42 protein-coding genes (2 of these 42 running past the window's edge) are annotated in these 57,671 nt (G+C 59.4%); 24 read left to right on the top strand and 18 right to left on the bottom strand.

Features of this window, described 5'->3' with window-relative positions:
- From ACFOTD_RS07810 to ACFOTD_RS07785, 6 genes are all read left to right on the top strand, one after another.
- A protein-coding gene (locus ACFOTD_RS07810; RefSeq protein WP_378117408.1) for a polysaccharide lyase family 8 super-sandwich domain-containing protein crosses the window boundary here: on the top strand, positions 1-3,341 show its 3' portion. Its footprint begins 865 nt before the window's first position; only the last 3,341 of its 4,206 coding nucleotides appear in the window; its start codon lies off the left edge, out of view; its stop codon occupies positions 3,339-3,341.
- A gap of 97 nt (positions 3,342-3,438) precedes the next feature.
- On the top strand, positions 3,439-5,193 hold the full coding sequence (locus ACFOTD_RS07805; protein WP_378117406.1) for an extracellular solute-binding protein: 1,755 nt from the start codon (positions 3,439-3,441) through the stop codon (positions 5,191-5,193).
- Positions 5,194-5,302: 109 nt separating this feature from the next.
- Entirely contained in the window at positions 5,303-6,232 is a 930-nt protein-coding gene (locus ACFOTD_RS07800; protein ID WP_378117572.1) for an ABC transporter permease, read from the top strand.
- Between the two features lie 12 nt (positions 6,233-6,244).
- A complete protein-coding gene (locus ACFOTD_RS07795) occupies positions 6,245-7,123 on the top strand; it encodes a carbohydrate ABC transporter permease (RefSeq protein WP_378117404.1) in 879 nt (292 codons plus the stop codon).
- 56 nt (positions 7,124-7,179) lie between these two features.
- Complete coding sequence (locus ACFOTD_RS07790) at positions 7,180-8,907, top strand: sensor histidine kinase (protein WP_378117402.1); 1,728 nt, start codon at positions 7,180-7,182, stop codon at positions 8,905-8,907.
- 7 nt (positions 8,908-8,914) lie between these two features.
- Positions 8,915-10,543 (top strand): response regulator, encoded by a 1,629-nt coding sequence (locus tag ACFOTD_RS07785; protein WP_378117400.1) that lies wholly within the window; start codon positions 8,915-8,917, stop codon positions 10,541-10,543.
- Between the two features lie 98 nt (positions 10,544-10,641).
- Here ACFOTD_RS07785 and ACFOTD_RS07780 read toward each other — a convergent pair whose 3' ends face one another.
- On the bottom strand, positions 10,642-11,061 hold the full coding sequence (locus ACFOTD_RS07780; protein ID WP_378117398.1) for an SRPBCC family protein: 420 nt from the start codon (positions 11,059-11,061) through the stop codon (positions 10,642-10,644).
- A gap of 173 nt (positions 11,062-11,234) precedes the next feature.
- Here ACFOTD_RS07780 and ACFOTD_RS07775 point away from each other — a divergent pair, with 173 nt between their 5' ends.
- From ACFOTD_RS07775 to ACFOTD_RS07760, 4 genes are all read left to right on the top strand, one after another.
- Entirely contained in the window at positions 11,235-13,859 is a 2,625-nt protein-coding gene (locus tag ACFOTD_RS07775) for a glycoside hydrolase (RefSeq protein ID WP_378117396.1), read from the top strand.
- A gap of 1,276 nt (positions 13,860-15,135) precedes the next feature.
- Positions 15,136-15,525 carry a hypothetical protein gene (locus ACFOTD_RS07770; RefSeq protein WP_378117394.1) on the top strand — a complete coding sequence of 130 codons (390 nt, stop codon included), beginning with the start codon at positions 15,136-15,138 and terminating at the stop codon, positions 15,523-15,525.
- Between the two features lie 4 nt (positions 15,526-15,529).
- Positions 15,530-17,266, top strand: coding sequence for an ABC transporter ATP-binding protein (locus tag ACFOTD_RS07765; protein ID WP_378117392.1), 1,737 nt, complete (start codon positions 15,530-15,532; stop codon positions 17,264-17,266).
- Positions 17,266-19,131 carry an ABC transporter ATP-binding protein gene (locus tag ACFOTD_RS07760; protein WP_378117390.1) on the top strand — a complete coding sequence of 622 codons (1,866 nt, stop codon included), beginning with the start codon at positions 17,266-17,268 and terminating at the stop codon, positions 19,129-19,131. Before ACFOTD_RS07765 ends, ACFOTD_RS07760 begins: the two co-directional genes overlap by 1 nt.
- Positions 19,132-19,212: 81 nt before the next feature.
- Here ACFOTD_RS07760 and ACFOTD_RS07755 read toward each other — a convergent pair whose 3' ends face one another.
- Complete coding sequence (locus ACFOTD_RS07755) at positions 19,213-20,301, bottom strand: NAD(P)H-dependent flavin oxidoreductase (RefSeq protein WP_378117388.1); 1,089 nt, start codon at positions 20,299-20,301, stop codon at positions 19,213-19,215.
- Positions 20,302-20,554: 253 nt separating this feature from the next.
- Here ACFOTD_RS07755 and helD point away from each other — a divergent pair, with 253 nt between their 5' ends.
- The 6 genes from helD (at position 20,555) to ACFOTD_RS07725 (ending at position 28,398) form a co-directional block, all read left to right on the top strand.
- A complete protein-coding gene (gene helD, locus ACFOTD_RS07750; protein WP_378117387.1) occupies positions 20,555-22,981 on the top strand; it encodes an RNA polymerase recycling motor HelD in 2,427 nt (808 codons plus the stop codon).
- Positions 22,982-23,425: 444 nt separating this feature from the next.
- On the top strand, positions 23,426-25,111 hold the full coding sequence (locus ACFOTD_RS07745) for a methyl-accepting chemotaxis protein (protein ID WP_378117385.1): 1,686 nt from the start codon (positions 23,426-23,428) through the stop codon (positions 25,109-25,111).
- A gap of 172 nt (positions 25,112-25,283) precedes the next feature.
- Complete coding sequence (locus ACFOTD_RS07740; RefSeq protein WP_090116672.1) at positions 25,284-25,781, top strand: RNA polymerase sigma factor; 498 nt, start codon at positions 25,284-25,286, stop codon at positions 25,779-25,781.
- Positions 25,782-25,911: 130 nt separating this feature from the next.
- Positions 25,912-26,631 carry a hypothetical protein gene (locus tag ACFOTD_RS07735; protein ID WP_378117383.1) on the top strand — a complete coding sequence of 240 codons (720 nt, stop codon included), beginning with the start codon at positions 25,912-25,914 and terminating at the stop codon, positions 26,629-26,631.
- Positions 26,632-26,803: 172 nt separating this feature from the next.
- The gene (locus tag ACFOTD_RS07730; RefSeq protein WP_378117381.1) at positions 26,804-27,229 is read left to right on the top strand and encodes a MarR family winged helix-turn-helix transcriptional regulator; all 426 of its coding nucleotides are present in this window, start codon (positions 26,804-26,806) and stop codon (positions 27,227-27,229) included.
- A gap of 77 nt (positions 27,230-27,306) precedes the next feature.
- On the top strand, positions 27,307-28,398 hold the full coding sequence (locus tag ACFOTD_RS07725; protein ID WP_378117379.1) for a YhgE/Pip domain-containing protein: 1,092 nt from the start codon (positions 27,307-27,309) through the stop codon (positions 28,396-28,398).
- Positions 28,399-28,489: 91 nt separating this feature from the next.
- Here the strand turns inward: ACFOTD_RS07725 and ACFOTD_RS07720 are convergent, their stop codons facing one another.
- Complete coding sequence (locus ACFOTD_RS07720) at positions 28,490-28,891, bottom strand: exosporium protein C (protein WP_378117377.1); 402 nt, start codon at positions 28,889-28,891, stop codon at positions 28,490-28,492.
- 145 nt (positions 28,892-29,036) lie between these two features.
- On the opposite strand from ACFOTD_RS07720, the gene ACFOTD_RS07715 reads away from it, so the two are divergent.
- Positions 29,037-29,555, top strand: coding sequence for a GNAT family N-acetyltransferase (locus ACFOTD_RS07715; protein WP_378117375.1), 519 nt, complete (start codon positions 29,037-29,039; stop codon positions 29,553-29,555).
- Positions 29,556-29,997: 442 nt separating this feature from the next.
- On the opposite strand, the gene ACFOTD_RS07710 is transcribed toward ACFOTD_RS07715, so the two are convergent.
- Positions 29,998-30,648 carry a DUF2306 domain-containing protein gene (locus tag ACFOTD_RS07710; RefSeq protein WP_378117373.1) on the bottom strand — a complete coding sequence of 217 codons (651 nt, stop codon included), beginning with the start codon at positions 30,646-30,648 and terminating at the stop codon, positions 29,998-30,000.
- Entirely contained in the window at positions 30,641-30,769 is a 129-nt protein-coding gene (locus ACFOTD_RS07705; RefSeq protein WP_378117371.1) for a hypothetical protein, read from the bottom strand. The genes ACFOTD_RS07710 and ACFOTD_RS07705 overlap by 8 nt, the downstream gene beginning before the upstream one ends.
- Positions 30,770-30,983: 214 nt before the next feature.
- Here ACFOTD_RS07705 and ACFOTD_RS07700 point away from each other — a divergent pair, with 214 nt between their 5' ends.
- The 5 genes from ACFOTD_RS07700 (at position 30,984) to ACFOTD_RS07680 (ending at position 34,810) form a co-directional block, all read left to right on the top strand.
- Positions 30,984-31,676, top strand: coding sequence for a response regulator transcription factor (locus ACFOTD_RS07700; RefSeq protein WP_378117369.1), 693 nt, complete (start codon positions 30,984-30,986; stop codon positions 31,674-31,676).
- Entirely contained in the window at positions 31,673-32,743 is a 1,071-nt protein-coding gene (locus ACFOTD_RS07695; protein ID WP_378117367.1) for a sensor histidine kinase, read from the top strand. The genes ACFOTD_RS07700 and ACFOTD_RS07695 overlap by 4 nt, the downstream gene beginning before the upstream one ends.
- 204 nt (positions 32,744-32,947) lie before the next feature.
- Positions 32,948-33,364, top strand: coding sequence for a hypothetical protein (locus tag ACFOTD_RS07690; RefSeq protein WP_378117365.1), 417 nt, complete (start codon positions 32,948-32,950; stop codon positions 33,362-33,364).
- A gap of 87 nt (positions 33,365-33,451) precedes the next feature.
- Positions 33,452-34,030 (top strand): TetR/AcrR family transcriptional regulator, encoded by a 579-nt coding sequence (locus ACFOTD_RS07685; protein ID WP_378117363.1) that lies wholly within the window; start codon positions 33,452-33,454, stop codon positions 34,028-34,030.
- 63 nt (positions 34,031-34,093) lie between these two features.
- A complete protein-coding gene (locus ACFOTD_RS07680) occupies positions 34,094-34,810 on the top strand; it encodes an SDR family oxidoreductase (RefSeq protein WP_378117362.1) in 717 nt (238 codons plus the stop codon).
- 77 nt (positions 34,811-34,887) lie between these two features.
- On the opposite strand, the gene ACFOTD_RS07675 is transcribed toward ACFOTD_RS07680, so the two are convergent.
- Positions 34,888-35,307, bottom strand: coding sequence for a LysM peptidoglycan-binding domain-containing protein (locus tag ACFOTD_RS07675; RefSeq protein WP_378117360.1), 420 nt, complete (start codon positions 35,305-35,307; stop codon positions 34,888-34,890).
- A gap of 219 nt (positions 35,308-35,526) precedes the next feature.
- Between ACFOTD_RS07675 and ACFOTD_RS07670 the strand changes: the two genes are divergently transcribed.
- The gene (locus ACFOTD_RS07670) at positions 35,527-36,324 is read left to right on the top strand and encodes an endonuclease/exonuclease/phosphatase family protein (RefSeq protein ID WP_378117358.1); all 798 of its coding nucleotides are present in this window, start codon (positions 35,527-35,529) and stop codon (positions 36,322-36,324) included.
- A 508-nt stretch (positions 36,325-36,832) separates the two neighbouring features.
- On the opposite strand, the gene ACFOTD_RS07665 is transcribed toward ACFOTD_RS07670, so the two are convergent.
- From ACFOTD_RS07665 to ACFOTD_RS07635, 7 genes are all read right to left on the bottom strand, one after another.
- Complete coding sequence (locus tag ACFOTD_RS07665; protein WP_378117356.1) at positions 36,833-39,358, bottom strand: PKD domain-containing protein; 2,526 nt, start codon at positions 39,356-39,358, stop codon at positions 36,833-36,835.
- Between the two features lie 204 nt (positions 39,359-39,562).
- A complete protein-coding gene (locus tag ACFOTD_RS07660) occupies positions 39,563-41,395 on the bottom strand; it encodes a cache domain-containing sensor histidine kinase (protein ID WP_378117354.1) in 1,833 nt (610 codons plus the stop codon).
- A complete protein-coding gene (locus ACFOTD_RS07655; RefSeq protein ID WP_378117352.1) occupies positions 41,392-42,972 on the bottom strand; it encodes a response regulator in 1,581 nt (526 codons plus the stop codon). The genes ACFOTD_RS07660 and ACFOTD_RS07655 overlap by 4 nt, the downstream gene beginning before the upstream one ends.
- A 137-nt stretch (positions 42,973-43,109) precedes the next feature.
- Positions 43,110-44,699, bottom strand: a complete 1,590-nt coding sequence (locus ACFOTD_RS07650; RefSeq protein WP_378117350.1) for an ABC transporter substrate-binding protein — start codon at positions 44,697-44,699, stop codon at positions 43,110-43,112.
- A gap of 44 nt (positions 44,700-44,743) precedes the next feature.
- Positions 44,744-45,634, bottom strand: coding sequence for a carbohydrate ABC transporter permease (locus ACFOTD_RS07645; RefSeq protein WP_378117348.1), 891 nt, complete (start codon positions 45,632-45,634; stop codon positions 44,744-44,746).
- Between the two features lie 10 nt (positions 45,635-45,644).
- Positions 45,645-46,571, bottom strand: a complete 927-nt coding sequence (locus ACFOTD_RS07640; protein WP_378117347.1) for an ABC transporter permease — start codon at positions 46,569-46,571, stop codon at positions 45,645-45,647.
- A gap of 156 nt (positions 46,572-46,727) precedes the next feature.
- Positions 46,728-47,999: a carbon-nitrogen hydrolase family protein gene (locus ACFOTD_RS07635; RefSeq protein ID WP_378117345.1), complete on the bottom strand. Its 1,272-nt coding sequence runs from the start codon at positions 47,997-47,999 to the stop codon at positions 46,728-46,730.
- 111 nt (positions 48,000-48,110) lie between these two features.
- On the opposite strand from ACFOTD_RS07635, the gene ACFOTD_RS07630 reads away from it, so the two are divergent.
- Positions 48,111-48,851, top strand: a complete 741-nt coding sequence (locus ACFOTD_RS07630; protein WP_378117343.1) for a CBO0543 family protein — start codon at positions 48,111-48,113, stop codon at positions 48,849-48,851.
- Here ACFOTD_RS07630 and ACFOTD_RS07625 read toward each other — a convergent pair.
- The 5 genes from ACFOTD_RS07625 to ACFOTD_RS07605 all read right to left on the bottom strand — a co-directional run.
- Positions 48,830-49,783 (bottom strand): acetylxylan esterase, encoded by a 954-nt coding sequence (locus ACFOTD_RS07625; protein WP_378117342.1) that lies wholly within the window; start codon positions 49,781-49,783, stop codon positions 48,830-48,832. The two genes, ACFOTD_RS07630 and ACFOTD_RS07625, sit on opposite strands and share 22 nt — an antisense overlap.
- Positions 49,784-50,437: 654 nt before the next feature.
- Positions 50,438-54,220: an S-layer homology domain-containing protein gene (locus tag ACFOTD_RS07620; RefSeq protein ID WP_378117340.1), complete on the bottom strand. Its 3,783-nt coding sequence runs from the start codon at positions 54,218-54,220 to the stop codon at positions 50,438-50,440.
- Positions 54,221-54,227: 7 nt separating this feature from the next.
- On the bottom strand, positions 54,228-54,368 hold the full coding sequence (locus ACFOTD_RS07615; protein ID WP_378117339.1) for a hypothetical protein: 141 nt from the start codon (positions 54,366-54,368) through the stop codon (positions 54,228-54,230).
- A gap of 280 nt (positions 54,369-54,648) precedes the next feature.
- On the bottom strand, positions 54,649-56,355 hold the full coding sequence (locus ACFOTD_RS07610) for a type 2 periplasmic-binding domain-containing protein (RefSeq protein WP_378117337.1): 1,707 nt from the start codon (positions 56,353-56,355) through the stop codon (positions 54,649-54,651).
- A gap of 120 nt (positions 56,356-56,475) precedes the next feature.
- A protein-coding gene (locus ACFOTD_RS07605) for a response regulator (protein WP_378117335.1) crosses the window boundary here: on the bottom strand, positions 56,476-57,671 show its 3' portion. Its footprint extends 412 nt past the window's final position; only the last 1,196 of its 1,608 coding nucleotides appear in the window; the start codon falls outside the window, past its right edge; it ends in the stop codon at positions 56,476-56,478.

The raw sequence follows: 57,671 nt of genomic DNA, 5'->3' as shown, positions 1-57,671 counted from the left end.
CTACGTCGTCGGGCCTCGCTAACGTTTATCAGTGGGTGTACGATTCTTACGAGCCGTTCATTTACAAAGGCGCCATGATGGATATGACCAGAGGCAGGTCGATCTCGCGGAACTACGAGACGGACCATTCGGTCGGGCAAGGCATCATCGCTTCGCTCGTGCGTTTGTCTCAGGCGGCACCGACGGCCGACGCCCAGCGCTTGAAGGCGATGGTCAAGTATTGGATTCAATCCGATACGACGCTCAACTTTTTCCGCTCCGTCGATCTGAGCGTCGCTGTCCAGGCCAAGGCGATCATGGCGGATTCAGGCGTCGTGCCGAGAGGGGAGCTGACCGGCGCCAAAGTGTTCGCGGGCATGGACCAAGCCGTGACGCAGCGTCCGGGGTACGCCTTCGGCGTCAGCATGTCTTCCAGCCGGATCGGCACGTACGAATACACGAACAATGAAAATCTGAAAGGCTGGTACACGGGCGCAGGCATGACGTATTTGTACAACGACGATCTGCAGCAGTATTCGAACTTCTGGCCGACGGTCAACAAGTACCGGCTGCCGGGAACGACGGTCGACACGCGCACGAGAACGGACGGCGAAGGCGGCGGATACCTCAGCTCGAAGGCGTGGGCGGGGGGCTCCGAGCTGCTCGGCCAATACGCCGCCGCCGGCATGGATTACCAAGATTACGGAACTACGCTGACGGCCAAGAAGTCGTGGTTCATGTTCGACGACGAGATCGTCGCGCTTGGCGCCGGCATTAACAGCACCGACGGAAGAACGATCGAGACGACGGTTGAAAACCGGATGCTCAACGTAGCCAGAACGACGCAAGGCACCGATCTGACCGCGCCTGCCGCCGCGCCGGTCGGGAGCGAGCCGCTCCGCCATAAAGTGTATGCGGTTACAGACAGCGGTAACGACGGCAATGTACCCGAGAATACGTTCGACAACAACCTCGGCACCCGATGGTCCGCGTCTGGCGACGGCCAGTGGATTCAATACGACCTGGGCAAGACGCAGCAGATCGGGTATGTCGGGATCAGCTTCTATGTGCAAGCCACGCGGTACACAACCTTCGACATTGCCGTGTCCGCAGACAAGAATGCGTGGACGACCGTTTACTCCGGCAACTCGAGCGTCGTCTCTAACGACGCGATCCAAGTGTTTGACTTCCCCGACGTGTCGGCCAGATACGTGCGCATTGTCGGTCATGGCTACACCAACAACAGCGCGAACGGCGGCAATACGGGACCCTGGAACAGCATTACCGAGGTTCAGATCTACGCGCCGTGCTCGGCGGGCACTCTAATCATCCCCGCAAGCGTGGCCCCGCTTAACGTGGAATCCGCCTCCGACAGCCTGGGCTCCGCCGATCTGACGGCCATCCAGGACGGCAAGATCGGCACTTCCTGGACGGCGAGCGGCGACGGGCAGTGGCTGAAGCTGGATCTGGGCAGCGTAAAACCGGTCGGCTACGCGGGCATCGCCTTTCCGCAGGGAACCGATCGGCGCTATACGTTCGATATCGAAGTGTCCGCAGACAATTCGGTATGGAACGCCGTATATGCCGTCCCTTACCAATCTGCGCCGACGACCGAAGTAACGGCTTATGACTTTCCCGATACGAACGCCAGGTATGTAAAGCTCGTCCTGCACGGCAACGACGTCGACCTTGCCGACGCCGTATCGGAGGTGCAGCTCTATTCGCCGTCCGCGCTCGGCCCGGTGCTGGATCCGCTCCACACGACGCGCAAGGTGAAGAGCGACGAGCAGTTAATCGTGAACGGTACGGCTAAGTCGGCTGCGATTGGCTGGTCCGAGAGCATGAGCGGGGTTTCTTATGCGTACCTCGAGGGCACGGGCGGCTACTACTTCCCGCAACCGAGTAATATCAAGGGCGCGAGAGCGGTATCCGAAGGCAGCTGGAAGCAGCTGAACATAGGAGGGCCCGACACGACGTTGTCCAAAAATTACGTCACGCTGTGGCTCGACCACGGCGCCAATCCGGTGAATGAAAAGTACGCGTATGTCCTGCTGCCGAACAAGACGGCCTCGCAGACCGCGGCGTACAGCGCGAATCCGAATACGGAGATTCTCGTCAACAACCCGAACACCCAGGCGGTCAAGGAGAAGGGGCTCGGTATCATCGGAGCTAACTTCTGGGCGCCCAGCACCTTCAGTTTCCTGACGGCCTCCAATCCTTCTTCGCTCATGCTGAAGGATCAGTCCGGCACGCTCGATGTCGGCGTATCCGATCCGACGCATCTGCAGAACAAGGTAACGTTCGAGATTCATAAGTCGGGTCTGTCCGTCGTGTCGAAGGACGCTTCGGTTACGGTGCTCCAGCTCGCCCCGACGATCAAGTTCGAAGTCGACACAAGCGTCAAAGACGGCGTCACCCATCACGTCAAATTCCAATACAATCCCGCTGTGAACGTGCCGCTGCCGACGCCGACGCCCGACCCGACGGTGACCAGCGCCACCGTCAAGGACGATATGAACGACTATTCGAACATGTACGCGCACAGCCCGAATCTCTTTTTTAACACGTCCAACGCATCTTACTTTGCCGGCGATGCCTCCAGGCTGGCCCGGACGGCCAACTCGAACGAATACGTTGTCTACAAGGCGGCGGCCGGCATGGATCTGAAGCAGTTCACCGCCAAGACCTGGTTCTGGCCGAGCGAGACGATCGACGACTTCCAGTTCTATACGTCGCCGGACAATACGACTTATACGCCCTTTACGCCAGGCAAGACCGCGCCGTCAGGCAACTGGTCCGGGGTGGATTACAGCGGCACGCTCCCTGTAGGCACGCAGTATTTGAAGATCGTGTTTGCCCACAGCACGACGAACGTGTGGAATCCGCAGATCGGCAGCGTCGAGCTGAAGAGCGCGGTCCCTGCCCCTACCGTCGCGAACGTGACCGATACGATGAACGACTTCACCAAGATGTTCGCGCACAGCGCGCAGCTGTCCTTCGATTCGTCGAACGCGGCGACCTTCGGTGGAGATACCTCGCGGCTCCAGCGGAAGACGAACACCAACGAATACGTCGTCTACAAAGCGGCAGCCGGCATGGATCTGAAGCAATTCGCCGCCAAGGCCTGGTTCTGGCCGTACGAGACCGCGGGCGACTTCCAATTTTACGTGTCTGCGGATAACGTGACTTATGCGGCGTTCACCCCCGCTAAAGCAACCGTGACGGGCTCCTGGAACAAGGTGGACTATAGCGGCACGCTCCCGGCGGGCACGCAGTACCTGAAGATCGTCTTTCCGATTACCGCCGCGCAGACCTGGAATCCGCAGATCGGCAGCGTCGAGCTGGAGAGCCGGGCAATCTGATTAAGAGATGTTCATGAACTTGAATACCGATCATTCCTATCCCGCGGCGCGGATGGAATAATGAAGTAGGAAAGAGTCGTAGACGAGGGGGAGCTCCATGAAACGATATTCAAAAGCATGGTCGGCCATGCTGGGCAGCATGCTGGCCGTGAGCGTCATCGCCGGGTGCAGCGGCGGCAACAACGAGCCGTCGGCAGCTTCGGGCGAATCGAGCAAGCAGCCGTCCGCGACGGCAAGCGCGGAAGCCTCGGTCCAGCCAAGCGCGTCGGCGTCCGCATCGGCGCAGGCCGAGCCGCAGCCGAACGACCGCACGAAGTTCGATCCGCCCGTGACGATCACCGGCGCGATCGCGCTGAAGGCGTCGGATAAGCTGCGCAACGGCGACACGCCGGAGAACAACCCGGTCTCCCGCTGGTTCAAGGACAACCTGGGCATCGTCACCAAGTATCAATGGGTCGTGACGGATCAGGCGGATGCGCTTGGCACGAAGGTGCGGCTCGCGATGACGAGCGGCGAGCAGCTGCCGGACGTCCTGTCGGCATCGGGCACGCTGTTCGAGGATCTGGTCGCCTCCGGCAAGATCCAGCCGATCGACGAGGCGTTCGAGAAGTACGCGACGGCCAGAGTCAAAGAGGCATACGCCAAAAACCCGCAGGTCATGGCGACCGTCATGCGCAACGGGAAAATGTACGGCTTGCCCGATCTGTCCAACGGCTTCGTAGGCGACACGGTCATGTGGGTACGGCAGGATTGGCTCGACAAGCTGAGCCTGAAGGCGCCGACCAACGTCGAGGAATACGAAAAAGTGCTGGATGCCTTCACGAACCAGGATCCCGACGGCAACGGCAAGAAGGACACCTACGGCATGGCGCTCGGCGGCAACACCGGGTACCATCATCCGACGGCCAACTACATGGCGGACGCGATGTTCGTGTTCGGCCAGCACCAGCCTTACTTCTGGCTGAAGGGGGATGACGGCCAGCTGCACTATGGCTCCGTCGATCCGGTAGTCAAGGACGGCCTCGTCAAGCTGGGCGATTGGTCCGCCAAAGGCTTCCTGAGCCCGGACTTCGGCACGCAGGACGCCACGAAGGCGATGGCCGACTTCACCTCGGGCAAAGCCGGCATCGTCTTCGCGCCGGGTTGGGCGGGCGGTTGGCCGATCGGCACGGCCATCGCCGACGCCGAGAAGAAAAACGAGAAGCTGTCGATCAAGCCGTACCCGATTCCGTCCGGCGTAGACGGGCAGGTCGGCCGTCAAGCCTCGCCGCCGACCTATACGACTTATGTATTCCGCGCAGGATTCGAGCATATGGATGCCATTTTCAAGTACTGGGATACGCTTTATAGCTGTTCCCTCGAAGACGAAGCGTGCCCGTTCGGCGCCGGCAAGGGCGAGGGCTACGACTACGTCATGAAGGACGGCAAGCCGGACTGGACGGTGCCGGAGGGAACGATCGACCTCGGCCGGTACATGCTGATGTCGCCTGGCACGACGCCGCCCAACGTCATGGACGGACCGAACATCTACCAGCGCGTGGCGGCAGGCTCGCTCAACAATATTTTCGAGCAGAAGCTGGCGGCCAGCAATGGTCCGCTCACGGTAGAGGGATTCGCGACCGCCTTCCAGCAGCAGAGCTCGGACGTGCCAAACGGCTTCCTGGGCGCGAACACGAAGACGATGATCGAGAAGTGGGAGCAGCTGTCGACGCTCGAAGAGCAAGCCTACTTGCAGATCATCTACGGCAAGGCCAAACCGGACTACTTTGATTCCTTCGTCAAGCAATGGAACGATCAGGGAGGCGCGCAGATCACCGCCGAGGTGAACGAGCAGGTCGCCGCCTCCAAGTAAGCGCGTCGGATCATAAGCAAGACAAGCGCGAACGCGGAGCTGCAAGCCGGAATTTTATGCTCCGCGTTCGCTTTCTTTTACAGAAAGGAAAGAGATAGGGGATTGGATGATGAGAACTGAAGCGATTGATTCGAAAAGGCGGAAAGGCGCGTTAAATCTCAGGAAAAACTGGGCGCTGCACTTGTTTCTGCTGCCGTCGGTCGTGCTGCTGTTTATTTTCAATTATATTCCGATGGCCGGACTCGCCATCGGCTTCGAGGATTTCAAGCCTTGGCTGGGAATCTTCCGTTCCCCCTGGGCGGGCTTCAAGCACTTCCATTTCATGTTCAACGACCCCACGGCCATTCAAGTCATTTGGAACACGTTCGTCATTGCGACGCTAAAGATCGCGATCGGCGCGGTTACGCCCTTCGTCTTTGCCCTGCTCCTCAATGGCGTTAAAAATATGCTCTTCAAACGTACGGTTCAGTCGCTCGTCTATCTGCCTCACTTTCTCAATTGGGTCATTCTCGGCGGCATTTTGACGGATCTGCTGTCTACGGACGGACTGATCAATCAGTTCCTGCAGTCGCTCGGCCTTGATCGCGTATTCTTCCTCGGGGACGGTGACTGGTTCCGCGTCACGCTCATTACGAGCGATATCTGGAAGGAGTTCGGCTTCGGCACGATCGTCTATCTGGCGGCGATGGCCGGCATTAATCCGAATTTATACGAGGCCGCGGATATGGACGGCGCGACCGGCTTCCAGAAAACCCGGCACATCACGGTGCCGTCGATCCTTCCGATCGCCGTCGTGATCGTGACCCTGTCCTTGGGCAACGTTTTGAACGCCGGCTTCGATCAGGTGTTCAACATGTACAATCCGCTCGTGTACCAGAAGGGCGATATCATCGATACCTACGTTTATCGCGTCGGGCTGATTCAAGGATCTTACAGCCTCGCGACCGCCGTCGGCTTTTTCAAGTCCGTCATCGGCTTCGTGCTGATCGCCGTCACTTACAAGTTGGCGACGAAGTACGCCAATTACCGAATTTTCTAAGGGGAACCGGCCATGTATAAAATATCGTTATCCTATCGCCTGTTCAATGCGGCGAACGTCGTCTTCCTGGCCGTCACCGCGCTGCTCTGCGTGCTGCCGATGGTTCACGTGCTCGCGGTATCGCTCAGCTCGGATCATGCCACGTCCTCGTACCTGGTCAAGTTCTGGCCGATCGGCTTTAACTTAGCCTCCTACGAGAAGGCGATGAACAGCAACAGCTTCCTGATCGCCTTTCAGATGAGCGTGCTCAGGACGATCGCGGGTACGGCGCTCACGATGTTCCTGACGCTGCTCGCCGCCTACTCGATGTCCAAGGACGACAGCGTCTTTCGGGGCCGATCCGTATACGCCTGGTATTTCGTCATCACGATGCTGTTCCATGGCGGACTGATCCCGACGTACCTGGTCGTCCAGAAGCTGCATTTGACCAATTCCCTGCTGGCGCTGATCCTCCCGGTAGCGGTCAATGTGTTCAATGTCGTGCTGATGATGAATTTCTTGCGCGGCATTCCGAAGGAGCTCGAAGAGGCGGCCATGATCGACGGCGCCGGGCACTTCCGGATTCTATTCGTCCTGTTCCTGCCCATCTCGCTGCCTTCGATCGCCACGCTATCCTTGTTCACGATGGTCTTTCACTGGAACGCCTGGTTCGACGGCATGATCTACATGAATAAAGCGGAGCTGTTCCCGCTGGCCACCTTCCTGCAGGCGCTGGTCGCGAGCTTCGACTATACGAAGATCGGTCTCAATCCCGCCGATCTGGAGAATCTATCCGAACGCTCGCTCAAGTCGGCGCTTATCTTCATCGGCACGGTGCCGATCCTGCTCGTCTATCCGTTTCTCCAACGCTACTTCGTGCAAGGCATGACGCTCGGCTCCGTCAAAGAATAGGCAAAAAATAGTATAATACCGGTAAGTCTATCGAATACGCTCATGGGAGAGACCCGATGAACGTCATCACCAAGGTCATTATGCTGCTGATCGCCATCCTGCTGCCGGTGGTCGGGTTATACGCCTATTCTTACAAGCAGAGCGTGCACGTCATCGAGGAACAGATCAACACGAGGAACGAGGACAAGCTCACCTATTTCCTCAACCAGATCGACAGCCTCATGGATCAGAACATGCTGTTTGCCGCGCTTGCGGCAAAGGATCCGGAGATCCGGAGCGTCGCCTTCGGCGAATTGCCGGCAGACGGCTACGACCGCTACAATACGATCGAGTCGATCGCGGGCAAGCTCAATTTGTTCAGTCTAACGAATCAGGTCATGAACCGGATCACGATTTATTTTCCGAAGCACGATCTATCGCTGTCCACGCAGTCGTCCGAAGCGTTCGACGGGGAGGCGTTCGTTCGATCGTATTCGCCTGCCTGGCAGTTGAACGATATCGACGAAGCGGGGGTCAGCATGACCGCTTTTTCCCGCTATTTCGTCTACCCGATGCTGCATGACCCTGACGAGATTATGAAGTCGGACTTTATTATTCGCGTGGACTTTCCGGTGCAGAACATTACGAACCTGCTGGACGGCTTTAAGCAGGGCGGGGAGAGCGATTTCCTTTTTTACCGGGGACCGGATCAAGCCGTCTACAGCAGCACTGCGAACAAGGAACGGATCGGGCGGCTGCTGGCGTCGTATTCGCCGGACCCCTCCAAGTCGGGCCATTCCTATCACGATATCGCGAAGCTGGATGGCCAGTCCTATCTCATTTACGTGAAGACCTCGCAGAAGCTGGGCTGGAGCCTGATCGACATCGAACCGCTCGACGAGATTTTGCAGCCGGTCGTCCGCAATCGCAATCTGTTCTACGTCATCATGTTCCTGCTCGTGCTGCTCGGGCTGGCCTCCGCGCTGCTGCTGCATTATCACATCCGGGTGCCGATCGCGATCCTGATCCGCAGCGCCGAGCAGATCAAGAACAAGAACTTCGCCTACAGGATCCGCAGCGTGCGGCGCAATGAGTTCCAGCAGCTTTTCGATTCGTTCAACGGCATGGCGACGGAGATCGATCACCTGCTCGGACGGGTGTACGCCGAGGAGATCCGTTCCAGGGAAGCCATGATGAAGCAGCTCCAATCGCAGATCAATCCTCATTTTCTCTACAACTGCCTGGCTTATATCGTGAACATGGCGAAGATGCGTCAGCATGAATCGGTCATCGCGATGGCGCATAATCTGGGCGACTATTACAAATACACGACCCGCAACGAGACGCTGGTCTCCACGCTGCGGTCGGAGATGGAGCTGGCCCGGAGCTACATGGACATTATGAGCTCCCAGCTCGACAAGTTCGTCTATGCAATCGACATTCCGCAGGACATGCTTGCACTGCCGATCCCCAGACTGCTGATCCAGCCGATCATCGAGAACGCCATCGTGCACGGCCTCGAAGAGCGCATGGAAGACGGCCTCATCGTCATTGCGGGCACGGCGGACGAACGGGAGTACCGTCTCGTCGTCGAAGACAACGGGTCGGGATTGTCGCCGGAGGCGCTATCCGAGCTGCGCCGGCGCATCGACTCGGACACCAACGATTCCGGGCACACGGGCTTGTGGAACGTGAATCATCGTTTGCGCTATTTCTTCGGCGGCGGCGCGGGCATGCGGATCGCGCATTCGGCCATGGGCGGTCTCCGGATCGAACTGTACTGGCATTCGGCGGAAAGGGAGTGAAGCGAGCGTGTACACGGTGTTGATCGTCGACGATCACAAGCATCAAGTCGATACGATGGCCGCGACCCTGCCCTGGGACCGTTATGACATCACGACGATTTATCGCGCGTACGGGGGTACAAGCGCAATAGACATTATCGACGCGCATCCCGTCGATATCATGATCACGGACATCCGTATGCCCGGCACCTCGGGCCTCGAGCTGATCCAGTACGCGAACGAGCGCGGCAAAAACGTCGATTGCATCCTGCTGACCGGCTATGCCGAATTCGAATACGCCAAGAAGGCCGTTGAGGTGCACGCCATCGAATACTTCATCAAGCCGGTCCGCGACGAAGTGCTCATGGAGGCGATCGGAAAAATCGTGGCCAAGCGCCGGCACGAGCGTCAGCATCATCAAAATTACGCTTACGCCGCATCGATCGTACATCGGAACCTGCCGCTGCTCCGGGAGAATCTGCTGCTCGAGCTTTTGCAGGAGCCAGAGTCGGCGTCCGGCGGAAAACTGGACGAGAAGCTTGCGATGTACCGAATTCCGTTTGCGCGGGGAGATGCCGTCAAGCTGCTCGCGATCAAGTTCGATCCGGCTTTTTACGAGACGTACAGCCAGGCTGACATGAAGCTATTCAAGTTCGCCGTCATGAATATGGCGGAGGAGCAATTCTCGGAGCGCTTTCTGATCTGGCCGAGCCAAGCCCACCAAGATCACCTTGTCTTGCTGATCAAGCCTGCGGCGGAAGGGGGCGAGACGCAGCAGGGATGGGATGCCGAAAACGACGCATTGCTGGAAGAGCTGGCAGCCAAGTTGTTGGCCAACGCGGAGCGGTATCTTAAACGAAACATCGGGCTGTTTATCTCGGATCCGGTCCTTTTTCCCGCTGCGCTCCACCAGGCTTACGTTTCCGTGAACGCCATGCTGCTCAAGGCGGCGAAGCGGCAGAGCGGCATCCTGTCCAAGCCGACGGCCGGCACGGACCGGGAGTTGAAGCCGTTAACCGCGCTCTACCGGCAGCCGATGCTGATCCAGCTGATGAACGCGGGCAACCGGGACCGGGTGAACGACAAGCTGGACGCCATCTTCCAGGAGCTGGCTTCCGAGCATGCCGATTCCCCCGCGCATACGCGCGAAGCTTATCTGCACCTGCTGAGCGCCTTCACCTACCTGGCTCATAAGAAAGGCAAGCTGTTGGAGGATCTCGTGAGTCCGGCATCCGTCCGCGCGGAGCGCACGGCGATCCATTCGGCCAAGCTCCTGGACGCGTGGAGCCGCGTCATTCTCGACGCGCTGTTCGGGCATGAACCGGCGAAGATCGAAGACAATCATCGCCTGCTCGTGCAGAAAGTGCATGCCTTCGTCGAGCTTAATCTGAACAAGGACGTCACGCTGCAGTCGATCGGAGACTTCGTCTACCTGAACGCGATCTATCTGTCTCAGATCTATAAGGATATTACAGGAGAGAATTTAAGCGATTATATTTTGCGCGCCCGAATGGAAAAGGCGAAGATGCTGCTCGAGGGCACCTCGCTGCGCATTTACGAAATCACGGAGCAGGTCGGCTATCAGAGCCCGCAGCACTTCATCCGGAGGTTCAAGAGCTATTACGGCGTGACGCCGGAGTTCTATCGGAAGAGTTAGCGCAAGGAGGTAAGGGTGTAAGGTAGGGAAACGGATGAGATCGTTTCATTCCCGCCGACCGACGCAGTACGCGCCGGTCGGTTTCGTGTTTGGATCGGTTACCGAACGCTCCCTTTCGCCTCGGCTTCGATCGCTGCCTTCATTACCTGGGACCCGCGGTCGACGCGCGCCTGGATCTCGGCGGCCAGATCGTCCGGCAGAAAGTCCGTCGTCCATACGAGCAGGGCGCCGCCGCCTTCTTGCGGAAACACCTGGAACGAAGCGTGGTGATGCAGCAGCGGGGTCTGGCTCTCGACGACGGCATAAGCCATGCGGCGCGCCTGATCGTCGACGGACACGATATATTCGCGCACGACGTTGCCGCCCAGCATCGTCAGCGTCCGTTCATGACCGTTCATTCGCGTATCCTCCGTATACCTGGGAACAAGGCGGCGATGGACGGCTCCGACGTCGCGGACGGCGTCCCATACCTGTTCTGGCGTAGCATCGATAAGGATCTCCTTGCGAATCGTTGGCAAATGATCACGCTCCTTGCGTCCCATTATATAGAAGACGGGAAACATTTCAACCAAATACGGAAATCGATCATGTCGTCTCACTCTCCCTGCTGTCACACTGGGATCAGCCGACTCCTCCTATTCCGCTGCCGCGACGACCCGTCGGCATTCCACGAATCGAAGGGAGAAGATTGATGAAGTTGACACGCAAGGCCAGAAGCAGGTTGCTCGCCGGTCTCTGTCTGCTCCTCTCGCTCATGCCCTCCGCTTTTGCTTTCCCGCACCCGGCTTCCGCAACCGCCGTACACACCGTCACGATCAACCCGAATACCGTCGTCCAATCCGATTACAAGGGCGTCGGCGTCAACATCATTCCGAGCGCGCTCATGGCGAAGTCCAGGGAGCATGGGTACACGACCGCGCATTGGGAAATGGACAAAGAGCGCATCCTGGCGATGAAGCCGAAGGTGGCCCGCGTCTGGTTTCAGATCGACTGGATGGAGCCGTCCAAAGGGTCTTACTCCTGGGACAATCTGAAGATGCAGGCGTTTTACCAGTACCTCGACGTCCTGAAGAGCGCGGGGACCGAGGTCGAACTGAACTTTGGCTGGAAAAACGGCTCGACCATCCACAGCTGGTTTCCCATCGCCGGCAGTACGACGCCGTACGAGAGCGCGCCGGCGGACCTGGACGCGTTCGCCGCCTCGGCTTCGGCCGCCTTGCAGCAGCTGATCTCGGTCAGAGGCTACACGAACATCAAGTACATGACGTTTTACAATGAGCCCAATGGCTCGTGGGACTTCGAAGCGCCGGGCGACCAGAAGCTTTACTACGCGAATATGGTCAAAAAGGTGCATGACCGGCTCGTCGCCGACGGCCGCCGCAGCCTGGTCAAGCTGTGGGGACCGGAGGAGACGGGGGCGCCGGACTGGACGCAATATATGAAAACGAACATCGACAGCTATCTCGACGGCTACAGCTTCCACGTCTATGGCGAGCCGTATGCGACGCTCAGCACGGCCATCTCGGCCCGCACGTCGGTCGTCGGCTCCAAGCCGGTGTACCTGACCGAATTCGGCTGGGCGGGCGACAACGACAGCGGCTGGGACTCCGGCTATGCCAACACCGTCATCAAGTCGGCCAACGAAGGCGTGAACGGCGCGCTGGTCTGGCAGCTGAACGGCGGCTACTCGACCGATCCCGACGGCAGCACGAACGGCAACTACGACCTTTACGACGCGTTGTACACGGGATTGACGCCCAAAAAAGCATTTTACGCCGCCGGGCTGCTCGCGCGTTACATTCCGGCGCACAGTTCGGTCGTCTCCGTCAGCACCGGCTCCACCGACATTCGGGCTGCCGCCTTCAAGACGAGCGGCGGCGACTACACGATCGTGCTGGAGACGAAGGCCGGCACCGATCGCAGCGTCACGTTCAACTTCAGCGGCGTCAACGTCGGCAAGACATTCCGTAAGCACGTCTACCAGGACACGGTCGCGCTGAACGCCAATGCCACGATCCCGAAGTCCGTCGCGAGCTTCGCCGCGGGCACCTCGTTCACCGATGGCGCGATCGACGCGAACTACAACGTAATCGTCTACACCACGCTGCCGGCGCAGACGCAGGTGGAGGTGTCGCCGGTCAATTCGACCGTGACGGCGGGACAGTCCGCCACGTTGGCCGCCAGCGTCGTCGACAACACCGGCGGCGTGACCTGGAGCGTCGTCGGCAGCGGCAACGGCACGATCACGAGCGGCGGCGTGTATACCGCACCGCGCGTCATAAGCAGCAAGCTGGTCGCCGTGAAAGCGGCCAGTACGGCCGATCCGTCGAGCTACGGCATCGCGCTCGTCCGGGTGAATCCGGACGGCTCCGCGCAGCCCGCCAACGCCGGATTCGAATCGCCCGCCACGACGGGAACCGTCGTCGGTCCGACGACCGCCGGCTGGACGTTCAACTCGCGGGCGGGCATCCAGCGCAACGGCAGCGTCTTCGGCGCGCTGGACTATGCGCCCGAGGGGCTGCAGACCGCCTACCTGAAGACGGACGGCGGCGTGGCGGGCGAGTTCAGCCAGAATCTGACGCTGGCTGCGGGGAGCTACACGCTGAGCTTCAAAGCGGCTCAGCGCGCGAGCTACGGCGGCGCCCAGTCGTTTAACGTCCTGGTCGACGGCGCGGTCGTCGGTTCGTTCACGCCTTCCTCGGGCGCGTTTGCGCCCTATACGACGGGCGCTTTCACCGTGTCCGCAGGGAGCCGCGCGATCAAGTTCGCCGCCACGACGACCGCCGGGGACAATACCGCATTCATCGACGAAGTGATGCTGAACCCGGCTGCCGTAGTTCCGGTCACGGGTGCCGGCTTCGAGACGCCGTCCGTCGCCGCCGCGTCGACCAAGACGGCTTGGGGCCCGGCCACCTACGGCGGCTGGGCGTTCAACAGCCGCGCCGGCATCCAGTACAACGGCAGCGTGCTGGGCCCGTCCGCCGTTGCGCCCGAAGGCGTGCAGACCGCTTATCTGAAAACGGACGGCGGCGTGCCGGGCGAGTTCAGCCAGAGCGTGACGTTCCCGTCGGCCGGCACGTACAAGGTAACCTTCAAGGCGGCGCAGCGCACGAGCTTCGGCGGCGTCCAGTCGTTTAACGTCCTGTACGACGGCACCGTCATCGGCTCCTTTACGACGACCTCGGGCGCGTACGTATCGTTCGCCACCGTCAACTTCGCGGCGACCGCCGGCAGCCACGCGATCAAGTTCCTGGCCACGACGACGACCGGGGACAACACGGCCTTCATCGACGACGTCGCGATTACCGCGGCGTGATGCCGGACTGGGGCCAAGTAGTGATCCAGGTCGACACATCCTGCTCGTCGGTGCCATTCCCCGGCGAAGTGTTGATCTAGGTCAACACATTGGGCTTGATGGCGCCGCGCTCCGACTAAGTGTGGATCTAAGTCGACACATTGGGCTCGTCGCTGCCGTGCCTCGACGAAGTGTGGATCTAAATCAACACATTGTGCTCGTCGGTGCCGTGCCTCGACGAAGTGTGTATCTAAATCAACACATTGTGCTCGTCGGTGCCGCGCCCTCGTCCAACCGTCTCAATCTGCCCCATAAGGCCCTAAACCTTCTTCGTCGAGTTGCGATTGTTCAGCAGCTATTTGAACGGGCGTCCTCAGTGCCATGTTGACCATCCTTTATAGGCATAAGAAAAGCCACCCAAACGGTGGCATGAAATGGTAATATATGGTTTGTTCTGCTCGCCTAGACGGGGTAGTCCGCCTCCAGATCGGAGGTGAGGCTATGACATTTTCTTTTCAGGAAGTAATGCTGCTTGGTATGTTCGTCCTGGCATTGCTTACTTACTTGAATAAAGAAAATAACCCGTCCAGGTTCTCGCCATAGCGCGGGTTATTTCATCGGTCGCTCGACTGGAGGTAACCCCGTCAAAGCAGTTGTGCAGGAAGTCGGTGTTTGGCGCACCGGCTTCTTTTATCATACCCGCTTTAGACGTCAACCATTTTATACCGCGTTAGCTATTGTCCTAGAGCAGCACTTGAAGCCCTGCTGCGCCGCAAACCGCCCAACTACTGCCGTAGAGCAGTACTTAGCTCTATATGGCATCCCAATCCTGCAAAGTACTGCCGTAGAGCAGTACTTGAAGCCCTGCTGCGCCGCAAACCGCCCAAGTACTGCCGTAGAGCAGTACTTGAAGCCCTGCTGCGCCGCAAACTGCCCAACTACTGCCGTAGAGCAGTACTTGAAGCCCTGCTGCGCCGCAAACCGCCCAACTGCTGCCGTAGAGCAGTACTTAGCTCTATATGGCATCCCAATCCTGCAAAGTACTGCCGAAGAGCAGCACATGTGAAGCGCCCCCCGCGCCATGCCCCGGCCAACTACTGCTGTAGAGCAGCACTTGGCGCCTTGTATCCCCCTGCCCCGGCCAACTAATTGACCGACGCTCGTACTTCGCACGCCGCAGAAGCCTCTACCACTAGAGAATCTCCCCAAGGTCATATTCTGACCCCGAGAGTCACTTTCTTTTGACACATATCATTCATGTGTATACAATTGTATACATAAAGGAGCGTGTGTATAGATGCGTGACCATAGAGGAAGAGGCGACAGAGACCGCGAGGGCGGTCATAAGGGGAGGCACCATCACGGCGCGAAGACGTTTCGCCGCGGGCGGGCGCTGGAGTTTTGGCAGATGCTCGACGTTAAGCGCAAGACGCTGAGACAGCAGCTGGAAGCGCCGGAATACCGGGAGATCAAGACGATCCTGCTCGGCGAGCTCAAGGCGATCGAGCAGATTATCGACGAGTACACCAGGCATTTCGAGCTGCATCGGGCCGATGAGGAGGCGGACTCGCACGGGGAATCTCCCGTTGAATCGTCCGGGGACTTACCCGGGGACTTGACCGCGGACCCATCCGCGGACTCTCCGGCGGACCGGGCGGCGCAGGAGACCGAAGAAGGGGGAGCCTGAACCGATGTGGGGCTTAAGGGCGTATTTTAAACCTTACTGGAAATTCCTCATTCTCGGCCCGCTGTTCATGATTTTCGAGGTCTTCTTCGATCTGCTCCAGCCCAGGCTGGCCGCGCACATCGTCAACTTCGGCATCGTGGACCGCGACTTCAGCGTTATTGAACGAACGGGTTTCCTCATGGTCGGGGTGGCGCTGCTATCGCTCATCACCGGCGTCGGATGCAACCTTTTCGCGAGCCGCGCTTCGCAGAACTTCGGCGCCGACGTGCGGGAGGCGCTTTTCACCAAGGTGCAGGCGTTTTCGTTCGACAACATGGATGCGTTCAAGTCTGGAACGCTCATCACGCGCATGACGAGCGACGTCGTGCAGGTGCAGAACCTGCTGCAGATGGCGCTGCAGGGCATGGTCCGGGCGCCGAGCCTGCTCATCGGGAGCGTCGTAATGGCCTTGCTCATGAATCTGCGGCTGGGCCTCATCCTTCTGGGCACGTTGATCGTGCTGGTCGCCGCGCTTGTCGTGCTGATCCGCTTTTCCAATCCGTTGTTTGCTGGCGTTCAAGCCAGGCTGGATGCCGTGAATACGCGCATTCAGGAAAATCTGGCCGGCATTCGCGTCGTCAAAGCTTTCGTCCGAACCGATTACGAGATGAAACGCTTCCGGGAGGTCAACGAGGATTATACGGCGATCTCCATCCGGGCGGCACGCTTCATTGCGCTGAATGCGCCCATCGTAACGCTCATTATGAACGCATGCATGGTCGCAGTGCTGTTGTACGGCGGCGACCTGGTATCGATCGGTTCTGTTCAGGCGGGAGACCTGGTGGCCTTCGTCAACTATGTCGTACAGGTGCTGTCTTCCCTGCTCATGGTGAGCGGGCTGCTGATGAACGTGTCCCAGGCTAACGTGTCCGCGCGGCGCATCGGCGAGGTGCTGACGACACAGCCTCATATTGAAGGCAAGGTACGCGAAGCCGTGGACCCGATCCCGGCCACGCGCGTGGAATTCGCGCAAGTCTCTTTTTCCTACGACGGCTCGAGCGATCCCAAGGACCTGGTCCTGCGGGACATCGATATCGAAGCCGGCCGCGGAGACACCGTCGCCATCATCGGAGCCACGGGGGCGGGCAAGTCGACGCTTGTCCAGCTGATTCCGCGGCTGTACGACGTCACGTCCGGCGCCGTCCGGATCGACGGCAAGGATATCCGCGAGCTGCCGCTGACCGGGCTTCGCCGCCGGATCGGGATCATCCTGCAGGAGTCGTTCCTGTTCACGGGGACGATCCGCGACAACATCGCCTTCGGCAAGCCCGACGCGACGCAAGCGGAGATCGAGGCAGCCGCGAAAATCGCGCAAGCGCACGACTTTATCGCCAAGCTGCCGGACGGCTATGACACGCAGCTGGGCCAGAAAGGCGTTAACCTGTCGGGCGGGCAGAAGCAGCGCCTCTCGATCGCCCGGACGCTGCTGGTGAAGCCGCCGATTCTCATCATGGACGACAGCACGAGCGCGCTGGATCTCGGCACGGAGCGCCGGCTCCGCACGGCTCTGCAGGAAGTGATGAAGGACACGATCACGTTTCTCATCGCGCAGCGGATCTCGTCGGTCATCGAGGCGCGGCGCATTATCGTGCTGGACGACGGCGCGATCGTAGGCAGCGGCACGCACGCGCAGCTGATGGCCGAGTGCGAGGTCTATCAGGATATCTACAGGTCTCAATTCGGCAAGTTGGAGGTGTCTTGATGGCGGGCAGCGACTCCAATCCGTCTAACGCGAATGCGAACAAGGCCCCGTCGAATATCGATCAAATGGGCTTCCGCGCGGGACCGGGCCCGCGGCCGGGCGAGGTGCCGAAGGTACGGTCGAAGGATACCGCAGGCACGCTGCGGCGAATCGGCAGCTACCTGAAGCTTCAGCGGAGCACGCTCGTATGGGTCGTCGCCTGTACCGTTTTAACGACGCTGTTCTCGCTGCTGGGCCCTTATCTGATCGGCAAAATGTTCGACGATTATATCGTGAAACGTCAATACTACGGGATGTTCCGCATGGGCATGATCCTGTTCGGGGTGTACGTGCTGGGCGCGATCTTCACCTGGATTCAGCAGTACATGGCGTCGAGTCTGTCGCAAAATACCGTGCGGGATATGCGCAGCGACCTGTTCGAGCAATACCAGCGCCTGCCGGTGCCGTTCTTCGACCGCAAGACGCATGGCGAGCTGATGAGCCGGGCCGTCAACGATATCGCCAATGTGTCCAACACGCTGAACCAGACCGTCGTCCAGCTCATCGCCAGCGTGCTCATGCTCGTGGGCAGCGTCGTCATGATGCTCAGCCTGAGCGTGTGGATGACGCTGATTACCGTTTTGACGGTGCCGCTTATCGTTTTCATCACCAAAAAGGTCACGAAGTACACGCGCCGCTACTTCACGGAGCAGCAGAAGCAGCTTGGGGAAGTGAACGGCTTCGTGCAGGAGAGCATCTCGGGTCTGAAGGTTGTGAAGACGTTCGGCAACGAGGCGCGATCGATCGAGCGGTTCCGCGAGATCAACGAGCGGCTGCGTGCGGTCGGCATCAAGGCGCAAAGTCTGTCCGGCTCGATGGGGCCGATGATGAATACGATGCGGAATCTGACGTTTCTTATCATCGCGGTATTCGGCGGCGTATTCGCTTATCACGATCTCATCACGATCGGCGTCATCGTCAGTTTCCTGAACTATTCCAACCAATTCAGCCAGCCGATCAACCAGCTTGCCAATCAGTACAATCTGTTCCAGTCGGCGGTCGCGGGCGCGGAGCGCGTCTTCGAGGTGCTGGATCTGGAACCGGAAACCGCGCACGAGCCGGCAGCCGCAACGAGCCGTCCGATCAGGGGCGACGTCGTGTTCGACCGGGTGGACTTCAGCTACAAACCGGAGGTGCCGGTGCTGAAGCAGGTGTCCCTGCACGCCGAGCCCGGGCAGACGATCGCGCTCGTCGGTCCTACGGGAGCCGGCAAGACGACGATCATCAATCTGCTGACGCGGTTCTACGATATTCAGTCCGGCCGGATTCTGATCGACGGGCAGGAGATCCGAGAGCTCGACAAGGAGGCGCTGAGAGCGCAGATCGGGCTCGTGCTGCAGGACGCGTACGTCTTTTCCGGGACGATCCGGGACAATATCCGATACGGCCGTCTGGAGGCCTCAGATCAAGAGGTGGAGGCAGCGGCCCGGCATGTGGGCGCCGACGCCTTTATCCGCAAGCTGCATGACGGCTACGACACGTACCTGAACGCCGAGGGCGGCAATCTGAGCCAGGGACAGCGTCAGTTGTTGACGATCGCCCGCGCCGTATTGGCGAATCCCGCGATTCTGATCCTGGACGAGGCGACGAGCAGCGTGGATACGCGGACGGAGCTTCACATTCAAGAAGCGATGAAGCTCTTGATGCAGGGGAGAACGAGCTTCGTCATCGCCCACCGGCTCAGCACGATCCAGGAGGCGGACGCGATTCTGGTCATCCAGGGCGGCGAGATCGTCGAGCGGGGCACGCACGCGGAGCTTTTACGGCGGAAAGGGTTCTATGCGGACATGTACAACAATCAGTTCGCGCACACCCAAGTGAGTTGATGTTATGAAAAAAAGCCGGGCGCTGCACTCTCATGGGAGGAGCTGGCCCGGCTTTTGCTGTGCGTCGGTACTGCGTCTCGCTCAGACCTCGCCCGTTCCGGCGAGTCCGCTCAACCTTCCGATGGCCGCCTGCGCCTCCGCGACCGTTCTGCCGATGAGATCCGCAGCCGTCTGCTCCGTCGCCAGCCGGAGGCCTTGCCCTGCCCAGAGGGACATGAACGAAGGATCGTTCGCTTGAGCCGCCGCCTGGCGAATGTCTCTCGTCAGCGCATTTTGAATCGGATAGTCGGGGATTGCCCCCGGGTAGGCCTTCATGTCCCGCATAAAATCCGTGCGAATGCCGCGCGCCGCTTTGCCTGAATAGACATCCGTAATTGCCGTGGCGTCTTCGGCGGACGACAGGACCAGCCGCTTGTGCGCCGCGTGGGCGCCGCTCTCCGGGCTCGCCAGAAACGCGGTGCCCATCTGCACGGCCGATGCGCCAAGCGCCAGGCTCGCCGCGAGTCCGCGCCCGTCCATGATGCCGCCCGATGCGATCACCGGCACCGACACGCGGTCCGCGAGCTGGGGCACGAGCGCCAGCGTGCCGACCAAGGCGTCCGCGGCTTCGCTCAGGAAGGTGCCGCGATGCCCGCCGGCCTCGCTACCTTGGGCCACGACCGCGTCCGCCCCGGCCGCCTCCAGACGGATACCTTCCTCGACTGTCGTCGCCGTGCCGACGATGAAGATCCCGCGCCGCTTCATCTCCTCGATTGCTTCCGCAGGCGGAATGCCGAAGGTGAAGCTGAATACCGGCACCTCTTCCTCCAGCAGCACCTGCACCTGATCCTCGAACGAGGGCGCATACGCAGCAATCGAGGGGCTCGTCTCGATGCCAAGCCTCTCCCGATAAACGTCCAGATGCGCTTGCATGGCCGATATCTCGTCGTCCGTCGACCTCGGCTGTTCGGGTAAGAACAGATTCACGGCGAATGGGCGGTCCGTTCGCCGCCGAACCTCCCGGATCGCGTCGCGAATCTGGGACGGCGACCAGTAGCCGGCGCCCAGGCTGCCCAGCCCGCCGGCGTTGGACACCGCGGCGGCCAGCTCGGGCGTAGCGGGGCCGCCGGCCATCGGCGCTTGCACGATCGGATAGGGGATGCCAAGTCTGCGCGTGAATGAAGTCTCCATTCGGATATCGCCTCCGGTATGTCGTTTTTTTGCGGGAGATAAAACAAAAAAACCGGCGCTTCAGCCGGTTTATAGATATATTCAAAATTTTAATTGCAGCATAGGCAGACTCGTGGTATGATAAGAAACCACTGGTCAATTTTCATAAAATCAAAGATATCGCATGTTACCTTCATAATAATCATACCACGTGGGTTTAGGGAATGTCAAACGTTCTTTTTCAACAATGAGCGGAAGGGAGCGGGATCGGAAAATGATCAACGAACAGGATTGGAAAAAGGAGCAGGCGCGTCTGGGCGAAGTGACGGAAAAGCTGCGGGCGAGGATCGCCGAGCTGGAGCCGGAAGCCTCGGGTCTGCGGGATCAGGCGGGAGACCTTCGCAAGCGGTTCTGGGAAGAAGTGACTGTGAATACGGCCACCTTCGAGGATCTGGAGGAGACCTTCTACAGCATCAAGCAGCAGGAGGCGCTGCTGTCGGAGCGGGAGCGCAGCTACCGGCTGCGCCAGCAGCAATGGAAGGGCCTGAACAGGCTGCTGCCTTCGCCTTACTTCGGCCGCATCGACTTCAGCGAGGACGGTCTCGGCTTTAGCGAGCAGGTGTACATCGGCGTATCGTCCTTCGTCGAATCGGACGGCCTGCAATTCCTGGTTTACGACTGGCGCACGCCGATCGCCAGCATGTACTACGATCATTCTCCGGGCCCAGCTTATTATGATACGCCTGGCGGGCGAGTGTCCGGAACGATGGACCTGAAGCGTCAATATCAGATCCGCGACGGCCGGTTAATCAACGTATTCGATACGAGCCTGACGATCGGCGACGAATTGCTGCAGCAGGTGCTCGGCCATGGCGCGGACGCACAGATGAAGACCATCGTGGCGACGATCCAGAAGGAGCAGAACGCCATCATTCGCGACGACAAGAGCCGGATGCTTATCGTGCAGGGCGCGGCGGGCAGCGGCAAGACTTCGGCGGCGCTGCAGCGGGTCGCGTACTTGCTCTATAAGCATCGCGAACGGCTCAAGGCGGATCAGATCGTCCTGTTTTCGCCCAATCCGATGTTCAACAGCTACGTGTCCACCGTGCTCCCGGAGCTTGGCGAGGAGAACATGCAGCAGACGACGTTCCAGGAGTATCTGGAGATCGGGCTCGGCTCTGCGCTGCGTCCGGAGGACCCGTTCGATCAGATCGAATACGTGCTGTCGGCGTCGTCTTCGCGCGCTTACGAGGCCCGGATCGAGGGGATCGCCTACAAGGCATCCGGCGCGTTCCTTCATGCGCTGCGGGGCTACGCGAACTGGCTGGGGCGAACGGGCATGAAGTTTGCCGGCATCCGGTTCCGGGATCGCGACCTGATCGCCGCGGAACGCATGGAAGCGCAGTTCTACGGCTACGATCCTGCCATCGGCGTGGCGAACCGCGTCGCCATGCTGCAGGAATGGCTGCTGCGGGAGCTGGGGACGCTCGAGCAGGCAGAGCGGGAGGCGCCGTGGGTGCAGGAGGAGCTCAATTATCTCGACAAGGACGATTATGCCGCCGTATTCGGCGAGCTGCATCGTGACCGCGGGGTGTTCGACTTCGCCGAACATTACGAGCAGGTCCGGGAGCGGCTGGACGGGCGCACCAGGCGGGACGAGGGCGACTTCGATTACGCCGAGAGAGAGGAAGAGCTGCTGCGCACCCGTATCGTCAAAGCGCAATTCAAGCCGCTGAGGCGGATCGTCAAAAGGCTGCAGTTTATCGACGCGACCGGTCTGTATGCGCAGCTGTTCGGCGACAGGGAAGCGTATCTCGCGATGACCGGCGAGACGGAGGCGCCGGCATTGTGGGCGGATATCTGCGGGCAGACCAGGGAGAAGCTGGGCAAGCTTGAGCTATTCTACGAGGATGCGACGCCGTACTTGTTTTTGAAGGAGCTCGTCGAGGGCATTCGGACGAACACGGAGGTCCGGCATGTTTTCGTCGACGAGGGGCAGGATTATTCGGTGTTTCAATACGAATTTTTGAAACGGTTGTTTCCCCGCGCCCGCATGACGGTGCTCGGCGACTTCGGGCAGGCGATCTTCACGCAGGCGACGGAGCTGCACGGCGCGGATTCGCCGCTGATCCGGCTGTACGGCGAGTCGGACACAAGCCTGATCCGGCTGGTCCGCAGCTACCGGTCGACGCGCGAGATCGTGGCTTTTGCGCGAGAGCTGCTGCCGGACGGACGGGATATCGTGCCCTTCGAGCGGAGCGGGCCGAAGCCGCTGCTCGCGAAGACCGCCGGCCGCGAGCAGTCCGCGGCGCGGATGGCGGCGGACCTCGCGGCGCTGCGGGCGGAGGGCTTCGCCTCCATCGCCGTCATCGCGAAGACGGCGGCAGAGAGCGCCGAAGCCTACGAGGCGCTGCGCGCGCAGGGCTGCCCTGAGCTGCGGCTCGTCACCAAGGAGACGCCGACCTTCGAGAAGGGGACGCTGGTGCTGCCGGCATACCTCGCGAAGGGCGTCGAGTTCGACGCCGTCCTGATCTACGACGCCTCCGCGCAGACTTACGGGCGGGAGAGCGAGCGCAAGCTGTTCTACACGGCATGCACGCGCGCGATGCATCGGCTGCTGCTCTATGCGGCGGGGGAGTGGTCGCCGCTGGTCCGAGAGCTGGATGCGTCGCTGTACGATACGCCGCCGGTAACCATATAAGGCGAGAGCGGTGGCGGGGCCTTGCACATTCTAAGTGCACGATCCCGCCGCCATTCTCTCCCGCATCGCCCCAACCCGCCACCATGAACATTAACAGTGCACGATCCCGCCGCCATCCTCTCCCGCATCGGCTCCGCCCACCATCTTGCACAAATCTTATGCATCTTTCTGCCCGACTGCATCCGGCATCCACTAGCTGGCGCCGTTATACATACTTGGCGTGCAATATCGCCGCGCACCGAGTCGTCCGTACCGACTTAGTTTTCATAATAAATGAGTCCTTCCCGCGACTATTTGCGTATAAATGACCATCTTAATACCAAAATTCGACAAAGATTTGGAGGGTTTTCGGACCTTTGGAACAATTTGTTTAGGACTTTTTACACTTCGTCTTTACTATTAAATTATCATTTGTAATGACCACAACAGCGCGGGAGGCAGAACATGAATTTCACGATACGGAAAAAGCTAATGGCAGGCTTTTTGGGTGTCATTATTCTTCTCGGATTGATCAGCAGCATCTCGTATTTCCAACTGCGGCACATAGACGAATCCTACTCGGACCTGATCGACCGTCGGACCGCGATACTGGTGCAAGCCAAAGAAATGCAGAATTTCGCATCCAGAGAGAATAGCAGCTTGCGTGCTGCGTTGCTCCAGGAGGAGGGCGCCTCCGAAACGCTGGCCGAAGTGATCTCCGGTCTTGACGGTGCAATTGAAACTGTGACTGGCCTAGCCCAACTGCAGCAAGTGAAGGACACGCTGGATCAACTTGACAACTTAAATGCCGAGTTCAAAACGGAGTCGGATAAAGTTCTCGCGCTGTTGCGGACCGACCCGACGGAAGCAAAGGAGTATTTCATTGAAAAGACATCTCCGATCGCGGTTAAAATCCGGGACTTGGCGGATCAGATCGCTGAGCTTCAAACCACGCTGATGAACGAAGGAAACAAAACCAATTCGGAGCTGGTGGATTCCGTCATCCAGACCGTGCTTATCCTGAGCGTGATTTCTCTCGTCCTGGCAATCGGAATCGCGCTGCTGATATCCCGCGTCATTGCCAGGCCGATTCTGGCGCTGGTGGGCGGTGCGGAACAGATTGCGTCCGGCGATCTGACACAGTCCGATATTCGGGTGAGAAATAAAGATGAAACGGCCAAGCTGGCAGCTTCCTTCAACCTGATGAAAACGAATCTGCGTCGACTGATCGGCGAAGTAGGGACGAACACCGAGCAAGTGGCGGCAACCTCTGAGGAGCTGTCGGCCAGCGCCGAGCAGACGAGCAGGGCGACCGAGCAAATCTCGGCAGCCATTCAAGAGGTGGCGGAAGGTTCGACCTTGCAAGTGTCCAGCGTATCGGCGGCGGCTCAAGCGGCTGAGGAAATTTCGAAGGGCATGGAACAGGCCGCGTCCTCGATCCAACGGGTTGCGGCGCTCAATACGGATGCGAACGACAAGGCCGATGCAGGAAATCGGGTCGTAGCCCAGGCGATCGAGCAGATGAACCTCGTGAGAAATTCCGTCAGCGAGACTTCGGAGGTCGTGTATGCCCTGAGCGAGAAGTCCAAAGAAATCAATCAGATCGCCGCGATGATTACGGACATTTCTGCCCAGACCAACATCCTTTCCTTAAATGCCGCCATAGAGGCCACGCGGGCGGGCGAGCATGGACTCGGCTTTGCTGTCGTAGCCCGGGAGGTGAGACGGCTGGCCGAGCAGTCCAGCGAGGCTGCTGGTCAAGTCCGCGAGTTGATCGAGGAGATTCAGAAGGAAGCCGGGAAAGCGGTGGAATCGATGGATGCGGGAGCGTCTGTCGTTAAAAAGGGCATCGAGCTGGTGAATCGATCGGGAGAATCGTTCTCGCTCATCGCGGGCGCCGTCGGACAAGCCGCCGTCGAGTCACAAGAGGTCGCCTCGATCGCAGAAGAAGTGAATTCAAGCGCGCAGAGCATGCTGCAGATGATGGAGAACATAGCCCATATCGCCGAGCAATCCGCTGCCAATACGCAGAACGTTGCGGCTTCGTCGGAGGAACAAAACGCCGCCATGGAGGAAGTGTCCGCTTCGGCTGAAGCCCTGAGCAAGATGGCGCAGGAGCTGCAAGAAGCAATCAGTCATTTTAAAGCTTAATCCGTTCGAAACAGCCCGCGGCCGCCGCGGGCTGTTTGCATGCATCTTAGCTCTTCCATACGTCTATAGCGTGTAAACGAACGAAGAAGCGCAAAATATTTTTTAAAAAAATCGCCCGCCGTGAAAAATATCCGCGCCCTCAGTTGTATTCAAAGGGAAAGGAGGTGCTGAGGTGTACAATTCATTTGAGCTCAATGAATCTGTGCGACGGGCCTTGGATCGATATTCGCAAAGTCTGATCAAGATCGCCTTCGCCTACTTGAAAAATATGGCCGATGCGGAAGAGGTGGCGCAGGACGTATTCCTCGCCTATCTGCAAAAGCGTCCCGTATTTGAAAATAACGAGCACGAAAAAGCGTGGCTTATCCGCACGACGATCAATAAAAGCAAAAACATGCTAAAAGCCGGCTGGTTCAGAAGCCGCAATCCGGTTCCCGAAAACCTGAGCTACCTCCCGCGGGAAGAGAACGAGGTCTTGCAGGCCGTGCTGGCGTTGGACAAGAAGTACCGGATTCCGATTCACCTGCATTACTACGAAGGCTATTCGATCCAGGAGATCGCGGACATTTTGCAGGCCAAGCCCGCTACGGTCGGGACCTGGCTCGCCAGAGGACGGATGCTGTTAAAAGAGAAGATCGGAGGCGCAGAGGATGAAGCGTTCAGTATATAAATCCGCGATGTCTCATTTGAAAACGAGCGAGGACTTTAACGAGGCCACGTACCAGAAGTTAATGCGAGAAATGGAAAAAACGGAGCCAGGCGGCCCGGTTAATCAAATACAATCTAAGGAGATGGCAAAAATGGAAAAAGCAAAGAAGAAGACGTTGACGGGTTGGACAGTAGGGGTAGCGGCATGCGCGGTGTTGGCAGTCGGGATCTTCGCGATCAATCAGAACGGTCCGACGAAGGACTCGGTCGCTTCTCCGTCGGCGACGGCGCAGCCTTCCGCTGTCGCGACTGAAAAGCCTCCGATTATGGGCAAGGTACGGGTCAACATCGACGGTGTCATCACCGAGGTGAGCGCGGACGGCAAGAGCTTCAAGGTCGGCGACCTGTGGGTAGAAATTACGGATCAGACGAAGCTGGGAAGCAGCGAGCCGACGGCGACCGCGCCTTCCGAAGATCTGCTGCAAAAGGAGTTTAAGGTCGGCAACATCGTGTCCGGCTTCACCTCCCAGGATGTGGCTTCGGGCCGCGTGACGGCGGACGTCATTTACAACAATATGGCGCCGGCAAAGGAGGAAGCCCCGATCAAAGGCAAGGCGATGGTCAACATCGACGGCGTTATTTCTGAAGTCAGCGAGGACGGCAAGAGCTTCAAGGTCGGCGATCTCTGGGTGACCATCACGCCGGACACCGCCATGGGCATCGACGGCCCGACGGCCGCAGAACCGTCCGAAGAGCTGCTGCAGAAGGAATTCAAGGTCGGCAACATCGTGTCGGGCTTCACGAGCGAAGACGTCAGCACGGGCAAAGTCAACGCGACGCGCATCTACAACAACATGGCGCCGCAACAGTAAGCTCCTTGCTCCGCGGACGGGCCGAACGCCTCATCCCGCCCGAACCGAAAAGCAGAACCGAAAAGCCTCCGCTGCATGCGGAGGTTTTTTGGCATGCAAGGATCCTCATTGACTTTTAATCGGTTTTCCGGAGATAATAGGCTATGCTAGTATTTAAGGAGGCCGGCAAGGGATGGATCTCAACGATGGCGCCATAGGCTACTTGTTGTCGAGAGCCTATTTTCTGCATAAGAAGAAAGCGACGCATCTGCTCGAAGCGTTCGGCATCACCCCGGAGCAATACGGCATCCTGCACCAGCTGAACAAGCAGGAGGGGATTACGCAGAAGGCGCTCGCCGAGCTGCACGGCAAAGACCAGACGAGCATCGGCAAGACGCTCGAGCGGCTCGAAAATAAAAAGCTGATCATCCGAAAGACCGACCAGGTAGATCGCAGGGCGATCTTGCTGTATCTGTCGTCCGAGGGCAAAGCGCTTTACGAGCAGACGTTTCCCGTCATGCAAGGCTTGAACGGCGATCTGGTAGATCTCATTACGCCGGAGGGGAACGAACGGCTCACTGCGCTGCTGCGCAAGCTCAATCAGGCTTTAAACAGCTGACCCGACAGCTGCCTTTTTTTTCGCAAATACATGCACAGCCTATTATAGGCTGAGCTATTAATTGGAGGAGTACACGAATGAACGCCGTTATTGCCGCATTCAGAGGTTTCTTTAAATTATTGCCGACCAAAGTCGGGCTTACTTTTGCTTTTGTCCTGCCGTTGCTGTTCTCCGTCGTATGGATGACAGGCTATAACGGCGCGACGGAGCGTCTCGGCCAGCTTAAAGTGGGAATTGTGAACGAGACGGGCGAGGCCGGGGCGGCGATCGAGCAGGCAATCAAGAATGGGATGCCTTACGATTTTGCGAGCTACAGTTCGCTGCAAGAAGCGCAGAAGCAACTGAACGGCGGGGAGGCGGATATGATCGTGTCGATCCCCGCGAGCTTCTCCGCGGATGCGCAGGCCGGGCAGGGGAAGTTGACGTTTTATCTGAACAAGACCAGCGCGGAGACCGCGAATGGGATCCTGTCCGCATCGGCGGCACGAATCTCGTCGAGCCTCAGCCAAAGCCAGTACGGCGATTCGTCTCAGCCGCAGATCGCGGCCGACATTGTCACCTTGAACGACAAATCTAATTTTGCAACGAACATGCTGCCTATGATCCTAGGATTCATTACGTATATCGCCGTGATGACGATGAATATCCAACTGAATATCGGCTCCATGATGCTGGGTCGCTGGCACGGGAAATGGCAGATCTTCTGGGCCAGGCAGCTCATTTATGCGGGCGTGGCGGTGTGCGCGTCTTTGCTGGCCACAGGCGTGTCCAGGCTGTTTGTAGATCCTGCCGCTTCGTTCGGGGAAATGTGGGGTTTTCACATGCTGGTCTATGCGGCATCCATCTGCCTGACGCAAATGACCTTCGCGCTGTTCGGCGGTCTGGCGGCTTTAGTAAACACCGGGCTGATTCCCTTTCAGCTCATGACCGCGGGCAACATCGTCCCAGTAGCCATGCTGGCGCCCGCCTACCGCCATGTCGGCGATTTTCTGCCGGCGTCCAACGGCGTCCAAGGCTTCTTCCGATTGATCTATGGCGGAGGCTCGATCTCCTCGTTTGCGCTCCACCTGGCGCTCATCGCCGTCATTGCCTGGGGGATCACCGTTGCCCGCCTTGCCTGGAGCAAACCGGCGGCCCAACCGGTCGGGCAGCCTGCGCCGTCGCACTGAGGGCCGACAATGACGGACGGAACAGCGGACGCTGCGGCGGGCACGCGAAAAAGACAGCCCTCGAGCTGCGAGGACTGCCTTTTTCCACTGATTAAACGGTGTAAACGGCGGCGCTGAGGTTGATCGGTCCGATGACCGTGGCGGTTAAGCCGGCGGTCAGCTTCTCGATCGACAGCGTGTAGGCATGATGGCCTGGCGTCGCATTGTCGAAGGCTTGGAGCGTGACGACAGCGAACTGCTCGAAGCCGGATTCGATGCCTTGGCGCGAGTAATAGATCTCATGACCGTCGCGGAAAAGGCGGAACAATACGCTTCCGACGCCGACGTCACCGCGGATACCGACCGAAGCCATGAGTTGGACGGTGTTGGGGATGGAAGGAACGGTAGCGATGACGGTAGCGAGGCCGACTCCTTGAGGCGTCTGCGGCACGGGAATTTGCACGCCGTCCGCAATCGGAGTGACCGACGTTGCGTTGTAGCTGACGACTGACATTGTTGTTCACCTCCTGTGTTAAAGATAAAATAAGATATGACAGGCTGTCGGTCTTGGAATGGACAAACTAATCGCTGCAAAAGCACCATTTTTGCTTGGATCGCGTACGTACTGGGCGATGCGGCAAGCGGGAGGCCAGAATGGAATGACGCAAGAGGCATGGGCATGCCGTCCGGTGCAAGCGGAAGATTCGGCTGCAGTGGCCGGTCTTGCTTCGGAGATTTGGCATGAATATTACGGGGCGCTGCTGTCCCTCGAGCAAATCGACTATATGGTGGACAAGTTCCAATCGCCGGGCGCCATCGCCGATCAGATCGCGCAGCAGGGCTATGAATATTATCTGATGCGGGCCGACGGGGCCGACGTCGGTTATATGGCCGTCAAGGCAGAGGGCGGCAAGCTGTTCCTGAGCAAGCTGTACGTCTTGAAGGCGCATCGGGGGCGAGGCTATGCGAGCCGCGCCATGGCTGTTATTATGCAGCTGTGCAGGGAGCGGGGACTGGGCGCCGTCTGGCTGACCGTCAACCGGCACAACGAAGGCTCGATCGCGGTGTACGAAAAGAAAGGCTTCAAAAAAGTGCGCGAGCAGATCGCGGATATCGGGAACGGTTACGTGATGGACGACTTTATTATGGAGAAAGAAATTCGCGAAGGTGAGGAGTAAATCGCTCGAATGAGGGAAAGCTAAAGAAAGCGCTGTGGCATTGCAGTATATAACGTGTATAATAAGTATAAGATAAAAGAAGCCGGTGGGCCAACACCGACTTCCTGCACGACTGCTTCGGCGGACGTGCCTCCAACTCTACAGCTGGCGAAATGACCCGTTCCCGTGGCGCTAACCTAGGACGGGTCATTTCCGTTTATTCAAGTAAGTGAGCAGCGCCAGCACGAACATGCCAAGCATCATCACTTCTTGAAACGTAAATGTCATAGGAATCACCTCCAATCTGGAGGCGCCCTAACCCACCTAGGCGAATCGTACTGGCATAGTATAACATTTCTGGATCTTTACATAAATTAAAAAGCATAATTGTGGCGTTTTAATTTCAGAAACTTAAGCAGAGCGGTATCCATCACGGAGGCCGCTCTCTTTGGGTTTGCGTGAACTAATGCCGCGTGAACGTCCCGGTCCCCTGCGGTTTCCCGGCATTCCGCCTGACGATGAGCTCCGCGATGGCGGGCAGAAGCAGGATCGCGGCGTAGACGCTGACGGCGTACGCCGTCTCGTAGCGCATGCCGAGCAAATGCGTCGACACCGTTTCAACCAGGTGAATGGTTACGTTCGTGAAGCAGAACGCGTAGCTGCGAGTCATCCACTGGCGGTGCCGGTCGACCTGCCGGCGTCTGATCTGCACCAGCGCGGTTACCGTCACGGCGATCCAGATCAGGTTCAGCAGATTGAAGGCCATCGAGACCGGACGTCCCCCGGTGGCGTAAGGCGCCATGTATCCGGAAGTGATGCAGACCCCGAGTACGCTGATCATATACGCATACCCGACGGCCCGGTGCCGGCGCCTGCGCTCGCCTTTGGGCGGACCCGCGAAGTTCAGCGCGCCGGCCAGTAACGCCAGGCAGGCGAATGCGATATGGATATCCAGTACGCGCAGCCATGCCGGCAGCCGCAGCGGGTGCGCGATCCCGGTCTTGTGCGCGAGAAAGGAGACGGCCCCGGGATCGATCGCGAACCGGCTCAGGAGCGTCCAGGCGACGAGCCCGGCAGAGAGGGCGACGACGAGGCGGTAAGGCTTATCAATCATGGCCGCGTCTGCGGAAGCCCCGTCCTTCGCGCAGGCGGGCGAACCGGAAGGCGACGAAGACGAGCAGCGAGATCCCGAACCATACATTGGCCGAGAGCATGAGTTGACTAGGGAACGACATGCGAATCTCTCCTTTGATGAGGGTTGCGAAGCATCTCCGTTAACTGTAAGCGGGAAGTGTCCCGAATCGGGCAGCTTGATCGTCACGAAACCATCAACAAGCCGTCACAAAGCGAGATGGTGAGGCGTCCGACGGAACGGGAATGCTATACTGGCCATAAGAAAAGCGAGCGGGACTCGCATGAGCGGCGGTGCGCGCAAGGGAGGATGGAAGCATGCGGCAACGGACGATTTTGGCCGTAGACGACGACGAGAGCATCGTGGAGCTGATGCGGGACTTTCTGGAGAACGACGGCTTCCGCGTGCTCACGGCGCGCCACGCCGACGAGGCGATGGCGCGGTTCCAGTCGTCCGACGTGCATCTGATCCTGCTGGATATCATGATGCCGGGTCAGGACGGCTTTGAATTGTGCCGCAGGATCCGCGCGGTCAGCGGCGTGCCGATTCTGTTCCTCAGCGCGCGGGACGACGACATGCACAAGATTCGGGGCCTCGGGATCGGCGGCGACGATTATATCGTCAAGACGGCCTCTCCCAGCGAGATCGTCGCGCGGGTAAAGGCCGCGCTGCGGCGGGCGGAAGCGCCCCCGCTGCATGCCGTGCCGCGACTGCTCGACTTCGGCCGTCTGCAGGTAGATCCCGCCAGCCGCGACGTGAAGGTCGACGGTGCCAGCGTGCCATTGACGCCGAGGGAGTACGACCTGCTTCGGCTGCTGTGCGAGCATCCCGGCCAAGTGATCACCTACGAGCAGCTGCTCCAGCAATTTTGGGAGGGCGTCGGAGACAAGCATACCGTCCGCGTCCATATTGCCCGGCTGCGGGAGAAGCTCGAGCCCGACCCGGATCAGCCCGGTTACGTGGCGAACGTATGGGGCATAGGCTACCGCTTCGAGGGCAAGCCCCGATGAGGCGCGTGCGCATTAGAAGCCTCCTGGTGCTCGCGCTGCTGGCCGTGCTGACCCTCTCCTGGGCAACGTACGTGATTGCCGCGATCGCGGAGGCGGGGGCGCTTCATCTCGGCGAAGGGCGGCCGAGCCGGGCGGGCATCTGGATCGCCGCGCTCGCCGGCGCGCTGCTGGCCGCCGTTTTCCTCGGATTCGGTCTGCGGCGCTGGGTCGTGAAGCCGCTCGAAGCGATGGGACGGGGCGCGCGGGAGATCGCAGGCGGAGACCTGGACGTTGCCCTGCCCGACTCCCGGATCCGGGAGATCGCGGAGGTGCGGGACGGATTCGAGACGATGGTCGCGGGACTCAGGCAATCGTTGTCGGATCGGGAGGCGCTGGAGGAGGAGCGACGGTTTTTCATCGGGGCGATCGCCCATGATCTGCGGACGCCATTGTTTGCGCTGAGGGGGTATCTCGAGGGGCTTGAGCAAGGGATCGCCGCTTCGCCGGAGCAGGCGAAGAAGTACGTGGCCGTGTGTCAGGACAAGGCGGGCCAGCTGGACCGTCTGGTATCGGATCTGTTCGCCTTCGTGAAGACGGAGTACCCCCGGACGGCTCATGCAGGCGAGACGCTGGATCTGACGGAGGAAGTAAGGCGTGCGGTCGAAGGCGTGCACGGAGCGGCGGAGGCCAAGGGAATATCGATCGTGGCGGAGCCTCCCGGCGCCGGGCCGAGCGCCATACGCGGCGATGCCCACCAGCTCTCCCGCGCCTTCGGCAACCTGCTGGACAACGCAATGAGGCACACCCCGCCGCAAGGCACCGTTGTCGTACGATGCAGGCAGGAGAGCGAGCGCATCTCGGTGATCGTCAGGGACACAGGTTCGGGGTTCGCGCCGGAAGACCTGCCCCGCGTCTTCGAGCCTCTGTATCGGGGCGAGTCGTCGCGCAGCCGGGACACGGGCGGCGCGGGACTCGGCCTGGCCATCGCGCGGCGCATCTTCCGGGCGCACGGCGGCGACCTGACCGCGGCCAACCGGCCGGAAGGCGGAGCAGAGCTCAGCGGCTGGATTCCGCGGGCACGCGGCTGACGGCGGGGCTGTCCTGCGGGCTTCGGCAATTCGGCAAATGCACAACAGAGCATTTTTCTGAGAACGATCGGTAAAAATAATTCTTTACCGATCGTTCTCAATATGCTAATCTGTATTCAGCGGCAAAACGAGGGACGAAGAACGCGAATCCTTTTGAGAATGATCGTTCCCGTAAAAATAAAGTGAGCGAAGGAGATGGACGGCATGCGTTATTTTGAATCCAAGCACGGCATGGTCTCGTGGGACGAGGAGCTGCGGAGCGTCATTATCGAGTGGAAGGGGTTCGCTTACGGCGAGGAATTCCAGACGATTCTGACCAAGGGCGCGGATCTGCTGAAGCTGAGATACGGCAGCAAGGTACTGATGGATACGCGCGAAGGCTCGGCAATCAAGGCGGAAGACAAGGCGTGGATCGGCGAATTTTTTATCCGGCGGGCGTACGAGAGCGGCCTTCGCCATCTGGCTATGCTCGAACCGCATAGCCTGATCGCCAAGATGAGCGTCAGCCGCACAGTGGAAGGTCTCGGCACGCTGCCGTACCGCCAGGAGAGCTTCGGAAACCGGGAAGAGGCCGTCGCTTGGCTGTCCGCGCCGGGGCGGGAGCTGCGGGCGATCGGCTGAGCGGAAGGGCGGCGTGGACCGTTTGCCGCGTTCATTCTTTACCGTTCGTTCTCATAATGATATGATGGGAGACGGGAGGGATTGTAAATGGCCAGAAGCAAAGAGTTCGAAGAGGCGGCGGTCCTGGAAAAAGCGATGAAGCTGTTCTGGGAGCAGGGCTACGAAAAGACGTCCCTTAACAATCTCGTCGAGCATATGGGCATCCATCGCAGGAGCCTTTACGATGCGTTTACCGACAAGCATACCTTGTTCCTCAAGGCGATGGAACGGTTCGAGGATCGGATCGGATCCAGGCTGACGGCCGGCGTCAAGCAATCCAAGACGGCCGGCGAAGCGCTGCGGTTCGTCTTCGGCTTTATCATCCACGGCGAGGAGGATGCGCCTGCGGGCTGCATGCTCGTGAATTCGGCCGCCGAACTGGCGCTGCGGGATGCCGAGGTGGATGCCAAAGCCCGCGAAGCATTCGAGAGCACGGAGCGGCTGTTGGCGGAGATCGTCGCATGGGGACAAGATAGCGGGGAATTCGCCAAGCAACACGGACCAGCGGAATGGGCCGAGTATTTGCAAAATGCGTTGACCGGCCTTCGCGTCATGACGAGGACGACGGTCGCGAAGGAAAAGCTCGAGCGAATCGCCGAACTAACGATGCGTAATTTGGAGCATTGAGCGCATCGTCTTTTTTTTCAGAATATGAGAATGATCGTTCTAAATAAGAGGAGGCATTTTATCATGGCAAACAACAGTAAAATAGCACTGGTAACGGGCGCAAGCGGCGGCATCGGACGCGAGGTGGCAAGGCAATTGGGCCGGCAGGGCATCACGGTACTGGTGTCGGCCCGGACGCTCGGCGTTGCGGAGAAGGCCGCGGCCGAGCTGCGTCAAGAAGGCATCGAGGCGGCGGGAGTCGAGCTGGAAGTGACCAATGCCGCGCATATCGCGGAGCTGGCCCGGTACATCGCGCATGAATACGGCCGCTTGGACATTCTGGTTAACAATGCGGGCATCTGGGCGGAAAGCGGGCCCTATGCCGGCGATGCGTTCAGGGATACGTTCGAGGTGAACACGTTCGCGCCGTTCCTCATTACGGAGACGCTCATGCCGCTGCTGCTCAAGAGCGAAGCGGGACGTATCGTCAACCAGAGCAGCGCGCTCGGATCGATCCATTTCATGCTTCACAACGAACTCGCTCAGCGGATCGCCACCCCCGCCTATGCCGCCTCCAAGGCAGCGCTCAACATGCTGACGGCTTATTGGGCGCAGCGGTCGAAGGGGACCAGTCTGAAGGTCAATTCCGTCCACCCGGGTCTGGTCAAAACGCGCATGGGCGGAGACAAGGCGGAGCTGTCGGCGGAGGACGGCGCAATTACCGCCGTTCGTCTGGCGACGCTGCCCGAGGACGGGCCGACCGGCGGATTTTACTACATGGACAGCGAGCTCCCGTGGTAATGTCGGCGCTGCCCGGCGATCCCTGTTCTTGATCTACCAGAAGCGCATCATCCAGGGCATCGCGCTTAGCGAGATAATTAATACTGGCCTTGCGTCGCGGGTTGTGCCTGCTGCTCCGAAGCCGGCATCTCCGTGTAAGACTTTTGACACATCATATTGGAAATGCGGGGGATGTAAACCATCTCGCCGGCCTGAAGACGGCTCGGGTTGGACAACTGCGGGTTGGCTTCTTCCAGGATCGCATGGGGGATATTGTATTTATGGCCTACCGAGGCTAACGTATCGCCAGGCTGGGCTTGATGCTGCGCAAACAGCATATCGTCCGATTGCCCGTCTCTGAAGAACGGGAAAAAGAACGGAGAAAAGAAGAAAAACGGAAACAAGGCGCGGCCGGGGAAAAAAGGATGCGGGAAGGGGCGAAAGAAAGGACGGCCAAACCCCCCGCCGCCAAAACCTCCGCCAAAGCCGCCGCCGCCGGGGAAAAATCCACGATTCATCAAAAACCCTCCGTTAAAATAGTCATTTGTCTATATAGAGTATTGTGTTGGGCGAAAAAGGTTACAGCATCGGCCGGAAGATGGCGCGGTCCTTGTCTGACCCGGTCCGCCACGAAGCGTACGTATGCAAAAAGCGGATATGGACCGAACGGGATACGAGCGGTAAACTGGTTTCAAGTTGCATGGCTTGTGCGCCAATTTGAACCAGAGGTGATCCGCTTGGAATGGAAAATAATGACCTTTAACCTGCGAACCAACGTCCTGTCGGACGGGGATAACGCTTGGCCGCGGCGGCCGCAAGCCGTCGCCAAGGCGATATTGCGTCACGATCCGGACGTCGTGTGCGTGCAGGAGGCGCTTTATGCGATGCTGCTGGACCTTGCGCCGCTGCTGCCGGGGTATACATGGGTCGGAGAAGGACGTCGCGGCGGGCAAGAGGACGAGCATTGCGCGATCTGGTACAGGACAAGCAAGGCGAGCGTCGCGGACTTCGGCAGCTTCGGGCTGTCGGAGACGCCGGAGCGGCTTGGCGAGTTGGGCTGGGGCGCGGACTATCCGCGGATGTGCACGTGGGCGAGGCTCGTCGGTACTGCGGACGAAGGCGGGGATGAATGCGGGTTGACGGTGTTCAACACGCATCTCGACCATGTCAGCGAGTCGGCGCAAGTGAACGGGATGCGGCTGATCCTGGATCGGATCGGAGCGCTGCGTGCGCGGTCGGGGACGCAGGTCGTGCTGACGGGAGACTTCAATGTCGGTCCCGGACACGCTGTCGTGCGCGGACTGGAGCAGGCGGGGTACGCGAACGGCTATTCGGCGCTGCTTGGCGGCGGCGGAGCCGGGGCGGCCGGCGCGACGTTCCATGACTTCCGGGGCGGCGAGGCGGGGGAGCCGATCGATTACATTTTCGCTTCGCCCGACGTTGTCGTGTCGCAGATCGAAGTGGACCGTGGCCAGTACGAGGGGCGGTATCCGTCGGATCATTATCCCGTGTGCGCGGTACTGTCGGCAAAATAGCAAGCAATAGGAAAGGGAGGCCGGCAGGTTGCCGATCTCCCTTTCCTTTTTACGGAAGACGCAGTCATTCGATGCCTGCGCACCGCACCGCCGCACCGCTCCACCGCACCGTTTCGCCGCACCGCTTCACCGCACCGTTCCGCCGCACCGCTCCGCCGCACCGTTCCGCCGCACCGCTTCACCGCTCGTTCCGCCGCACCGCTTCACCGCTCGTTCCGCCGCTAGAATAGTGTCCAAAAGGCATCTATTTCGCCCAATACGTGCCCTAAATCGCAAAATAGTTGTCCAAAGACAGTTAACGCGCCGGATTCCCTGCATTTCAGCCGTTGGTGGCAGGATTAACTGCCTTTCAGCAACTAATTCCGTGCGTCAGTGAGCATATCCGGAATTAACTGCATTTCGGCAACTAATTTCGCGTTTGTGAGCCTGCCGCATGGAGAGGAGGTTGACGCCCAAGTGTGCCGAGGCATGCCGTCTTAGCTGCACATCTGCGTATGGGACAATCGAATCACGGCGTCACATCAGGCTTGATGCTGAAGTCGTCGACCCAGTACTCCATGCCGGCGGAGCCGGCGGCTTTGATCCGGAAGCCGGCGGACCGCAGGTAGTTCAGATTCGCGTAGATGCCGCCGAGATCCCGGATGTCCCTCGCGTCGACCTCGATCGTGTGCCATTCTCCGTCGTCGATGAGGGGGTAGGCCGCAGTCGGCTCATTGGCCGAAGCAGTCGCGGCGATCGGATACATCTGGTTGTCGTGCTCGTCACCGCCGATCGGATAGGCTTCGAGCGCGAGCAGGAGCGGCGTGCCCTCGTTCACCTTGTATTTGGCGCTGACGATCGGGAACTGGTCGATGTTCCAGTCTGTCGGATAATAAGCGTAACGGAGTTGCTTGGTCTCGTCGTTGCCGCTGTTGTAGGGGACGTGAATGAAGCCGTTCGTGTCCTCGAACTGCCGCGTGACGCTCGGCACCTCATTGCCGCGCTTGCTGTAGCGGAACACCTGCCGATACACATAATCGTCCGCGTCGAACGAATGGTATACCATCGGCTGGCTCAAATAATTCGCCGCGTTCACGATGACGTAAGTCACGCCGGAGACCGTCTTGCCGGCCGCATCCGTCGCCGTGGCGTAGACCGTGTATTGCCCGGGCTGCGAGTAGGCATGGCCGGTCGTCGCGCCCGTTCCCGTCGCGCCGTCCCCGAAGCGCCAGGCGTAGGACACCGGCGTGAAGCTGCCGAATACGCCGGCGTCGAACGGAATCGAGGTGCCGACGGTGGACTTGAACGTGCTCGTCGTAATCTGCAGGGAAGCGGGAGCTGTAGCGCCCGTCTCCACGAGGCCGACGTCGGGCGCGCTGCCTGCATAGGCGATGTTGACCGAGGCGCCGCTCGACCAGGTGAGCGGCGCGTCCAGCGTGATCGTGCCGCCTGTCACGACGCCGGTGCTTGGATCGGTCGTGTACGCGATGTTCGCGATGCGCGCGCGATTGGATGCGGAGCCGATGGAGATGAGGTCGCCCTGCTCCCCGCCGATGCCCCAGCCGTCGTAGAAGTAGTTCGGGTTGACGACGTTCAACGTCGTACTTGCGGTACCGGCGGCGGTGGCCGTCGTCAGATTCGTGCCTGCGTCGACCATCGGACTGCCGGACTGGAGGGTGAAGTCGTAATCGCCCGGGTCCTCGAATAGCGGATCCGCGTTCGTGTTGTCGTCGAACTGCGGCAGCTGGGACCCCGCTAAGTCGGACATCGTCTCGAGCTCGGCCAGCGACCACAGCTTGTAATTGGTGTAGTTGTTATTGGTGCCGAGGAAATAAGGGGTCTTTCCGCTGCCGTGCCAGAAGTTATTGTCGATAAAGGCGAACGTCTGGGTCCCGTCGGGATTGGTCCGCCTTTCGAAGTATCTTAAGTTGCGGTTAGAGGCGTTCTGATCGTTGTTGTAAAAGATGTTGTTTTTGAAGAAGTCGTTTTTGATTTTGAATACGCCGTTGCCGCCGAGCAAATAGGCAAACACCTCGTTTTCCGCGAATACATTGTTGTAATATACGGAGTTCGTGAAGTACAAGTCTGTCGATCCGTCGTTATAAGGGGCGCTGCCCAGCGTGCCGCCGCTATAGTTGCGGATGAAGCGGTTATTGCGGAAAATAATCCGGTCGGCATGAATCGAATCTCGCGACGACGCGTTGCCCGACCCGTAGCGCTGCTCTGCGAACACGTTGCCCTCGAACAGGATCCGGCTGTTCGGGAACACCTCGAAGTTGCGGCTCCACTGGCTGTTGAATACATTGCTGCGCACGACAACGTCGTTGACGCTGTTATAGGCGCCGGCGTAGCCGAATACGACGACGGTATGCCTGGCTTTGCTGAAGTCGTTGCCCTGGATGAGCAGCTTGGAGCTGTTGGCGAAGGAGATCAGATCGTCTCCGTCGTACGCTTCGGTCATCGTGTTGTTCAGCAGCTTGAGCTGCTCGGTATAGTTGACGGAGAAGGGCGCGCGCGGCCCCCAGCCGCCCGTGGCGTAGCTGAACGCGTTGTCCGAGATCGTAATGTTGGCGTTTTTCGTCCCGGTCGCGGTGCCGTCGCTGCTGTCGAGGAGCAGCCATTTGCCGTAATTGAGGTTGCCCTTCACCTTAAAGCCGCTGATCGTCAGGTAAGACTTCCCTTTGATCTTGATGACCATATGATTGTCCATCGGATTCGTCGTCACCGTATAAGTGAGCGTCGCTTGCCGCGGATTCAGCGCCTTGTAGGTGATCGGATTGCCGGCCGTGCCGCTGTTCAGCGGGACGAGCTGCTCGGTATAGACGCCGTCCATGAACAGCACGGTGTCGCCGGCCGTTACCGTGGCCGCCGCCTTGGTCAACGTCCAGGGCGAGCCGGTCGTGAGACCGGTGTTGGCTGCGCTGCCGGTCGGACTGACATAGTAAGTCGTACCCGTCGCCAGGGCGATGCCTGCGGGCAGCACCGGCCAGAGCCCGAGGAACGAGGTAATCATGCTGAATGCGGTCACGAACGCGAGGATGCTTTTCTTTTTCACTGCAACTTCATCTCCTTTTTAAAATGGGATAGCTGCTCGTGCTTGGCGATGCATCGTGTACAGCGAAGATGGTGGGCTGGCATCACTCCCTTCAAATGGGCAAATCGGATTCGTCGATTATTGGAAGCGCTTACACTCATGGACGCGGCTAAAGGAAGGGGCATGCGGCCATGACGGCCTATGCCCGCTCCATCGCGTTCATGGTCACGAGGCGTTTCCGAGCCCCTTCGCCGGGGGAATCCGTATCTCTACGGCGGTGCCTTCGCCAAGCTTGCTCTCGAAGCGCAGGCCGTACGGCGCGCCGAAGGACAATTTCAACCGTTCATGGATGTTATAGACGCCGAAGCCATGGTACTCGTCCCGCGAGGGCCGCTCAAGCATGCCGGACAATGCCGACTCGCTCATGCCGACGCCGTCGTCCCGCACGCGGAGCAAGATCGCGCCGTCCTCGAGCCTGCCGCTGACGGTCACCGTGCCGCGCTTGTCCGGCTTCATCTGGATACCGTGCATGATGCTGTTTTCGGCCAACGGCTGCAGCGTGATTTTCGGAATCTCGCAGTCCAGGATGTCCGGATCGACGTCCAGCACCAGCCGGATGCTGTCTTCGAACCGGTGGTTCTGAATGTCGACGTACGTACGCAGATGATGCAGCTCGTCCTCGATCGAGACGATGTCCCGGCCCTTCCTGAGGCTCAGCTTGTAGAAGCTCGAGAGGGACCCGATGAGCGACTCGATGTCCGGATTGTCATGCTTGATGGCCATCCAGTTGATCAGATCGAGCGTGTTGTACAAAAAGTGAGGATTGATCTGCGACTGCAGCGCCTTCAGCTCCGCCTGGACCAGCTTCAGCTCCGCGTTTTTCATCGCTTGGCCGGTCTTGAACTGCTCGTCGATCAGCACTTCGATTTTTTTGATCATGAAGTTATAAGAGTCCGCCAGCTCGCCGATCTCGTCCCTGCCGAAGTTCTGATGGATGACGGACAGATGGCCGCTTTGCACCTGCCTCATTTTGAAGATGAGACGATAGATGCGCCGCGTGCTGGAAAACGAGCTGATATAGGCGAGTCCGTAGGCTGCGACGGTCATGGCGAGCATGACGAGGATGAGCACGTTCCGCTGGTGCGCGCTGGCGGCGAGTATATCCTCGAGCGGAATGACGCTCACCATCCGCCAGTCGGACCCTGCGACCGCCCGATAGCCGACAATTGCATCTTTGCCGTTCACTTTTACGCGTTTCCAAGGCGCCGCCGGATCGTCCGCGATGCGCCAGCGCGCCGTCTGCGCCGCATCCGCGGAGGACTGGACGATGCCGCCGTCGGCGTCCGCGAGATAGACCACGCCGGAGTCCGTGAGGCGGGCGGCCTGCTCGAGCATCGCCTGTACGTCGCTCTGCAGAATGTCTACGCTCAGCACGCCCATATTTCTCGCGTAGTCGTTCGGGTTCTTCACCAGGCGCAGCGTGGACAATACCGGATGCTGCGAGATCGCGCCCGTCGTCTCGGTATATTGCGTCGTCGTCGGCGTCAGCAGCAATTTGCCGTTGCTGCCGAGCAGCCGCCCGTACCAGGGCGCTTCGCGTACGCCGCTCAGGCCGTAGATCGATTGACCGTCGCCCGCGAAGACGAGCTCGTCCGGCACGAACAGGCGGATGAGGAAGATGTCCTGATTGCGCAGCAGGTAACGGAACATTCGCAGCAGGTACGTGCCGTCCTTGACCTGCGAAGGGATGGCGTAGGCGGCGCTGTCCATGCGGCCGAAGATCCGGATCGCCTCCTCGTCGAGAATAATATAGTCGGAGATCAGCGACGCGCTGCGGATTCTGGACTCGAGCGAAGAAGCCGCCTGCTCGAACGACTGACTGGCCGAATAGACCGTGTTTTTCTGAATGGTCTGGGCGGTCTGCCTGTAGGCGAGCAGCGTAAAGGCGCCGAGCGGCACGATCATCAAAAAAAAGAAAATGAGGATCAGCTTGTGCTGGATCTTGAGATCCTGCACGTACGACCACAGCTTGCGCACCGGCGCGCCGAGCATCGTCATTGCCGTTCCCTGAATTCCGAGGGGTTCAGGCCCGTCATCTTCTTGAACAGCTTGGTGAAATGGTTGGCGCTCTGATACCCGACCCGGCTCGAGACGTCGGACAGCTTCACCCGGCCGTCCTTCAGATATTCCTTGGCCTTTTCGATTCGAACCTCGGTGATGTGCCTGTTGATCGTTTTTCCCGTTCTTTCTTTGAAAATCCGGCACAGATAGGTCGGCGTGAGATACAGATGCTCGGCCATCCGGTTGATCGACAGACGGTCGTCGTGATAATGAGCCCGAATATACTGCATGATGGCGTAAACGTGCTGTCCGTTGTTGTTTTTCGACTGAACGCGACTCATCGCCGCTTCGACCCTGCGCAGCAGCTCGGCTTGGACGGCGGCCAGGTCGGGCAGCCGGAAGAAGGCATCCCGCGCGTAAGCCAGTTCATACGGCTCGGCGAGCGGGACGCTGTGCTTCGCGGCGAAGACGTCCAGCTCCAGAAGCATGCCGTAGAGGAACGTCCTGACTTGGCCGACGGGCAGATCGGGCCGCAGCCGGAGCTCGTCGTGCATACGGACGATATCGCGCAGCGCCTGATCCGTGTCGAACGCATGGAGACTGGAGATAAAGGGCAGGAGACGCGAGTCGTCGAGCGGATCGGACGGCGTGCCCGGGGCCGGCTCCTCGTAGAATGCGACCTGGTTCGGACCGACGAAGAACCGGCGCTGAAGAGCCGATTCGGCATTCGCGTAGGAAGCGCTAATCTCCGAGATGCTGTCCGTCGGCTTGCCGACCCCCATGAACAAATCGACCTCGGCGCCCGCCGTTTGTTCGAGCATGACTCTGAGCTTGCCCAGCGCCGCGGGCGGGAGGCTGCGGCTCGTGATGCCGATGCCGCTGAAGTGGACGACGGCGTGTCGGTTGTCGATAAAGCCGGCGACGTGACGGTAGAGCGGACTGGCGAACGCCTCGTCGATCGCGCGCCGGATCGGCTCCCTGTAATTGCGGTCGATGTCATTGCGGCCGGCGTCCGCACTGCTATCCGTATGGATATCGATCCTGAGGATGCTCGCGATAAAGCGACTGCCGGGCTGCGCCTCGCCGAACGCATACTTGAGCGGCTGCGCGAGACCGGCCGGATCGGAGCGGGCTCGGATCAAGTCCAGCGCGAGCTTCTCCCGGATGATCGCGTCGCTCTCCGCCGTCGTGATCCGTTCCAGGGCGAGGGCGTCGACGGTCTCGCGAACGGCCCGCATAAGCTCCGGCCGGTTGATCGGCTTCTCCAGATAGTGCACGGCGCGCAGCTGGATCGCCGACTTCAGGTACTCCTTGTCCGCGTAGCCGCTCAAGAAGATGATCTTGCAGTCCGGCAGTACGAGCCGGAGCCGGGTCGCGAACTCGATGCCGTTCATGCCGGGCATCCGGATGTCGGACAGCAGGATGTCTGGCCGCATCCGCGCAGCCGCCTCGAGCGCTTCAGGTCCGGAGCCGGCGCTCTCCACCTCGTCGATGCCGAGACTGTTCCACGGAATGTATTGGACCAGTCCCTCTCTCGTCGATTTTTCGTCGTCCACGATTATCAGCTTCGCCATATCCGTCGATTCTCCCCGGGCCAGACTGTGATCCGTTCCTGCGATGATGCGCCTTTTGGGAAATCATAGCATAGGTGCCTCAAAGGGCTCCAGCAGCAAATTGACCGCTAAAGCCCTTAAAAAACGGAAGGTTCAAGTTATTTGCTCTTCATATAAGCGTCGATCTGGGCCTGCGCGGCTTCTTTGTAACGCTCGACGCCGGCTTTCTTCAATTGATCCTTGTACGCCTGGATGCCCGCGTCCACGTCGTTCGTGAAGCCCATGTACAGCGGTCCCGCATACTGGGTGAACAGGTTGCTCAGGTTGGTGGTGACGTCGCTGATCTCCTTGGCGTCGATGGTGAAGTCGACCAGCGGATTGGGGACATACCGCGACTTGGCGTCCGCGAGCAGCTCGGCGTAGTTCGGGAACGAGCCGTCGAACACTTTGGTATAGGTTTCGTTCGTCCAGCCCCATGTGCCGGCCGCGTTCGGCGGGTACTTGCTGTCGGCAGGAAAGACGATGTCGCCCTTATCGTTGATCGTATAGTGCGTGCCCTCGAAGCCATACTGCGTCAGCATGTTGTAGTCTTCGTTGTACCGCAACAGATCGAGCAGCATGAGCGAGCGCTCCGCGTTCTCGGACTTCGCGCCGATCGCCATGCCCCCGGCCATGTAGGAGTAGCGGTCGATCGAGCCCTGGAAGGCGGGGTAGATCCGCAGATCCCACTCGGGATGCGACTTGTTCACTTCGTTATAGATATTGTTCGCGCCAGGTATGCTGGTGATTAGCGCGGCGTTTTTGCCGTTTTTGAATGAATCGTTCAGGCTGACCGTGTTCGACAGCGCGTTTTTGGACCAGTAGCCGGCGTCCTTCCATTGCTTCATCTTCTTGATGAAGGCCGTCGTCTCAGGCAAGTCGAACGTGTACAGGAGCTGGAGCGACGGGTCGTCTTTCTTGAGCGCGATCGGACTCGTGCAGTTCGGCGCGCCCGGCGCCATCAGGTTGTTGTTGCCGAAGTACAGGGCGCAGAGCGTCCAGGCGTCGTTCTTGCCCATATTATAGGGGATCATGCTCTTCTCGTTTTTGGCGACCGCATCCAGATAGACGCCGAAGTCGTCGATCGTCTTGATGTCCGGCACGTTGTATTTTTTCATCAGGTCGCCGCGAACGACGTAGGCGCTGTAGTTAAAGCTCGCTGCCAGCGTCGGGATGGCGAACATCTTGCCGCCGACGTAGCCGCCGGCCAGCTTATCCTTGTCTTCCTTGGCGGACTGCGGCGCGTATGTGCTCAGCATCTCCGGCGTGATCTCCTTAAAGGCGCCTCTTCTGGCATTATCCGCGTAGTTCATGTAGTTGGCGGCGAAAATGAGATCGAACTTCTCGCCGGAGGACAGCATCAGATTGTAGGCGTCGTTGGACAGGAAGGTGATCTTGACCGTGGCATTGATGTCCCGTTCGGTCATCTTGTTCAGTTCCTCGTGGATCAGCTTGGCGTCGGGCGCGCCGTCCGACGGCAGATACATGCTGAGCTCGACTTTCTTCGAGATGTCAGGGCCAGACGGCGTCGCGGCGGACGGCGAGGCGCTCTGCGTCCCGGAGGCTTCGGCGGACGGGCTCACCGATGCAGAAGCGCCGGGGCTTGCGTTCGAGCCGCTGCCTGCGTCGTTCGAGCAGCCGGTGAAGATGATCATGCCTGCGAGCAGCGATGATAGAATGAAGCCTGATTTGGTGCGTTTTCTGTACATATCGTATCCCCCTCGAATTTATGGTGAACTGGAAGGTTCCAGCTTTACCCTTTCACCGCGCCTACGGTCATGCCTTTGACGAAATATTTCTGAATGAACGGATATACCAGGATGATCGGCCCCGTGACGACGACCGTCATGGCGAGCTTAAACGTCTCCGTCGGCATCTGGGCGACCGGCATCCCGGTCTTCTGCGCGACGATCTGGGCGGCTTGCATGGAGTTGAACACCTTGTAGAGATGGTACTGCAGCGGCATCATGTCCGGTTTGGTGATGAACAGCATCGCCTGATACCAGTCGTTCCAATAGGTCAGGGCGATGAACAAGCCGATCGTGGACAGCGCCGGCAGCGAGATGGGCAAGTAGAGCTTCAGGAAGATGATAAAGTCGCCGGCGCCGTCGATCTTGGCGGATTCGCCGAGATTCTCCGGAATGGTCGTAAAAAACGTCCGCATGATGATGATGTGGAATACGGCGAACAAATGCGGAAGCAGCAGCGCCAGAAAGTTGTTTTTCATCCCCAGATTGATCATGACGAGATACCACGGCACGAGCCCGCCGCTGAACAGCGTCGTGAAGAAAAAGAAGAAGGAAAATTTGTTGCGGTATTTGAAGTCCTTGCGGTGCAGCACGTAGGACGTCATCGCGGTAAGGAACAGGCCGAGCGCGGTGCCCGATACGACGAGCAGGATCGTGACGGCGTAGGCGCCCGTGATCACCTCCGGCGTCCGGAAGATGAGCTTGTAGGCTTCAAGGGAATACATTTTCGGGATCAGCCGGTACCCGTACTCGAAGAGCGACGCATCCTTGGTCACCGATCCTGAGACGGTCAACAGGAACGGGATCAGGCACAGAAGGGAGATGAGACCGACGACGATATAGCCGATGAGGTTAAAGACGATTCTGTCTGTTTTCCGGATCTGGTTGACCGCCATGGTACCACTCCTAAAATAACGCATAATCGGGATTCACCTTCTTGATAACGTAGTTCAGCGAGATGATGATGACGAAGCCCACCGCCGATTGGTACAAGCCCGCAGCGGCCGGCAGTCCCAGATCCAGACCCTGCTGGTACAGCGCGCGGAATACGAACGTATCGATGACGTCGGTCTTGTTGAACAAGAGGCCGTTGTTCCCGACGAGCTGGTAGAACATGTCGAGGTTGCCTCGCAGGATGCCGCCGACCTGGAGCAGGACCATGATGACGATCGTGATCTTGAGCAGCGGGAGCGTGATATGGCGGATCCGTTGAAAAATGTTCGCGCCGTCCAGCTCCGCCGACTCGTACAGCTCGGGATTGATGCCCAGGATCGCCGCCAGATAGACGATGCTGCCGTAGCCGATGAGCTTCCAGAGGTAGAAGCCGACGATGATGAAAAACCAGAGCGACGGCCGGCCGTAGATGTCGACCGGCTCCATGCCGATGGACTTCAGCAGCGTGTTGAGGCTGCCGAATTCGTAGTTGAAGATGCCGTACACGAACGATCCGACGACGACCCAGGAGATAAAGTACGGCAGGAGCATCGAGGACTGCATCGCTTTTTTGAGCCATTTGCCCTTGAGCTCCGAGAAGATGATCGCGACGCCGACCTGGAACGCCATGCCGACCATAATGAAGGCCAGGTTGTAGAGGATCGTGTTCTTGGTGAGCAGCCAGGCCTGGCCGGACCGGAAGAAGAAGGAGAAATTTTTGAGACCGACCCAGGGGCTGTGGAAGATGCCTTTGTCGAATTCGAAGTACTTGAAGGCGACGACGACCCCGCCCATCGGCAAGTAGTTAAAAATAATAAAGTAGACGACCGCGGGGGCCAGCATGAGAAACAGCATTTTGTTTTTTTTGAGCTCCGCGATCAAGCCGTGCGATTTGTGCATGCGCCTACCCCGTTTGCTGTTAAGTGGTTGGAGACTTCAAGCGTTCGTGTGGCTTTAGGCTAACTATATCAGCGCTTTCATTTTGCCGTAAGCGCGCAATCCTGCACTGATGGGCGATATTTTCTACTGTTGGTCCGCTTCGGGCTTCGGGCTGGGCTAGATCGTCAGATCGCCGTACGTGCTTGGGCGCCGCTCCCGGCGGAACAGCGAGCGGGCTTCGCCGTCGGCGTCCCCCACCGACAGCCAATTTTTGTAGAGCGGCTTGCCGAGGTCGATCTCCGCGACCGCGACGCCGTGCGCTTCCTCGGACAGCTCCGCAAGCACATCGCCCCGGGGATCGACGATCCGGCTGGGCTTTTCCTCCCACATGCCCGCGACCACGACATGGACGCCGTTGTCGACCGCTCTCGCGAGCGATTGGATGCGCGCGTTGCCCTGCGTCGGCACGAAGAGCAGCTCGGCTCCCTTGAGCGCCAGCAGCCGCGCGGGCTCGGGGAAGTAGCTGTCCCAGCAGATCAGGATGCCGATCCGGCCGAAGTCGGTGTCGAACACCGGGTATTCGCTGCCTGGCGTCACGCCCATCTCCGCTTCGAAGAGCGGCAGATGCGTCTTCCGGTACTTGCCCGCGATGCGGCCGTCCCGGTCGATCAGGACGGCGGTGTTATAGAGAACGTCGCCGTCCGTCTCGAACAAGCTCGCGATGACGTAGTATCTGTGCTTCCGCGCATGGCTGGCCAGGAAGTTCGTGAACGCGCCCGGAATCGGCTCCCCGAATTGGCCATAGCCGCGCCCGCCGGCGCCTTGCTCGTAGACGCCTTCGCTCAGGCACACGATATCCGCCCGCTGCGCGCCGGCCTGGTCCAGCAAGTCGCTCATGTCGGCGAGATTTCCCGTGCGGCTGCCGCTGAACTTGTTGATCAGCGTCGTGGCGACGCGGACCGTTCTGATCGGCGGTTGCACGGTAGCTGCGGTCTCCGCGACGGACGCTCTCCGCCAGGCGACCTCTCCGCTCGCCGACCATCTGAATGCGAGCTCGAGCTCGGCGAACGCGGCGCCGGCGGGGGCCGTCATCGTCCTGCGAAGACCGATCCAGCCATCCGGCAGCGCTTCGCGGGATTGATCGATGTAGTCGCGCGTGAGCAGCGCGCCGTTCGCGTCGGACCAGGTGACTAGCGCGTACACGTCTGCGCGGACGGCATCGATGCCGGTTGCCAGAAAGTCGGCCTGGATGTCGTAGGATTTTAAGCCTGCGATGTCCGCCGCCGTTTTGCAAGTCCATTTTCCATAGGCGTTCCGGGCGCCCGTCGCCCTTATGATCAGGACGGGCTCGCCGTCTATAGCGTCTTTGCGGAATTCCGGCGCGAGCGCCGCGTGCGGCGTCCAGCTGCGCCAGTCTGCCGCATTCGCCGGCGGTATGCGATTGGTCATCTTGCTTCCCCTCTTTCGTCGGCTTACGGCCGGGTTAATCGGCATTATAGCACCGGCCGGGCGGCGGGGACGACGGCGGGAAGCTATCGTTTTCGGCGTAATCCTGCACGTTTGGGACTGCGCCTGCGTCGTTGTGCGCATAGCAATTCCTCTGTAGGCAACAATAGCCAAGATGCGCCTTCGCGCTTCGTATTTATGCCGGGCGCAGCGTCTCGCGGTTCCGCGGTCGATGAACCTGAGGGAGGTCGGACGCGTATGTCGGGGGATTCCATGCTCGGTGAAATAGAGGATGTCCATCGGAAGTTGACCGAGCTCAGTCGCGATTATTGGCTGCATTATGATCTGTTCGCGCCGCAATGGTGGTTGCTGCTGGCAGCGTTCGTTATCCCCTGGATCGTCTGGTGGAAAGTCGTCGATAAAACCAGACTCAAGGATATTTTGTTATTCGGGGTCTCGGTCGGCTATCTCGTCTTTTTATTGGATCATCTCGGATATGAGCAGAATTTGTGGATCTATCCGCATAAGCTATTTCGGTTTTTGCCCGAGTTGTCGGAAATCGATCTCGGGTTGTTGCCTATCATGCATATGTTGGTTTTTCAATATTTCCCCAAATGGCGGTCGTTTTTGATCGCAGAAACGATCATGGGCGCGGTGTTTGCATTTGTCTTAGAGCCCATTAGCGTATGGATCGGTGTATACGAGATGCTCCATTGGCAGCACTTTTACTCGTTTCCGATCTACGTCGCCAAATCCGCGCTCGTCAAAGGCGCTGTGGAGGGGCTGAGTCGCATCGAGTTCCGATCGTCTGCAAGTGCCCGGAGCACGGCGAACTATCGCGCCAACCGCGAGTAAAAAGCGTGAGCAGCCGCGTAATATCCTGGCGGCATCGCGTGTCCCATGAACGGATGGACCTCGATCGACTTGTCCGGGGAGGCGGTCCGGTTGTAGGCTGCGAAGATCGTCTCGGGCAGGCAGGTTGTGTCCTTCAGGCCGACCGTGACGTGCACGGGCAGCGCGATGCGATCCGCCAGATTCACGATGTCGAAGTAGCTCAGCGTGCGGAGCACGTCATGGAGGCGGCCGGGGAACCGCGTCGCGAAGTCCGCGGCTTCGGAGATCGAGCCGACCGACTGCAGGATGCCGAGATCCATATGGCACATGTTCGGCACGTGCGCGATCGCGGCCCGCAGTCCGGGAGCGAGCGCGGCCGCGAGCAGCGCCAGCCCGCCGCCCTGGCTGCCGCCGAAGGCGAATACGCGCGCGGGATCGACGTCGGGCATAGCCATCGCGCACCGGACGGCGCGCAAGGCGTCGATCGCGATCGCCCGGAAGTAGGAGCGCTCCGGGTCCAGGATGCCCTGCGTGATCCAGCCCTTGGCCGTGCCGTGCTCTAGCGGCAGCCCGTTGCCCGTGTCGCCGCCTTGTCCGCGCACATCCACGGCGAGCACGGCATAGCCCATGAGCAGCCATGCCGCATGCTCTTCAGGCAGGCCCTTGGAGAGGGAGTAGCCGTGGAAGACGACGACGCAGGGAGCGGGCTGCTGCAGCGAATCCGGCGGCAGCAGGAACCAGGCGTGGACAGGCGTGTCGGCTGCGCCGGCATAGACCACTTTGAACGCTTGCGCTTGCCGGAACGGAGAGGCGGCGGGCTGGATCGCGGAATAGGCGGCCGATGCGTCGGCCTCCCGGCATGCGCGCGCCCAGAAGGCTTCAAGGTCGTCCGGTGCGGTGAGGGGGGCGGTATATTGGCGCAGCGCTTCGATTCGCGCTTGGATGGCGTTCATGGCCGGCATAGCTCCTTTGCAACGAGAGGATGGCGTTCATCCTTGAGCCTACCGAATTCGTCGGCGGCCGAGTAGACGCAAAGCTGCACCTTATGCGCGGGATCCTAGCTATTTTTGGGGGGCGAGGTAGAGGAGGGGGCGAATGAGCCGGGTGTGCAAGTCGCAGTGCTTTCCATGGGCAGCACTTGAGCATTGGAGTCACGTGTGCGAGTCGAGATGCTTTCCCTGGGCAGCACTTGGGCGTTGGAGTCACGTGTGCGAGTCGAAGTGCTTTCCATGGACAGCACTTGGGCGTTGGATTCGTGCGTGCTAGTCGAAGTGCTTTCCCTGGGCAGCACTTGGGCACCGGAGTCGTGTGTGCGAGTCGAAGTGCTTTCCATGGGCAGCACTTTGGCGCCGGAGTGGCGTGTGCGAGTCGAAGTGCTTTCCTTGGGCAGTACTTGGGCGCCGGAGTGGCTGTACGAGTCGAAGTGCTTTCCCTGGGAAGTACTTGGTCGTCAGAGTGGCGTGTGCGAGTCGAAGTGCTTTCCATGGACAGCACTTGGGCGTCGGAGTCGCGTGTGAGTGCTGAATTTATGCGATACAGCAAACGCAAAGAAGCCGCCCCCAAGTCAAAGGATATGACTTGGGAGCGGCCCCATGTTCAAGAACGTTTTAGATTAAATCGGACTGTTGAAGCAAACGCTGCACGATCGCGGCAACCTCGGCTCTGGTGATATAAGCCTTCGGATCCAGTCTCGTGAAGGTTCTTCCCTTGACCAGACCGGCCTGGACGTTGCTGGCGACGCTGTCGATCGCCCATGGTGCAACGGCTTCGGCATCCGTGAACGGAAGCAATGCATCCTCGTTAGCTGCGCTGCCGAGATCGCTGCCAAGGCCGGTTACCTTCATCGCCTTGGCGATGATCGCCATCGCTTGCTCCCGCGTGATCCTGGCATCCGGACGGAAGGTGCCGTCTTCGAAGCCGCTGATCAAATGGTACGCATAAGCGGTGCTGATCGCGCTGCTGTATCCGCCCGATGCGCCGGCATCCGCGAACGGCGTCGTGCCATCCTCCAGCTTGAGTCCCAACCCGCGAACGATGATCGCTGCGAATTCGGCTCGGGTAATGTCGCGATCCGGACTGAACAAGCCGTCGCCCGTCCCCCCGATGACCATGCGCGATCCCATATCGTTCACGCTGTCTTTAGCCCAGTGGGAAGCGACGTCGCTGAACTGAAGCGGGTTCCATACGACTGCATAGGTACTGTTGGTCAGGCTGTTGATCACGACATAGTCTTTGCCGTCGATCGTCGTCACTTTGCTCGGTACATGCCGCACCGTTCCGTCAGGCTCCACGACGATGCCCGTGGTGATCTTGGCGCGGTCGATGCCTTCGGGAATGGCTAACTTGCGTTCGACATAACCATTAAACTTTGAAACTTCAACGGTTTTATCGCCGTAAGTGAGTTTTACCGTGAAGCTGACCGGCGGTATGACGACCGAGAAGTTGCCGCGGGACGACGCGTTCTCGACGAGCTTGGCCGTGTCAGCCGTCGGCGCGGAGATCTCGATCTGGATTTTGACGTCCCGCAGATCGATATTCGCGCCGAGTTGCGCTACGACGGAGCTGAAGTTCACTTGTTGGATAGGCAGGCTGTAGGTGGCATTTTTCGCCTGGAGCACTAAAACGGCATGCTTCTGATCCAAGTTTTGAATGGCTTGACCGTCGAGCGCCACGATGATGCGATCCGATGCAACCGCGACCGGAATCGTGATTATCGCACCTGTGCCTTCAGCTGCCAGCCGCTCGGCCAGCTTCTGAGGATCCATGGTCACGGTAGTGACCGATCGTCCGTCGGTTTGGCTTGTGGTCGCGGAGCCTGCATATACGGCTTTGCCGTTTACCAACACTTCGACGTTAGTCGAGGCCGGTTGACCCGTTCCCGTATACACGATCTCGGGTGCTTTAATGACTTGTGTCACCGTAAACGATACATCCGCCAAATGATCGGCCTTGATCGTGACCGTAGCGGCGTGCGTTCCCGCGGTCAATCCGTCCTTGGCCGTGACCGTGAAGCTCGTAGCGGGCGAGCCGCTCACCAGCGTCGAAGCGGGCTGCGTGAGGACGAAGTCCTCGGCGTCCTCGCCGCTCAGCGATGCCGAGAGATTCGTCAATCCGCCGGTGCCGGTATTGGCGATCGAGATCGTCCTTGTCTGCTGCGTTCCCGACGCGTAGCCTTGGACCAGTTCGTCAGCGGTCTGATCAGAGATCGAATCGACGGTGTACGTCAGCGCGTTAACCTTCACCCGAGCTGCGCCGCTGGCCTCCGATACGACCTTGTAGCCCAGGGCCGTGTTATCCGTATTCGTTGCCACCGCATAATAATAAGTGACGCCGACCACGGATGTCGGAGCTGTATAGGTCATGTTGGTCGCGTCCGGAATGAGCGTGCCGTCCGACGTGTTATTCGTAGCGTTCCGGTACCATTGATAGGTTAAGGTCCCGGGGGCTTCTCCTATAGTCGCTTCGACGCTCAGCGTGACAGTGCCGCCTTCATTAACCGTCTTCGTCTTCGGATGCACAAGGAAGACTGGCCTATGCGCGTTCGCATTCACGGTGACCTTAATGACTTCTCCAGTCGCAAAAGCTTGCTTAGTGCCTGGAACGTCGTTGTTCGTATTGGTCACGACGACGTAGTAATAGTAGGTCCCAAAGGCGTCTCCGGGGTTCACTGCGGAATGCGCCGTAAAGGTTGCATTTGTTGCATTGAAGACTTGTACAGTACCGTTGTCGTCAGTCCGGTACCACTGATACGTCAGCGTTCCGCCATCGGTGGAATGGGCCTCCACGCTAAGTATACGCTGATCCCCTTCATTCACCGTTTGATCGCTGTCTGTCTGCGAGTCGATGATCGGCTCGGCAGCATCTGCCAGTGCGTTAACCGTTACTTTTGCAATACGGCTTGTGACGGACGCGGTCTTGTTGCCCGGTACGGAATTGTCAGTATTCGTGACAACGACGTAATAGTAAAATACGCCACCATCCGTTGTAGGTACGGTAAGGGAGGTGTCGGTGGCGCCAAGAATCTCGGAAGCGCCAAACATGCTGTTGCTATCGTTTCCATACCATTGGTAGCTTAGCGAGCCTGTTCCGCTCGCGACTACATGCAGGATGACACTGCCGCCCTCGTCTACCGTATCGTCTGCCGGGCCCTCGTCGATGGCAGGCGTTTGCGCCCCCGCCAGCGCGTTCACTGTCACCTTGGCTGCCGCGCTGGTGGCCGAAGCGGTTTTCGTACCCGGCACGGAGTTGTCGGTATTGGTGACGACGACGTAATAATAATTGACGCCTGCAGCTCCTGTCGGCACGGTATACGAGTCGCCCGTCGCTCCGTCAAGCAGAAAGCCTCCGGTGTTAATGTTGCTATCGTTACGATACCACTGGTAGCTTAACGAGCCTGAGCCGTGCGCTAAGACGTGCAGGATGACGCTGCCGCCTGCATCGACCGTGTCGGTTGCCGGCTCCGTGTCGATAACGGGCGGCGTAGCATTAGTCAATGCGTTCACCGTGACTTTTGCTACGTTGCTCTTGACCGATGCTGTCTTCTCGCCGGGCGCAGAACTATCGTTGTTCGTCACGACGACAAAATAATAAAATACGCCGGAACCCCCGGTCGGTACGGTAAACGAGTCGCTGGTCTTCCCGCCGAGCTGTACGCTGCTATCGGCGCTGGCGCTATCGCTTCTGTACCACTGGTAGCTCAACGAACCGCTGTCGCCCGCGTACAAGCTGGCCTCTACGTGCAGAACGACGCTGTCGTTCTGGTCGACCACCGTATCGGCTGTCGGCTGGGTGTCGATTTTGGGCGCCGCCGCCCCAGCCAGCGCGTTTACTTTTACTTTGGCCGTACGGCTGGTCACCGATGCGGTCTGCGTGCCCGGAACCGAGGCGTCCGTATTGGTGACGACGACATAATAATCATTTTCGCCGGCACTTGTCGTAGGCACAGTCAATGAAGCATCGATCTTGCCCGAAAGCGCGAAGATGCCATTGACAGGGTCGCTTCTGTACCACTGATAGCTTAAATCCCCGTCCCCGCTAACTTGCGCCGTGACTTCCAGCGTGATGCTGGCGTGGTCGCCGACATTCATCGTCTGGTCGGCCGGCTGCAAGGTAATCGTGGGCTGCGGGGTATCGTCCGCCGAATTTACGGTCAGGGTTACGGTATCCGATTCTGCTTCAAGCAGCGCTGAATTGGTCGCCACGAGCCGGTAGTTATAGCCGTTCATGCCGATTGTCGCGCCTGTAATTGACAGCGTCTTCGTATTCACGTCGCTGTAAGGCGCTACTTCATCAATATCCGAAAAGCCTGAGCCCGTATCCACTTGCCATTGATAATCGGTATAGTTCTCCGCCTCTGCAGTAAAGGAAGTGTTTTCGCCCGCATTTATCACTGCGTCCTCAGGTTGGGCGATAAACATCGGCGGCGCGGATTCCGCATAAATCCGAGTCCCGAAGCTTCCGATAAGAGAAGCGAATACCACCGTGCAGACCAAAAACATCACGGACATCCGCAGCATACGTTTTGATGTTCTTTTCCATGTAGGATAACCCATCTGCTTCGCATCGTCTCCTAGCTTAAAATGATCCTAAATGCCGCATCCAGCGCCGGTTTTACCGTGTGCACTTCCTTTCAGCCAATGCCGTTGCCACTCATGAAGCCTATGAAAATATTGGATGCGTCCTCAAAATTATAATATATTTTGGCAAAATGATATATCGTTATCCGGTTTTATTCGCGCATTTTCGCCATTTTTCCAACGCAAAAAAGGACGGCGGCGAGATTGCTCTCGCGCCGTCCTGCTTTTGTTGCCGATTGGTCTTATTGCTGTACCGACTTGAACCAATCGTTGACTTCCTTGGTGACTTGTTCGCCGCCGTTCGTCTTCCAGCTGGTGACGAAGGTGTCGAACGCGTCGATCGGCAGCTTGCCGTAGATGATCTTGTTGAACGTCTCGAGCTCGGATTGACGCAGGAGGTTCCACTTGGAGATCATGGTCGGCGTCGCGGCGCCGGTGAAGTAGTTCTGCTTGCGGATGTCGATCTGCGACATGACGACCTTCGCTGCGTACCAGTTTTCCGGCTTGCGGGACTCGGCTTGCTGCTTCTCGTAAGGCGTCTCCGGCGTGCCGCCGTCGGCGAGCTTGACGAGGGTCTTCATGTACAGGTCCGGAATGCGCGCCGGGCCGGTGATGAACGGGAACTTGTCGTTGTAGTTCTTGATCTTGGCTGAGTCGCTCGTCGGCTGGCCGTCGACGATATCCCAGTCGTAGCCTTTGGCGAAGCCGTGCTCGTACGGGCTGCCTGCAGGCGGGTTGGCCAGATTGTCCAGCATGTAGTTGTAATACAGCAGGATCGCCTCAGGATGCGCGGCGTTCTTGTTGACCATGAAGCTGCTGTTGACGCCGGAGTTCTGCCACTTGGTGCCGATCTTGCCGTCCGGACCCGCAGGTACCGGATAAGCCTTGTACTTCGCGCCTGCCACGTTCTTGAGCAGGTCCGGCGCCGGCCAGTCCGGCACCCAGTTCGCGCCCGGCAGCACGCCGGCGTTGCCCTTGGTCCAGATCTCGGCAGACTTGCCTTCGTCCCACAGCGCGGTATCCGGGTGAATGTAGCCCTTCTTCATCCACTCTTGCAGCTTCGCCAGCGCTTGCTTCGCGCCCGGGTTCACGGAGCCGTACTCGAGGTTGCCGTCCGCGTCCTTGTTCCACTGCTCTTCGATCGTGCCGTACGCGCCGAACAGCCAGTCGAGGCCGCCCATCCACGTGTTCGTGTTGTTCTTGAGCGAGATGGCGAGCGGGTAGACGTCCTTCGGCGCCAGGCCGTCTGGATTTTGGTTCTTGAACTTGTCCATGATGTTCTCGAGATCCGCGATCGTCTTCGGCGCCTCGAGGTTGAGCTTTTCCATCCAGTCTTCGCGCAGCCAGAGCAGCGTGTCGTCGTTGTCGGTGTACTCGAGGATCGGCAGGTTCCAGTGCTTGCCGTCTTTGGTGAACGGATACCACAGCTCGGGATGCTGAGCGGCGTGGTCTTTCCAGATCTTGTTGGCGTACTTGTCGAAAAGCTCGTCGATCGGCATAAATTCGCCGGAGTCGATCAGCTGGTTGGTCAGCACCGAGTCGGTCGGCACCATGATGAAGTCGGGCAGCTTCTCGCCGGAAGTCAGGGCGAGCTGCAGCTGTTGCTTGTATTGGTCGCTGCCGGCAGGATACCACGTATCCTTGCTCAGCTTGAGGCCGAGCGTGTCGAGCATCCAGCGGTCGTGAACGTTGTTCTCTTTGGTGTCGCCGTTCGAGTACGTCGTCGGCATGAGGATCGTGCTGATCTCGATCGCCGGATCGTACTTGCCTGCCGCAAAAGCCTTGTCTGCTACGGATTGCTCGGACGAAGCGGTTGCGGATGCGCTGGCGCCCGATGCCGCGCCGGACGGGCTTGCCGCGCCGTTGCCGTTGCCGTTGCTCGCGCAGCCGGCCAGCATAGCGACCGACATGGCCGCGGGCACGAGCCAGGATTTCTTGAATTTACCCATTTTTTATCCCCCACTATGTCGTGATGACTGCATGTGTTAACTGTACCAACCGTTAGGGGAGGGCTTCCATATGGCGATATTAGTTTTCGTAGGACTCTGTTAGTTTGTTGGCGAAACGTTTCAATGACTCTCCCTGTATTCCTGCGGCGTGACGTCGAATTGCCGCTTGAACACCTTGATGAAGTACGCGGGATCCAGATAGCCGATCTCCGTGCTGATCTCGTAAATTTTCTTGTCCGTCGACTTGAGCAAATGACAGGCGCGGCTCATGCGCAGCGCGGCGACGTAATCGCTGATGCCCTCGCCGGTCTCGAGCTTGTAGATCTTGGACAAATGCGTCGGGTGCAAATTGACGTGATCCGCGAGCGCGCGCAGCGAGACGTCGAGGTGGAGATTCGCGTCCACGTAGGCCTGAATCTTCTGCACGTAGTGCGAGCGCGCGTCATGGGCATCGTCGGCCGCGCCTTCGCGCAGCCGGGCGAGCGCCGCGAGCGACCACCTCCGCAGCTTGCCGATGGAGGCGAACGTCTCCCCCAACTGAGGCAGCTCGCCGTCTCCGCCGAGCATGCCGGCCAGCGTCTTGCCGCCGCGATGCGCCAGATGCATGAAGGCGGACGAGATCGCGAAGCCGACCTCCATGCAGTGTTCCCAAGATTCGGAGCCTTTGTCCTCCAGCTCCGCGAATACCGCGGCGAGCTTCTCCTCCGCGGCGTCCCATCTCCCCGCCTCGAGCAGATGCAGGAGGACCGGGGGACGGTGCAGCATTTCGAGCGCACCGAGCGAGGCCGGCTGCTCCGCCGGGTCGACCTTCATGACGAACTCGCGCTCGTCGCCGACGATCCGGCGGAAGTACGAGGACGCCTGGCGGTATTGCTCCGCCAGCTCGCCGGGAAAGCTGAAGGGCTCCGTGATGACGACGGACAGCGAGCCCTTCAGATACTGCTTGACCTTGGCCTGCACCTGCATGGCCAGGTTCTCGAGCAGCAGGTCCGGCCGTTCCGGCTTCGCGCCCTGCTTGAGCTGCAGCAGAAACGCCAGATAACCGTGCTCCTCCTTGACGCTCCATACCTCCATGAACTCGCCGAAGATTTCCTCCGCGATATTGGTGATCGCATATTCGAGCAGATGCTGGCCGTTGTTCCGGTAAGGATCGAACTCGTCCTCCAGCCGTACGAGCGCGAGCGCGCAGTTCCCGTCGCAGAACGGCAGTCCATACGTATCCAGCTTGCGCGTCCACTCCTCGGCGGACATGCGCTCGCCCCGAATGGCGCCGAGCAGCAGCTGTCCGCGCAGCATCGGCAGATTCTCGCGCAGGG

Origin of the sequence: Cohnella sp. GCM10012308 (assembly GCF_042649185.1) — a bacterium.
GTDB lineage: Bacteria > Bacillota > Bacilli > Paenibacillales > Paenibacillaceae > Cohnella.
This window is presented reverse-complemented; position numbering and strand designations above follow the sequence as displayed.

Excerpts from the sequence above, each read along its gene's own strand:
- ACFOTD_RS07745 (WP_378117385.1), top strand. The coding sequence starts at position 23,426 with ATGAATTTCACGATACGGAAAAAGCTAATGGCAGGCTTTTTGGGTGTC.
- ACFOTD_RS07800 (WP_378117572.1), top strand. The coding sequence starts at position 5,303 with ATGAGAACTGAAGCGATTGATTCGAAAAGGCGGAAAGGCGCGTTAAAT.
- ACFOTD_RS07660 (WP_378117354.1), bottom strand. The coding sequence starts at position 41,395 with ATGACGATGCTCGGCGCGCCGGTGCGCAAGCTGTGGTCGTACGTGCAG.
- ACFOTD_RS07705 (WP_378117371.1), bottom strand. The coding sequence starts at position 30,769 with ATGTCGTTCCCTAGTCAACTCATGCTCTCGGCCAATGTATGGTTCGGG.
- ACFOTD_RS07685 (WP_378117363.1), top strand. The coding sequence starts at position 33,452 with ATGGCCAGAAGCAAAGAGTTCGAAGAGGCGGCGGTCCTGGAAAAAGCG.
- ACFOTD_RS07795 (WP_378117404.1), top strand. The coding sequence starts at position 6,245 with ATGTATAAAATATCGTTATCCTATCGCCTGTTCAATGCGGCGAACGTC.
- helD (WP_378117387.1), top strand. The coding sequence starts at position 20,555 with ATGATCAACGAACAGGATTGGAAAAAGGAGCAGGCGCGTCTGGGCGAA.
- ACFOTD_RS07735 (WP_378117383.1), top strand. The coding sequence starts at position 25,912 with ATGGAAAAAGCAAAGAAGAAGACGTTGACGGGTTGGACAGTAGGGGTA.
- ACFOTD_RS07765 (WP_378117392.1), top strand. The coding sequence starts at position 15,530 with ATGTGGGGCTTAAGGGCGTATTTTAAACCTTACTGGAAATTCCTCATT.
- ACFOTD_RS07770 (WP_378117394.1), top strand. The coding sequence starts at position 15,136 with ATGCGTGACCATAGAGGAAGAGGCGACAGAGACCGCGAGGGCGGTCAT.
- ACFOTD_RS07700 (WP_378117369.1), top strand. The coding sequence starts at position 30,984 with ATGCGGCAACGGACGATTTTGGCCGTAGACGACGACGAGAGCATCGTG.
- ACFOTD_RS07730 (WP_378117381.1), top strand. The coding sequence starts at position 26,804 with ATGGATCTCAACGATGGCGCCATAGGCTACTTGTTGTCGAGAGCCTAT.
- ACFOTD_RS07645 (WP_378117348.1), bottom strand. The coding sequence starts at position 45,634 with ATGGCGGTCAACCAGATCCGGAAAACAGACAGAATCGTCTTTAACCTC.
- ACFOTD_RS07720 (WP_378117377.1), bottom strand. The coding sequence starts at position 28,891 with ATGTCAGTCGTCAGCTACAACGCAACGTCGGTCACTCCGATTGCGGAC.
- ACFOTD_RS07805 (WP_378117406.1), top strand. The coding sequence starts at position 3,439 with ATGAAACGATATTCAAAAGCATGGTCGGCCATGCTGGGCAGCATGCTG.
- ACFOTD_RS07610 (WP_378117337.1), bottom strand. The coding sequence starts at position 56,355 with ATGGGTAAATTCAAGAAATCCTGGCTCGTGCCCGCGGCCATGTCGGTC.
- ACFOTD_RS07715 (WP_378117375.1), top strand. The coding sequence starts at position 29,037 with ATGACGCAAGAGGCATGGGCATGCCGTCCGGTGCAAGCGGAAGATTCG.
- ACFOTD_RS07615 (WP_378117339.1), bottom strand. The coding sequence starts at position 54,368 with ATGGAAAAGAACATCAAAACGTATGCTGCGGATGTCCGTGATGTTTTT.
- ACFOTD_RS07725 (WP_378117379.1), top strand. The coding sequence starts at position 27,307 with ATGAACGCCGTTATTGCCGCATTCAGAGGTTTCTTTAAATTATTGCCG.
- ACFOTD_RS07675 (WP_378117360.1), bottom strand. The coding sequence starts at position 35,307 with ATGAATCGTGGATTTTTCCCCGGCGGCGGCGGCTTTGGCGGAGGTTTT.
- ACFOTD_RS07755 (WP_378117388.1), bottom strand. The coding sequence starts at position 20,301 with ATGGAGACTTCATTCACGCGCAGACTTGGCATCCCCTATCCGATCGTG.
- ACFOTD_RS07760 (WP_378117390.1), top strand. The coding sequence starts at position 17,266 with ATGGCGGGCAGCGACTCCAATCCGTCTAACGCGAATGCGAACAAGGCC.
- ACFOTD_RS07640 (WP_378117347.1), bottom strand. The coding sequence starts at position 46,571 with ATGCACAAATCGCACGGCTTGATCGCGGAGCTCAAAAAAAACAAAATG.
- ACFOTD_RS07790 (WP_378117402.1), top strand. The coding sequence starts at position 7,180 with ATGAACGTCATCACCAAGGTCATTATGCTGCTGATCGCCATCCTGCTG.
- ACFOTD_RS07625 (WP_378117342.1), bottom strand. The coding sequence starts at position 49,783 with ATGAACGCCATCCAAGCGCGAATCGAAGCGCTGCGCCAATATACCGCC.
- ACFOTD_RS07690 (WP_378117365.1), top strand. The coding sequence starts at position 32,948 with ATGCGTTATTTTGAATCCAAGCACGGCATGGTCTCGTGGGACGAGGAG.
- ACFOTD_RS07635 (WP_378117345.1), bottom strand. The coding sequence starts at position 47,999 with ATGACCAATCGCATACCGCCGGCGAATGCGGCAGACTGGCGCAGCTGG.
- ACFOTD_RS07680 (WP_378117362.1), top strand. The coding sequence starts at position 34,094 with ATGGCAAACAACAGTAAAATAGCACTGGTAACGGGCGCAAGCGGCGGC.
- ACFOTD_RS07650 (WP_378117350.1), bottom strand. The coding sequence starts at position 44,699 with ATGTACAGAAAACGCACCAAATCAGGCTTCATTCTATCATCGCTGCTC.
- ACFOTD_RS07695 (WP_378117367.1), top strand. The coding sequence starts at position 31,673 with ATGAGGCGCGTGCGCATTAGAAGCCTCCTGGTGCTCGCGCTGCTGGCC.
- ACFOTD_RS07655 (WP_378117352.1), bottom strand. The coding sequence starts at position 42,972 with ATGGCGAAGCTGATAATCGTGGACGACGAAAAATCGACGAGAGAGGGA.
- ACFOTD_RS07710 (WP_378117373.1), bottom strand. The coding sequence starts at position 30,648 with ATGATTGATAAGCCTTACCGCCTCGTCGTCGCCCTCTCTGCCGGGCTC.
- ACFOTD_RS07775 (WP_378117396.1), top strand. The coding sequence starts at position 11,235 with ATGAAGTTGACACGCAAGGCCAGAAGCAGGTTGCTCGCCGGTCTCTGT.